The 57,671-nt window shown below is 74.1% G+C and carries 51 protein-coding genes and 1 tRNA gene (1 of these 52 running past the window's edge); 22 read left to right on the forward strand and 30 right to left on the reverse strand.

The window, feature by feature from the left end; genetic code table 11:
• The 6 genes from BM142_RS04440 to orn all read right to left on the reverse strand — a co-directional run.
• Positions 1 to 474: DUF222 domain-containing protein (locus BM142_RS04440; RefSeq protein WP_139228762.1), on the reverse strand; the 474-nt coding region annotated here is incomplete at its 3' end.
• Positions 475 to 1,027: 553 nt separating this feature from the next.
• The gene (locus BM142_RS04445; protein WP_175527091.1) at positions 1,028 to 1,681 is read right to left on the reverse strand and encodes a hypothetical protein; all 654 of its coding nucleotides are present in this window, start codon (positions 1,679 to 1,681) and stop codon (positions 1,028 to 1,030) included.
• A 93-nt stretch (positions 1,682 to 1,774) separates the two neighbouring features.
• Positions 1,775 to 2,575 (reverse strand): alpha/beta fold hydrolase, encoded by an 801-nt coding sequence (locus BM142_RS04450; protein WP_092195590.1) that lies wholly within the window; start codon positions 2,573 to 2,575, stop codon positions 1,775 to 1,777.
• Positions 2,576 to 2,674: 99 nt separating this feature from the next.
• Positions 2,675 to 4,234, reverse strand: a complete 1,560-nt coding sequence (locus BM142_RS25475) for an HD domain-containing phosphohydrolase (RefSeq protein WP_092195591.1) — start codon at positions 4,232 to 4,234, stop codon at positions 2,675 to 2,677.
• Between the two features lie 196 nt (positions 4,235 to 4,430).
• Positions 4,431 to 4,506, reverse strand: a tRNA-His gene (locus BM142_RS04460).
• Between the two features lie 61 nt (positions 4,507 to 4,567).
• Positions 4,568 to 5,257, reverse strand: a complete 690-nt coding sequence (gene orn / locus BM142_RS04465; RefSeq protein ID WP_092195592.1) for an oligoribonuclease — start codon at positions 5,255 to 5,257, stop codon at positions 4,568 to 4,570.
• Positions 5,258 to 5,406: 149 nt separating this feature from the next.
• Between orn and BM142_RS04470 the strand changes: the two genes are divergently transcribed.
• Positions 5,407 to 6,597 carry a hypothetical protein gene (locus BM142_RS04470; RefSeq protein ID WP_092195593.1) on the forward strand — a complete coding sequence of 397 codons (1,191 nt, stop codon included), beginning with the start codon at positions 5,407 to 5,409 and terminating at the stop codon, positions 6,595 to 6,597.
• Between the two features lie 192 nt (positions 6,598 to 6,789).
• On the forward strand, positions 6,790 to 8,520 hold the full coding sequence (locus BM142_RS04475) for a hypothetical protein (protein WP_092195594.1): 1,731 nt from the start codon (positions 6,790 to 6,792) through the stop codon (positions 8,518 to 8,520).
• A gap of 74 nt (positions 8,521 to 8,594) precedes the next feature.
• Here BM142_RS04475 and BM142_RS04480 read toward each other — a convergent pair whose 3' ends face one another.
• The gene (locus BM142_RS04480; RefSeq protein ID WP_217640565.1) at positions 8,595 to 9,212 is read right to left on the reverse strand and encodes an SACE_7040 family transcriptional regulator; all 618 of its coding nucleotides are present in this window, start codon (positions 9,210 to 9,212) and stop codon (positions 8,595 to 8,597) included.
• Positions 9,213 to 9,303: 91 nt separating this feature from the next.
• Here BM142_RS04480 and BM142_RS04485 point away from each other — a divergent pair, with 91 nt between their 5' ends.
• The 5 genes from BM142_RS04485 (at position 9,304) to BM142_RS04505 (ending at position 16,348) form a co-directional block, all read left to right on the forward strand.
• On the forward strand, positions 9,304 to 10,917 hold the full coding sequence (locus BM142_RS04485; protein ID WP_092195595.1) for a carboxyl transferase domain-containing protein: 1,614 nt from the start codon (positions 9,304 to 9,306) through the stop codon (positions 10,915 to 10,917).
• A gap of 49 nt (positions 10,918 to 10,966) precedes the next feature.
• Positions 10,967 to 12,970 carry an ATP-binding protein gene (locus tag BM142_RS04490; RefSeq protein ID WP_092195596.1) on the forward strand — a complete coding sequence of 668 codons (2,004 nt, stop codon included), beginning with the start codon at positions 10,967 to 10,969 and terminating at the stop codon, positions 12,968 to 12,970.
• Positions 12,970 to 14,124, forward strand: coding sequence for an acyl-CoA dehydrogenase family protein (locus BM142_RS04495; protein WP_092195597.1), 1,155 nt, complete (start codon positions 12,970 to 12,972; stop codon positions 14,122 to 14,124). Before BM142_RS04490 ends, BM142_RS04495 begins: the two co-directional genes overlap by 1 nt.
• A gap of 237 nt (positions 14,125 to 14,361) precedes the next feature.
• A complete protein-coding gene (locus tag BM142_RS04500; protein WP_092195598.1) occupies positions 14,362 to 15,729 on the forward strand; it encodes a hypothetical protein in 1,368 nt (455 codons plus the stop codon).
• A 142-nt stretch (positions 15,730 to 15,871) separates the two neighbouring features.
• Positions 15,872 to 16,348, forward strand: coding sequence for a hypothetical protein (locus BM142_RS04505; protein WP_139228763.1), 477 nt, complete (start codon positions 15,872 to 15,874; stop codon positions 16,346 to 16,348).
• A gap of 4 nt (positions 16,349 to 16,352) precedes the next feature.
• On the opposite strand, the gene BM142_RS04510 is transcribed toward BM142_RS04505, so the two are convergent.
• The 3 genes from BM142_RS04510 to BM142_RS04520 are packed head-to-tail and all read right to left on the reverse strand — an operon-like array spanning position 16,353 to position 20,840.
• Complete coding sequence (locus BM142_RS04510) at positions 16,353 to 18,953, reverse strand: multicopper oxidase domain-containing protein (RefSeq protein ID WP_092195600.1); 2,601 nt, start codon at positions 18,951 to 18,953, stop codon at positions 16,353 to 16,355.
• Positions 18,950 to 20,128 (reverse strand): hypothetical protein, encoded by a 1,179-nt coding sequence (locus tag BM142_RS04515; protein WP_217640566.1) that lies wholly within the window; start codon positions 20,126 to 20,128, stop codon positions 18,950 to 18,952. The genes BM142_RS04510 and BM142_RS04515 overlap by 4 nt, the downstream gene beginning before the upstream one ends.
• Positions 20,121 to 20,840 (reverse strand): helix-turn-helix transcriptional regulator, encoded by a 720-nt coding sequence (locus BM142_RS04520; protein ID WP_092195602.1) that lies wholly within the window; start codon positions 20,838 to 20,840, stop codon positions 20,121 to 20,123. The genes BM142_RS04515 and BM142_RS04520 overlap by 8 nt, the downstream gene beginning before the upstream one ends.
• A gap of 62 nt (positions 20,841 to 20,902) precedes the next feature.
• On the opposite strand from BM142_RS04520, the gene BM142_RS04525 reads away from it, so the two are divergent.
• From BM142_RS04525 to BM142_RS04535, 3 genes are read left to right on the forward strand one after another with little or no spacing between them, the layout of a single operon-like run.
• The gene (locus BM142_RS04525) at positions 20,903 to 21,706 is read left to right on the forward strand and encodes a DUF2249 domain-containing protein (RefSeq protein ID WP_217640567.1); all 804 of its coding nucleotides are present in this window, start codon (positions 20,903 to 20,905) and stop codon (positions 21,704 to 21,706) included.
• Positions 21,699 to 22,265, forward strand: a complete 567-nt coding sequence (locus BM142_RS04530; RefSeq protein ID WP_092195603.1) for a MauE/DoxX family redox-associated membrane protein — start codon at positions 21,699 to 21,701, stop codon at positions 22,263 to 22,265. Before BM142_RS04525 ends, BM142_RS04530 begins: the two co-directional genes overlap by 8 nt.
• Positions 22,255 to 23,025, forward strand: coding sequence for a DsbA family protein (locus BM142_RS04535; protein WP_092195604.1), 771 nt, complete (start codon positions 22,255 to 22,257; stop codon positions 23,023 to 23,025). The genes BM142_RS04530 and BM142_RS04535 overlap by 11 nt, the downstream gene beginning before the upstream one ends.
• A 72-nt stretch (positions 23,026 to 23,097) precedes the next feature.
• Here the strand turns inward: BM142_RS04535 and BM142_RS25370 are convergent, their stop codons facing one another.
• Together BM142_RS25370 and BM142_RS04540 are read right to left on the reverse strand one after the other, a co-directional pair.
• Positions 23,098 to 23,220: a hypothetical protein gene (locus BM142_RS25370; RefSeq protein WP_256381275.1), complete on the reverse strand. Its 123-nt coding sequence runs from the start codon at positions 23,218 to 23,220 to the stop codon at positions 23,098 to 23,100.
• Positions 23,221 to 23,230: 10 nt separating this feature from the next.
• Entirely contained in the window at positions 23,231 to 23,590 is a 360-nt protein-coding gene (locus BM142_RS04540) for a cupin domain-containing protein (protein ID WP_217640568.1), read from the reverse strand.
• Positions 23,591 to 23,709: 119 nt separating this feature from the next.
• Here BM142_RS04540 and BM142_RS04545 point away from each other — a divergent pair, with 119 nt between their 5' ends.
• The 7 genes from BM142_RS04545 (at position 23,710) to BM142_RS04575 (ending at position 33,099) form a co-directional block, all read left to right on the forward strand.
• Complete coding sequence (locus BM142_RS04545) at positions 23,710 to 24,435, forward strand: helix-turn-helix transcriptional regulator (RefSeq protein WP_175527093.1); 726 nt, start codon at positions 23,710 to 23,712, stop codon at positions 24,433 to 24,435.
• A gap of 57 nt (positions 24,436 to 24,492) precedes the next feature.
• Positions 24,493 to 24,834, forward strand: coding sequence for a ferredoxin (gene fdxA / locus BM142_RS04550; RefSeq protein WP_092195606.1), 342 nt, complete (start codon positions 24,493 to 24,495; stop codon positions 24,832 to 24,834).
• Between the two features lie 119 nt (positions 24,835 to 24,953).
• Entirely contained in the window at positions 24,954 to 28,670 is a 3,717-nt protein-coding gene (locus BM142_RS04555; RefSeq protein ID WP_092195607.1) for a nitrate reductase subunit alpha, read from the forward strand.
• Positions 28,670 to 30,370 (forward strand): nitrate reductase subunit beta, encoded by a 1,701-nt coding sequence (gene narH / locus BM142_RS04560; RefSeq protein WP_092195608.1) that lies wholly within the window; start codon positions 28,670 to 28,672, stop codon positions 30,368 to 30,370. The genes BM142_RS04555 and narH overlap by 1 nt, the downstream gene beginning before the upstream one ends.
• On the forward strand, positions 30,367 to 31,065 hold the full coding sequence (gene narJ, locus BM142_RS04565) for a nitrate reductase molybdenum cofactor assembly chaperone (RefSeq protein ID WP_092195609.1): 699 nt from the start codon (positions 30,367 to 30,369) through the stop codon (positions 31,063 to 31,065). The genes narH and narJ overlap by 4 nt, the downstream gene beginning before the upstream one ends.
• Positions 31,066 to 31,120: 55 nt before the next feature.
• A complete protein-coding gene (narI, locus tag BM142_RS04570) occupies positions 31,121 to 31,858 on the forward strand; it encodes a respiratory nitrate reductase subunit gamma (protein ID WP_092195610.1) in 738 nt (245 codons plus the stop codon).
• Positions 31,855 to 33,099: an MFS transporter gene (locus tag BM142_RS04575; RefSeq protein WP_254790538.1), complete on the forward strand. Its 1,245-nt coding sequence runs from the start codon at positions 31,855 to 31,857 to the stop codon at positions 33,097 to 33,099. The genes narI and BM142_RS04575 overlap by 4 nt, the downstream gene beginning before the upstream one ends.
• 61 nt (positions 33,100 to 33,160) lie before the next feature.
• On the opposite strand, the gene BM142_RS04580 is transcribed toward BM142_RS04575, so the two are convergent.
• On the reverse strand, positions 33,161 to 34,246 hold the full coding sequence (locus tag BM142_RS04580) for a tellurite resistance/C4-dicarboxylate transporter family protein (protein WP_217640569.1): 1,086 nt from the start codon (positions 34,244 to 34,246) through the stop codon (positions 33,161 to 33,163).
• 224 nt (positions 34,247 to 34,470) lie between these two features.
• On the opposite strand from BM142_RS04580, the gene BM142_RS04585 reads away from it, so the two are divergent.
• On the forward strand, positions 34,471 to 34,947 hold the full coding sequence (locus BM142_RS04585; RefSeq protein WP_175527094.1) for a hemerythrin domain-containing protein: 477 nt from the start codon (positions 34,471 to 34,473) through the stop codon (positions 34,945 to 34,947).
• Here BM142_RS04585 and BM142_RS04590 read toward each other — a convergent pair.
• Positions 34,937 to 35,950 carry an NADPH:quinone reductase gene (locus BM142_RS04590; protein WP_092195612.1) on the reverse strand — a complete coding sequence of 338 codons (1,014 nt, stop codon included), beginning with the start codon at positions 35,948 to 35,950 and terminating at the stop codon, positions 34,937 to 34,939. The genes BM142_RS04585 and BM142_RS04590 overlap by 11 nt on opposite strands.
• 71 nt (positions 35,951 to 36,021) lie before the next feature.
• Here BM142_RS04590 and BM142_RS04595 point away from each other — a divergent pair, with 71 nt between their 5' ends.
• Complete coding sequence (locus BM142_RS04595; protein WP_092195874.1) at positions 36,022 to 36,306, forward strand: DUF1905 domain-containing protein; 285 nt, start codon at positions 36,022 to 36,024, stop codon at positions 36,304 to 36,306.
• A gap of 10 nt (positions 36,307 to 36,316) precedes the next feature.
• Here BM142_RS04595 and BM142_RS24355 read toward each other — a convergent pair whose 3' ends face one another.
• Positions 36,317 to 36,493 carry a hypothetical protein gene (locus tag BM142_RS24355; protein WP_175527095.1) on the reverse strand — a complete coding sequence of 59 codons (177 nt, stop codon included), beginning with the start codon at positions 36,491 to 36,493 and terminating at the stop codon, positions 36,317 to 36,319.
• A gap of 166 nt (positions 36,494 to 36,659) precedes the next feature.
• Positions 36,660 to 37,247, reverse strand: coding sequence for a hypothetical protein (locus BM142_RS24360; RefSeq protein WP_175527096.1), 588 nt, complete (start codon positions 37,245 to 37,247; stop codon positions 36,660 to 36,662).
• 140 nt (positions 37,248 to 37,387) lie between these two features.
• Between BM142_RS24360 and BM142_RS04605 the strand changes: the two genes are divergently transcribed.
• A complete protein-coding gene (locus BM142_RS04605) occupies positions 37,388 to 38,236 on the forward strand; it encodes a formate/nitrite transporter family protein (RefSeq protein WP_092195875.1) in 849 nt (282 codons plus the stop codon).
• Positions 38,237 to 38,355: 119 nt separating this feature from the next.
• Entirely contained in the window at positions 38,356 to 39,411 is a 1,056-nt protein-coding gene (locus BM142_RS04610; RefSeq protein WP_092195613.1) for a carbon-nitrogen hydrolase family protein, read from the forward strand.
• 18 nt (positions 39,412 to 39,429) lie between these two features.
• Here the strand turns inward: BM142_RS04610 and BM142_RS04615 are convergent, their stop codons facing one another.
• From BM142_RS04615 to BM142_RS04670, 12 genes are all read right to left on the reverse strand, one after another.
• Entirely contained in the window at positions 39,430 to 40,449 is a 1,020-nt protein-coding gene (locus tag BM142_RS04615) for a helix-turn-helix domain-containing protein (RefSeq protein ID WP_139228765.1), read from the reverse strand.
• Positions 40,450 to 40,583: 134 nt separating this feature from the next.
• Positions 40,584 to 41,735, reverse strand: a complete 1,152-nt coding sequence (locus BM142_RS04620) for a flavin-containing monooxygenase (RefSeq protein ID WP_092195876.1) — start codon at positions 41,733 to 41,735, stop codon at positions 40,584 to 40,586.
• A gap of 98 nt (positions 41,736 to 41,833) precedes the next feature.
• Positions 41,834 to 43,486 (reverse strand): helix-turn-helix transcriptional regulator, encoded by a 1,653-nt coding sequence (locus BM142_RS25090; protein ID WP_254790539.1) that lies wholly within the window; start codon positions 43,484 to 43,486, stop codon positions 41,834 to 41,836.
• 58 nt (positions 43,487 to 43,544) lie between these two features.
• Entirely contained in the window at positions 43,545 to 46,148 is a 2,604-nt protein-coding gene (locus tag BM142_RS04630) for a bifunctional FO biosynthesis protein CofGH (protein ID WP_092195616.1), read from the reverse strand.
• 195 nt (positions 46,149 to 46,343) lie between these two features.
• Positions 46,344 to 47,330, reverse strand: a complete 987-nt coding sequence (locus BM142_RS04635; RefSeq protein WP_139228766.1) for an LLM class flavin-dependent oxidoreductase — start codon at positions 47,328 to 47,330, stop codon at positions 46,344 to 46,346.
• A gap of 77 nt (positions 47,331 to 47,407) precedes the next feature.
• Complete coding sequence (locus tag BM142_RS04640) at positions 47,408 to 47,542, reverse strand: methionine/alanine import family NSS transporter small subunit (RefSeq protein WP_092195618.1); 135 nt, start codon at positions 47,540 to 47,542, stop codon at positions 47,408 to 47,410.
• Complete coding sequence (locus tag BM142_RS04645) at positions 47,539 to 49,173, reverse strand: sodium-dependent transporter (protein WP_092195619.1); 1,635 nt, start codon at positions 49,171 to 49,173, stop codon at positions 47,539 to 47,541. The genes BM142_RS04640 and BM142_RS04645 overlap by 4 nt, the downstream gene beginning before the upstream one ends.
• Before the next feature lie 187 nt (positions 49,174 to 49,360).
• Positions 49,361 to 50,209: an ABC transporter permease subunit gene (locus BM142_RS04650; RefSeq protein WP_092195620.1), complete on the reverse strand. Its 849-nt coding sequence runs from the start codon at positions 50,207 to 50,209 to the stop codon at positions 49,361 to 49,363.
• Positions 50,206 to 51,165, reverse strand: a complete 960-nt coding sequence (locus tag BM142_RS04655) for an ABC transporter ATP-binding protein (RefSeq protein WP_254790540.1) — start codon at positions 51,163 to 51,165, stop codon at positions 50,206 to 50,208. Before BM142_RS04655 ends, BM142_RS04650 begins: the two co-directional genes overlap by 4 nt.
• A 19-nt stretch (positions 51,166 to 51,184) precedes the next feature.
• On the reverse strand, positions 51,185 to 52,276 hold the full coding sequence (locus BM142_RS04660; RefSeq protein ID WP_092195622.1) for a hypothetical protein: 1,092 nt from the start codon (positions 52,274 to 52,276) through the stop codon (positions 51,185 to 51,187).
• A complete protein-coding gene (locus BM142_RS04665; RefSeq protein ID WP_254790541.1) occupies positions 52,260 to 52,751 on the reverse strand; it encodes a sigma-70 family RNA polymerase sigma factor in 492 nt (163 codons plus the stop codon). Before BM142_RS04665 ends, BM142_RS04660 begins: the two co-directional genes overlap by 17 nt.
• A gap of 174 nt (positions 52,752 to 52,925) precedes the next feature.
• Positions 52,926 to 53,438 carry a flavin reductase family protein gene (locus tag BM142_RS04670; protein ID WP_092195624.1) on the reverse strand — a complete coding sequence of 171 codons (513 nt, stop codon included), beginning with the start codon at positions 53,436 to 53,438 and terminating at the stop codon, positions 52,926 to 52,928.
• Positions 53,439 to 53,539: 101 nt separating this feature from the next.
• Between BM142_RS04670 and BM142_RS04675 the strand changes: the two genes are divergently transcribed.
• On the forward strand, positions 53,540 to 54,949 hold the full coding sequence (locus BM142_RS04675) for a dihydrolipoyl dehydrogenase family protein (protein WP_217640570.1): 1,410 nt from the start codon (positions 53,540 to 53,542) through the stop codon (positions 54,947 to 54,949).
• A gap of 6 nt (positions 54,950 to 54,955) precedes the next feature.
• Here the strand turns inward: BM142_RS04675 and BM142_RS04680 are convergent, their stop codons facing one another.
• Positions 54,956 to 55,741, reverse strand: a complete 786-nt coding sequence (locus BM142_RS04680) for a transglutaminase-like domain-containing protein (protein ID WP_217640571.1) — start codon at positions 55,739 to 55,741, stop codon at positions 54,956 to 54,958.
• Positions 55,742 to 56,041: 300 nt separating this feature from the next.
• On the reverse strand, positions 56,042 to 57,671 hold the 3' portion of the coding sequence (locus BM142_RS04690; protein ID WP_254790542.1) for a putative bifunctional diguanylate cyclase/phosphodiesterase. Its footprint extends 305 nt past the window's final position; only the last 1,630 of its 1,935 coding nucleotides appear in the window; its start codon lies beyond the right edge, outside the window; the stop codon is at positions 56,042 to 56,044.

The raw sequence follows: 57,671 nt of genomic DNA on the forward strand, positions 1-57,671 counted from the left end.
CGCCAGGTAGCCGTCCACGACGGCGACCAGCTCCTGGTGCCCCCCGACCACGGCGACCTGCGCGAACGCCGCATCGACCGCGGCCAGGTCGATGCCCTGGTCGGCGGCCAGCCCCAGCGCACGCGGGGTGACCGCCCGGGCCACCTCGGCCACCTGCTCGGCCGACACCCCGCCCGCGCCGGCCGCGGCCGCCACCATCGGCAACCGTTCCAGCGCCCGCCCGGCCCGCACCAGCCGGGCCGCCGCAGCCGGGGAGAGCCGGCAGTGCCCGCGCAGCCAGGACGCCATCGACTTCTGCCCGTCGTGCTCGGGAGCCTGCACGTTCTCCGCGTGCCGCACGGTGCGGGCCAGCTCGGCGTCGATCCGGTTCCGCGCCCGCACCAGCTCGGCACAGCGGTCCAGCAGCTGCGGGGCCACCAGCGCGTGCAGATCGTCGTCGGCGAGCGCGTCCAGCGCCGATACCAGCTCGCCCACGACACCTCCACACCACTCGATCAGGCGTTCGAAGTCTACCGCGATCGAGTCACCCGAGAGACGCGAATCCCCAGGTCAGAGGCCTGTCCACAGCTTTCCGACGAGGATCGGCAGATGCTCCACCATGTGCGGCAAGGCTCGAGGTCGTCGCCGACCGCGTTCTCGAGTGGGAGACGGCCGCCGGCGATCCCGTGGTCGTAGTGGATCGACAGCCCCGAGTCGTCCCGTCGCAGCCAAGAGAGCCATGAACCGCCACACCACCCCGCGCCTGCTCGCCGTCCCGACCGCCGACCTCGCCCTCCTGCTCTCGCTCACCGCCTGCAGCGGCGACTGTGGGGGTGACACCGGGCGAGGCCACCGCGCAGGCGTGCGGAGACCCGGGCGGAGACGGACGAGGCCTCGGCGCCGATCTCCACCGACGTCTCCGAGAAGCCGGAGGTGCCGGCAACGGACGCACCGCCGCGGTGCGGACCGCAGATCAGCGACATCGTGGCCGGCGACGGCGCGAAGGCACCGGAGGGCGCGACCGCCGAGGTGAAGTACGTCGCCTCGGTCAGCGGGGGACGCCGAGAGCGGTCGGGGCGTCGGGGCCGGGCCGATCGAGCCGCTGCCGGGTCCGCTGCACCGCTGCGCGGATGACCGGGGCGCGCAGCTCGTGCGCACGTGCGTTCGGGCTGTCGCTCCCGTGCCGCCGCAGCATGTCGGCCATCCGGTCCTCGGCGTCCATCTCCTCGCCGGTGGGGCCGGTGGTCTGATCGGCGTAGGTCAGCGCGTCGGCCAGGGATCCCGTGGTGAACCGGCGGTCGTCGTAGCGGTGCATGTAGGGCGCCAGTCCACGGACGGCGGCGACGAAGCGGGCGGCGGAGTGGTGCGCCACCAGACCGGCGACCAGCGTCGGCCAGTGGTGGTCGGACAGGTGCCAGGCCCCGTCGAGGGGGTGGAAGGTGCTCCGTCGCAGCGGGTCGGCGTAGCCGATGTCGTGCAGCCAGGCAGCTGCGACCAGCAGTGGCCGGTCGTGCGCGTCGACGGTGGGAGCGGCCTCCGTGGCCCGCCGCGCCACACCCTCGGTGTGGAGCCACCGTGCTCCCCGGCGGCCGAGCAGGTCGCCGGCCAGCCCGCGGGCACCGGCCACGAGCGGATGCGCGTGCAGACCGGTCGGCGCTGCTCCGTCGGGGGAACGATCCGCACCCCGGTGACGATCGGGCACCAGCGGACCGTACCGCCACGAGCTCCGACCCCCGTCAGGCGGCTGCGGTGCGGCACCCCCGCCGGAACAGCGGGAGTGCACGCAGCAGACCGGTCAGGTGCGCTCGACGAATCCCAGGATCTCTTCCGCCACGAGGCCGGGGTCGGCCAGCATCGCCACGTGGCCGTGCCCGACGAGCGGCACCACCTGGCTGTTCGGCAGGGCCTGTGCGACCCGAGCGGTCGCAGCGCGGAGTGCGGCGGGGCTCGCCGTGCCGTCGAGCAGCAGCGCTGGTGTGCCGGAGCCGGAGAACCGGGACGGGTCGAACCGGTAGGTCGCGCAGATCTCCTCCTCGCGGACGATCGTGTGCGCCGCGGCGACCCGCCCTGCCCAGGACGGCAGCGACCGCGACTGCTCGACCTGCTCCGGAGTCAGACCGGCCAGTTCCACGAGGAAGTAGGCCACCGCCTCGTCCCGCCGTCCCGCGGACACGAGGGCGGCCAGTTGCCGGCGCGTCTCCGGTGGCGCGGCGACCCCGACCGGCGGCTCGTAGAGCACGAGCCGGCCGATCGCCGTCGTGAGCGTCGAGGCCTCCAGCGAGTAGAGCGCCCCCTGGGAGTGCCCGAAGACGTGTACCGGCGCGCCGATCGCCTCGGCCACGGCGGCGACGTCCTCGACCTCCCGCTCGAGTGAGAAGTCCGCCCGGTCACCGCTCGCGCCGCGGCCGCGCCGGTCCATCGCGTGCACCGTCACGCGCGGCTCCAGCAGCGGCAGCATCGCCTCCCAGCGGGTGTGGTCCGCCGTCGTGCCGTGGACCATCAGCAGATCGGGCCCCGTGCCGCTGGTCCACCACGCGATCCGGGTGCCGTCTGCGGAGGTCGTCGTCCGTTGCGTGGGTGCGGTCGTCGTGCTCATCGTGCCCACCTCCTTCTCGTGTCGGCCGGGCGGAGGTTCGCGCGGCAGGGCCGAGCCTGGTCCCGCCCGTGCAACGGCACATCGGGTGAACACCCCAGCTCAGCCGCGCCCGTCGAGCAGGCCGTGCTCCGTGGCGAACAGCGTCGCGGCCGCCCGGGACGAGACCCCCGCCTTCGCGTAGACGCTCTCGACGTGCCGGCCGACCGTCTTCACCGAGATGCCCAGGCGGCCGGCCGCCTGTCGGTTGGTCGCTCCGCGCGCCACCAGCCGGAGCACCTCGACCTCCCGGTCGGTCAGCCCCGCCGGTCGGTGCCGCGGCAGCATCCCTGCAGGCTCGCCCGCCACGGTCAGCACGGCGGAGACGGCCTCCCGGTCCAACCGCCCTCCGGCGACCTCGTCGGCCAGCACGGCCCGCGCCTCGATGGGGGAGCGCGCCGGGCGGTGGGCCCGGTCCTCCCGCAGCGCGCACCAGACGTCGGCTGCGGCGAGCACCCGGGCGGCGGACGGGAGCTGCCCGGGCCCACATCCGCGGTGGTAGCCCGAGCCGTCGAGCCGCTCGTGATGGGCTCCGGCGATCGCCGTCACCTCCGCCAGGCCGCCGCAGCGGCCGAGCACCCGCTCGGTCAGGTACGGGTGCAGCCGGATCCGCTCGTCGTCGGCGACCCGGAGCGGGCCGCGAGCCGCCCACACGCCTGCGGGCACCCCCACGGCCCCGAGGTCGGCCACCGCGGCCGCCCGCTGCAGCGACGTGACGGTGCCGGCATCGAGCCCGCAGGCCAGGCCCGCACCGCGGGCCAGCGCCGCCATCCGGGCGGAGCGGCCGGCAGGCCACGTCGAACGCAGGTCGGCGAAGTCCCCGAGCGCGCCGAGTGCCCGGTCGAGCCGATCGGCGTCGAGCCGGCGGACCGGACCGGGTTCCGCGTCGAGCATGGCCTCCCACAGCGTTCCGTCCGTGGTCTGCTGGTGGCCCGCCGCGAGCAGGGCGTCCACGACGACGGGGTCGTACGCCCGCCCGCGGCGGCGCAGCAGCACGGCGCGGGCGGTGTCCTCGCCGGCGAGCCGCCGCCACAGCACGGCGTCCCGCGCGACGACGACGACGCGAACGGGCAGCGGTACGTCCTCGCCCGCGAGGCCGTCGGGCAGTCCGCGGCCGTCCCACCGCTCGTAGGCGTGGGCCAGCGAGCCGACGACGGCGTCCCCCAGCCCGAGCCGCGCGGCCAGCCGGGCACCGACCTCGCAGTGCGCCGTCAGCGCGCGGGCCTTGCCCCCGGGATCTCCGAGCGCCCGGACGACGAGCGCGGCGCGGCGGGCCGGCGGCAGGTGCGCGCCGAGAGCTCGCACCAGGGCGTGGAGCTCCTCGGCCGCAACTCCGTTGAGCACCGGCGCCATGGCCGCGTTCAGGCCGATGTGGTCTCCGCCGGCCTGCGCGGCCGCCTCGGGGGCGTCGGCCGTGCACCCCAGGAACCGCAGCAGCGCGACGTCGTAGACGTCCCGGACGGTGGCCGGCTCGGCTCCGGTGGACCGGGCGACACTCGTGGCCAGGAGACAGGTCTCCAGGGCGTGCTCGAGCGGCTGGCCGGTGACCAGGTCGGTGGCCAGGGAGGCCGCCGCGAGCAGCTCCGCCAGCCGGGGCCGCTCGCCGGGCGGATGGGCGCCCACCGACCGAGTATTCCGCCGGTCATGGCCACGGTCCAGGGGCCCGGCGTCTCCTCCGCCGTGCGGAGCCGCGTCCGGGTCGGCTGACGGGTGAGGCGGGGAGGGACGGTGCGACCGTGCCCATCGGAGGCTTGCGCCCCGTGCGGGGAAGCGGAACGAGAGAGGCCCTGGTCAGTCTCCTGACCAGGGCCTCTCCGGGTGGGGTGAGTGACGGGGCTCGAACCCGCGACACCCAGGATCACAACCTGGTGCTCTACCAACTGAGCTACACCCACCATCGGTCCCCGGCGGGCGCACGCGCCAGGAGGGGAACCGGAGCAACGATACCGGAGCGGGTCAGCTCCCCGACGCGGCCGGGGGTGCGACCTCGTCCACACCGGTGCGGGGGGTCGCGTCGCCGGCGGCGAGCACTTCGGCGAAGGACCCGACGACCTCCTCGGCCGCGCCCTTGGCCTGGTCGCTGCTGGGCCCCGGCGCCGCGACGAAGAGCGTCCGGCGGTAGTAGGCCAACTCGCGGATCGACTCGATGATGTCGGCCAGCGCCCGGTGGGCCAGGCCCTTGGGCGGCTGGGCGAAGTACACCCGCGGGAACCAGCGGCGCGCGAGCTCCTTGATCGAGGAGACGTCGACCATCCGGTAGTGCAGGTGGTCGTCGAGCTCGGGCATGTCGCGGGCCAGGAATCCCCGGTCGGTGCCGATCGAGTTGCCGCACAGCGGGGCGGTGCGGCGCTCCGGCACCCAGCGCTTGATGTAGGCGAGCACCTCCTGCTCCGCCTCGGCGACCGTGAGCGTCGAGGCCCGGACGGCGTCGGTGAGACCGGACTTGCGGTGCATCTCGACGACGACGTCGGTCATCCCGTCCAGGTCGGCGTCGTCGGCCGAGATGATCAGGTCCAGCCCGGGGTCGAGCACGTTCAGCTCGGAGTCGGTCACCACGACGGCGACCTCGATCAGCTTGTCCTTGACGATGTCCAGCCCGGTCATCTCGCAGTCGATCCAGACCAGGTGCCCTGCGCTCTCTGCCACGTGGTCCGACAGTACGCACCGCGTGCACCGCCCGCCCCGCCCGTCCGGGTGTCAGCACACGTGTCGCCGATGCGCCAGTCGAAGGCTCCGATCCGGGGACGGCGCGGCTAGGGTCGCAGGCCACGTCCATCGAGTGCGAGGAAGTTCCCGTGCCCTCTCCTGCTGCACCCGCCCGGGTCCGCCCGGCGGTACCGCCGGCGCCGGGAACGCTGCGCGCCGGGCTCGCCCACCCGATCCCGACCCTCCGCTGGCTCTGGGCGGCCTACATGACGCCCGGACGCCCCGGGCGCGCCACCACGCAGACCGAGCTGCGCTGGATCTACACCGCCTGGCTGGGCGCGTTCCTGCTGAAGATGCTCGGGTCCTCGTGGGACGTCTCCTGGCACTTCCGGTGGCTGCGCGACGACCTGGCGCCCCCGCACCTGCTGAACTCCGCGGGCACCGTCGTCGTCGTGGCGCTGGTCGTCTTCCACAGCTACAGCGGCTACGGCGTGGACCGGCGGGCCCTGCAGCTCATGCAGTGGGGCATCGGCGCCTTCCTGGTCGCCGTCCCCATCGACGTCCTCAACCACCGCATCAACGGCCTGGACATCACCAGCTGGAGCCCGAGCCACGCGCTGCTCTACCTCGGCACGGCCATCATGCTGGCCGGGGCCATCCGCGGCTGGTGGCTCTCCGCCGCACCCGGGCGGATCCGCGACCTGGTCTCGCTGGGCCTGTGGCTGTTCTTCGTCGAGAACGTGCTCTTCCCCAACCAGCACCAGGAGTACGGGGTGCTCTCGCTGGAGGCCTACGACGCCGGGCGGACGACGGCCGAGCCACAGCTGCTGGACTTCGCCGCCTCGCAGGGGCAGTCGCCGGCGATGTTCATGCTGCCCGTGCCGTCCTGGGTGCACCCGGCCTGGCTGATCCTCGCCGGGCTGCTGTCGCTGGTGCTGGCCCGCCGCGTCGTCGGCCTGCGCTGGACGGCGACCATCATCGCGGCGACCTACCTCGCCTACCGGTCGGTCATGTGGCTGCTGCTGGTCGGCATGGACTTCCCGCCGTCGGTGCTGCCGTTCGTGCTCCTCGTGGGTGCGGTGCTGGTCGACGTCGCCGTCACCCGGGAGGTACCCGGCTGGCTGGCCGGTCCGCTGGTCGCCGGAGCCGTGTACGCCGCTGCCGTCGGGCAGGACGCGCTGGGCCTGCTCCCGCCGTGGAACTGGTGGTCGGTGCTGCCCGTCGCCGTGGCCTTCGGGCTGCTGTGGGCGGCCGCCGACGTGCTGGAGCGCAGCCGCTGGCTGGCCCGGTGGAAGGTCGCCGACGGCCCGGTCCCGCCCCGGGAGCCACTCGAGGTCTGATGGCCCGCACCCGGCGAGGGCGCACGCTGCGTTCGCAGCGATGACGTAGCGTCGGGGGCAGCTGCCGGCGCCGGGTCGATCCCCTCGGGCAGTGCGCGCCGGGGGGCGCCCTGCTCGGCGGTCCACGCCGTCCGCCGCGAACGACAGACGGGAACGACAGAGCCCCACCGACCGCCCCGGAGGACACCCGACGTGCTGGCCCTGACCCCGGCGCCGCTGCAGACCGCGGGGGAGAAGGCGCTCTTCGGCGAGCTGACCCGCTGGGACACCGGCGGCTCCGTCCGCGCCGCCGTCGTCGCCAGCATCCCGCTGATCGACGGACCCCTGGGGCGGCGCATCTCCGACGCCGTCCTGCTGGTGCCCGAGGGGATCGCCGTCGTCCGCATCGCCGAGGTGCTCCGGCAGTCCGGCGTGGTCCGGGCCGTCCCCGAGGGCGCGTGGACGATCGCCCCCGAGTCAGGGCCGGGCCAGGCCCTGCAGCTCTCCGGTGGAGGGTCCACGCCGCTCGACGGGCTGATGCGGGCCGGCATGGACGTCGCGATGAAGCTGCGCCGCGCCGGGCTCGAGCCGGGGCGGATCGCGCGGCTGACCGTCCTCGTCGGTGACGTGACCGGGCTCGTCCCCGGGGACGGCGACCTCGGCGAGGGCGACCTGGTCTCCCTGCTGGAGCCGCGGTCGCTGCTGCTGGGCATCGCCCGGGCGAGCCGGTACGCCGGCGTCGACAACCCCCGCCTCTGGACGACGGCTGACGTGCGGGCCGCCCTGGAGGCACTGGAGCTCTCCGGGCGCGGGCCCTCGGTGGAGGAGCTCAACGGCGAGGGCTTCCCCTACTCCCCGTACGTCCTGCGCCGCCCCGAGCTCATGACCCCGGCGGCGATGGCGTCGGCCCCGCCGTCGGCGGGACCCACCGCGGGCCCCGACGTCCCGAGGGACGCGCCCGCGCAGCCCCCGGTGCGCGAGCAGCCCAGCAAGTCCGCGATCGCCCAGGCGGTCGCCGCCTCGGCCGCCGCCGCACACGCCGCCGCGGCCCAGGAGTCCGAGGCATCCGAGGCGTCCGGGAGTTCCGCTGCCGCGGCCGAGGAGTCCCCGCGCGACACGGTGGCCGTGGACGGTCCGCCCGCTCCGCCGGACGACGGCGGCGGGATCGGCGGGCTGTTCGCCCGCGGCGAGCCCGAGCGGCCGCTGGGGCACGTCGTGCCGCCGCGGACGTCGGCCGCCCCGCCCCGGCGCGACGTGCCCCCGGCGGCGCCGCCGCTGTACTGGAGCCAGCACCAGCAGGCGGAGGAGGCCGAGGAGCGCACCGGCTTCCGCGGCCGGACGGCGGTCCTGGCGGTGGTCGGCGTGCTGGTCCTCGTCGCCCTCGGCGTGGGCGGCTGGCTGCTGCTGCGTGACCAGGACGGCGGCACCGCGACCGGTCCGACGGCCACGGCGACGACGCCGCCGGAGGGGCCGGCGGTGGGCGACGTCCAGGCGGTGGGCGGTGCGGAGTACCGGGTGGAGGCGGTGCAGGTGGACGAGACCTGCGCCGGTCACGCCTACGGCGACACGGCCGCCTTCCTCGCCGCGACCGACTGCACCGGGCTGTCCCGCGCGCTGTACTCCACCCAGGTCGAGGGCGCCCCGGTCGTGGTCTCGGTCGTCCGCGTGCGGATGCCCGACACCGCCGTGGCTCGCCAGCTGCAGGCCCTCACCGACCGCGACGGGAGCGGCAACATCAGCGACCTCCTGCGCGAGGGGGTCCGCTACCCGGGCAGCCCGGCGGAGCTGTCCGGGGCGGAGTACGCGAGCGCCCTGTCCGGCACGGCCGTCACGATCGTCGAGACCGACTGGGTGGACGAGGGCGCCGCGGGCGGCTCGGCAGCGATCGACGCGGTCGCCGACGCCGGCCTCACCCTGCCGGTCCCCCCGCTCCCCGCCGAGTAGCTCCTCGCCGCGATCGTGGCGGCGTGACCACGTCCGGAGTCCCAGGGGTGGTCAGGGTTCCATGATCGTCGGGGTCACGCCGTTGCGGCGGCCCAGGCCATCTCGGCCAGCAGCGCCGCCATCGACGCACGGCTCAGCCGCCCGGCGCTGTGCGGGGTGGAGTTGATCAGCCCGAAGACGGCGTGCGCGCGGGCGCGGCAGGCGGCGGCGTCGGCCGCGGGGTGCAGCCGCGCCAGCACCGCGACCCAGACCTCGACGTAGCGGCGCTGCAGCCGGCGCACCTGGGCGGCGTCGGCGGCGGCCAGCGTGGCGAGGTCGCGGTCCTGCACCGTGATCAGGGCCGGGTTGTCCAGGGCGAAGTCCACCTGGAAGGCGATCAGGGCGCGCAGCTGGCCGGCCACGTCGTTCCCCGCCTGCGCCACGACGTCGCTGCCGCCGGCCAGCAGCCGCTCGCTGATCCGCAGCAGCATCTCGGCGAGCATCGCGTCCTTGCTGGCGAAGTGCCGGTAGATCGCCGGGCCGGTGACCCCGACCGCAGCGCCGACGTCGTCCACGCCCACGGCGCGCGAGCCGCGTTCGGCGAACAGCTGCGCGGCGGCCTGCAGGATCTGCTCGCGGCGCGACGGGCGCGCGGCATCGACGTGCAGCGCCGTGTCGGAGGCGCGGCCACGATCGGCCCGCGTCGAGGTCACGGACCCGATGCTAGCGCCGACGTGAACCGGCGTTAACCGTTCCGGGGTGTGCGGTAGACCATGGGAGTGAACGAGCGTTAACCTCGGTCCCGTGGATGCGCCCGTGCTCTCCCCAGTCGTCGCGGCGGACGCGGCGAGCGCCGCCCGCAACGCCGCGGCACACGCCGAGCTGGCCGCCGACCTCGCCGCGCAGCTGCGCCGGGTCGCCCTCGGCGGCGGTGAGCGGGCCCGGCAGCGGCACGTCGACCGCGGCAAGCTGCTGCCCCGCGAGCGGGTGGACACCCTGCTCGACCCGGGCAGCCCGTTCCTGGAACTCTCCCCGCTGGCCGCGCACGGCCTCTACGACGGCGAGGCCGCGGCGGCCGGGATCATCACCGGCATCGGCCGGATCTCCGGGCGCGAGTGCGTGGTCGTGGCCAACGACGCCACCGTCAAGGGCGGCACCTACTACCCCATGACGGTGAAGAAGCACCTGCGCGCGCAGGAGGTCGCGCTGCAGAACCGGCTGCCCTGCGTCTACCTGGTCGACTCCGGCGGCGCGTTCCTGCCGATGCAGGACGAGGTCTTCCCCGACCGCGAGCACTTCGGCCGGATCTTCTTCAACCAGGCGAACCTCTCCAAGGCCGGGATCGCGCAGATCGCCGCCGTCCTCGGGTCGTGCACCGCCGGCGGGGCCTACGTGCCGGCGATGAGCGACGAGGCGGTGATCGTCCGCGAGCAGGGCACGATCTTCCTCGGCGGCCCGCCGCTGGTGAAGGCCGCCACCGGCGAGGTCGTCACCGCCGAGGACCTGGGCGGGGGAGACCTGCACTCCCGGGTCAGCGGCGTCACCGACCACCTGGCCGACGACGACGCGCACGCCCTGCAGCTGGTCCGCCAGATCGTCGGCACCCTGGGCCCGCGCGAGCCGCGGCCGTGGGACGTCGATCCGGTCGAGGAGCCACGGCACGCCCCGGAGTCGATCTACGAGGTCGTGCCGCCGGACCCGCGCACCCCCTACGACGTGCGCGAGGTCATCGCCCGACTGGTCGACGGCTCCCGGTTCGCCGAGTTCAAGCCGCTGTACGGGCCGACGCTGGTCACCGGCTTCGCCCGGCTGCACGGTCACCCGGTCGGGATCGTCGCCAACAACGGGGTGCTGTTCGGCGAGTCCGCGCTCAAGGGCGCGCACTTCATCGAGCTGTGCGACCGGCGGAAGATCCCGCTGCTGTTCCTGCAGAACATCTCCGGCTTCATGGTGGGCCGGGACTACGAGGCGGGCGGCATCGCCAAGCACGGCGCCAAGATGGTCACTGCGGTGGCCTGCGCCCGGGTACCGAAGCTCACCGTGGTCATCGGCGGCTCGTTCGGGGCCGGCAACTACTCGATGTGCGGCCGGGCCTACTCGCCCCGGTTCCTCTTCACCTGGCCCAACGCCCGCATCTCGGTGATGGGCGGCGAGCAGGCCGCGTCGGTGCTGGCCCAGGTCCGGCGCGACGGGCTCGAGGCGCGCGGCGAGGAGTGGCCGGCCGCGGAGGAGGAGGCCTTCAAGGCGCCGATCCGCGAGCAGTACGAGGCGCAGGGCCATCCCTACTACGCCACGGCCCGCCTGTGGGACGACGGCGTGATCGATCCCGCGCAGACCCGCACGGTCCTCGGCCTGGCCCTCTCCGCCTGTGCCAACGCACCCCTCGACGACGTCGGCTACGGCGTCTTCCGGATGTGACCGCGGTGACCGCGCGCCGTGTCGCGATGACGCACCCAGGGGGCTGCTGATGTTCGGAACCGTCCTCGTGGCCAACCGGGGCGAGATCGCCGTCCGGGTCATCCGCACGCTCCGCGAGATGGGCATCCGGTCCGTCGCCGTCCACAGCGACGCCGACGCCGGCGCGCTGCACACCCGGCTGGCCGACGTCGCCGTCCCGATCGGGCCCGCGCCCGCCGCCCAGAGCTACCTGTCGATCGAGCGGGTCGTCGAGGCGGCGCTGCGCACCGGAGCCGAGGCGATCCACCCCGGCTACGGGTTCCTGTCGGAGAACGTCGAGTTCGCCCGCGCGTGCGAGAAGGCCGGCATCGTCTTCATCGGTCCGCCGGTCGCCGCCATCGAGGCGATGGGCGACAAGATCCGCGCCAAGCAGACCGTCGTGGCCGCCGGCGTCCCCGTCGTCCCGGGGCGGACCGAGCCCGGCATGACCGACGAGCAGGTCACCGACGCCGCGGTCGCCGTCGGCTTCCCGGTGCTGCTCAAGCCCAGCGCCGGGGGCGGCGGCAAGGGCATGCGGGTGGTGCGCGCGAAGGAGGAGCTCCCCGACGCGATCGCCGGCGCCCGCCGCGAGGCCACCAGCTCCTTCGGCGACGACACCCTGCTGGTCGAGCGGTACGTCGGGAACTCCCGGCACATCGAGGTCCAGGTCCTCGGTGACACCCACGGGAACGTCATCCACCTCGGCGAGCGCGAGTGCAGCCTGCAGCGCCGGCACCAGAAGGTGATCGAGGAGGCGCCGTCGCCGCTGCTGGACACGTCGATGCGCGCCTCGATGGGCCGGGCCGCCGTCGAGGCCGCCAGGGCCGTCGGCTACACCGGTGCGGGAACGGTGGAGTTCATCGTCGACGCCGACCGGCCGCGCGACTTCTTCTTCCTCGAGATGAACACCCGCCTGCAGGTGGAGCACCCGGTCACCGAGGCGATCACCGGCCTGGACCTGGTCGAGCAGCAGCTCCGGATCGCGGCGGGGGAGCGGCTGCCGATCGACCAGAGCGACGTGACGCTCGACGGGCACGCGATCGAGGCCCGGCTCTACGCGGAGGACCCCTCCCGCGGCTTCCTCCCGCAGGCGGGCACCGTCCTCGGGCTGGTCGAGCCGACGGGCCCCGGCATCCGCGTCGACAGCTCGCTGGCCGTCGGCACGGTCGTCGGCTCCGACTACGACCCGATGCTGGCCAAGGTCATCGCCTGGGCACCGACCCGCGAGACCGCTCGGGCCCGGCTGGTCGGCGCCCTGGGGCACACCGCCGTCCTCGGGGTGACCACGAACGCCGGGTTCCTCCGCGAGCTGCTGACCGACCCCGACGTCGTCGCCGGCCGGCTGGACACCGGGCTCATCGAGCGCCGCGGTGACGACCTGACCCTGCCGGAGCCCCCGCCGCCGCACGTCTACGCCGCCGCGGCGCTCGCGCTGCTCATCGAGAGCGAGCCCGCCGGCCCCGTCGTCGACCGCTGGGACGTGCCCGACGGCTGGCGGCTGGGCGAGCCGGCCTGGTCGGTGCGCCGGCTCCAGGTTCCCGGCGGCGACCCGGTGGAGGTCCGGCTGCGCGGCCGGTCGTCGGCCGCCGAGGTCCGGATCGGGGACGGCGAACCGGTGCCCGCGCGGGCCACCCGGGACGGCGGCCGGCTGACCGTGACCCTCGACGGGCTCACCGCCTCCTACACCGTCGTCCACGCGGACGGGACGGTGTGGCTGGCCGCGGACGGCCGGGTCGCGGCACTGCGCGAGCAGGAACGGCTGGCCGCGCACGCCGAGGGCGCCGGCGCGGGAGGAGTGGTGACCGCACCCATGCCGGGGACGGTGACCGCGGTGCAGGCCGCGGTCGGCGACGAGGTGGCAGCGGGGACCCCGCTGCTGGTCGTCGAGGCGATGAAGATGGAGCACGTGCTGACCGCCCCCCTCGCGGGGACGGTCACCGAGCTCGGAGTGACAGCCGGCCAGACGGTCGCGCTGGACGAGCGGGTGGCCCTGGTGACCCCGGTGGCGGCCGCGCCCGAGGAGCAGGAGAACTGATGCTGGACTACCGGCTCGACGCCGAGACCGAGGCCCTCCGCAAGACCGTGCGCCAGTTCGCGCAGGAGGTCATCGCCCCGCAGATCGGGGAGTTCTACGAGCGCGACGAGTTCCCCACGCAGATCGTGCGGCAGATGGGCGAGCTCGGCCTCTTCGGCCTGCCGTTCCCCGAGGAGTACGGCGGTGCCGGCGGCACCTACTTCGACCTGTGCGTGGTGCTCGAGGAGCTCGCCCGGGTGGACAGCTCCATGGCGATCACCGTGGAGGCCGGCGTCTCCCTGGGTGCCATGCCGATCTACCGGTTCGGCACCGAGGAGCAGAAGCGGGTGTGGCTGCCCCGGCTCTGCTCCGGCGAGGCGCTCGGCGCCTTCGGGCTGACCGAGCCCGGCGGTGGCTCGGACGCGGGTGCCACGCGCACCAGCGCGCGCCTCGAGGACGGCCACTGGGTGATCAACGGGTCGAAGGCGTTCATCACCAACTCCGGCACCGACCTCACCGAGCTCGTCATCGTCACCGCCGTCACCGGCACGCGGGCGGACGGCGGCAAGGAGATCTCGGCGATCCTCGTGCCGTCGGGGACGCCGGGCTTCGTCGTCGGCCAGCGGTACTCCAAGGTCGGCTGGAACGCCTCCGACACCCGGGAGCTGTCGTTCACCGACGTCCGCGTGCCCGAGGAGAACCTGGTGGGGGAGCGGGGCCGCGGCTACGCGCAGTTCCTCTCCATCCTCGACGAGGGCCGGATCGCGATCTCGGCGCTGTCGGTCGGGCTGGCCCAGGGGTGCGTCGACGAGTCGGTGAAGTACGCCGGCGAGCGCGAGGCGTTCGGGCAGCCGATCGGGAAGAACCAGGCGATCCAGTTCATGATCGCCGACATGGAGGTGCGGGCCTCCACCGCGCGGCTGGCCTACTACCGGGCGGCGGAGAAGATGCTGCGCGGCGAGCCGTTCAAGCGCGAGGCCTCGATCGCCAAGCTGTACAGCTCCGAGGTCGCCATGGACAACGCGCGCTACGCCACCCAGGTGCACGGCGGGTACGGCTTCATGAACGAATTCCCGGTCGGGCGGTTCTACCGCGACGCGAAGATCCTGGAGATCGGCGAGGGGACCAGCGAGGTGCAGCGGATGCTCATCGCCCGCGACCTCGGCGTCGGCTGATCCGGCTCCGGCGCCTTCCACGGGCGGGCAGCTTGGGCCTGTTACCGGCACCGACCTGCGCGTTCCCCGCACGGCGCGGCCGGGCGGCCGGTGCGGATGGTGCTGCCGGGAAGCCTGGGATTACGGCTCGCCATCGTCCCGGCGTGTTCGCGGGGGGTCCCGACCGGTCACGCCGGGTCTCGGCGACAGTCCGCACCGGCTCCGGGCGATGGTCGTCGGGGGCCGGAGGAGATCCCGATGCAGACCGTTGGCCAGTCCCGCCCCCGCGGATCCGTCCGCAGGCACCGTGGAGCCGCGCGCGGGTCGCTGGTCGGCGTCGGCCTGCTGCTCGCGACGACGACCTCCATGCCCGCGGCCCTCGCGACCGACGACGAGCTGCCCGAGGAGCTGCCGGGGGAGGAGCAGCCCGAGACGGCGGCCCCCTCGGCGGCACCGCTGGTCGACGCGCCCCCGCTGGGGGCGGCGACCGCGGACGGGGCGACGCTGGCCGCCCCGACCCTCGATGCCTACAGCGCGTACTTCGGCACCGGAAAGCTGATCCCGGCTCCGGCCATCCCGGTCACCACCCAGGGTGCGGTGCCGGCCGGGCTGGACCTGTCCGGCACCGAGTTCACCCTCACCGCACCCGGCCCGGGCGGGGCGACGTTCACCTGCACCACCGCGCGGACGGGCGCGGGTACCGACCTGTGCTCCTTCGACGAGGAGGCGCAGCCGCCCGCCGGCACGTACGCGCTCACCCAGACCGGGACGGTGACCGGCCTCGAGGGGGCCGCCGGGATCGGCACGGTCGAGATCTGCGAGGTCCCGTTCCCCACGGGGTCGTGCGGCGAGACCGTGGCGCCCGCGGTGGTCAACGGCTCGCTGTTCCGCACGCGTGTGCTGGCGAAGGTGCCGACGCCGGTGGCGACGGAGCCCGTGCGGTACGAGCTGGTCGGTCCCGCCGGGCAGCCGGACACCGGTGACGGCCGGGCGGCGGCCGCCACCACCGGCGTGACGCGGTGGGGGCCGGCCGACGCCGACCCCGATGGGCTGGTCGACTTCGCCGGGTACTTCGCGCCCGGGGCGACGTTCACGGTCCGCGCCGTCGACCTGGCCGGGGTGGACCAGGGTGAGGTGGTGCCCGCGTTCACCATCGCCGCACCGACCGTCACCGGAGCCGTTCGTCCCGCCTCCTGGCCGGTGTGGCTGGCCGGTGGAGCTCCGGATCCCGAAGCCCCGCCGGCGCCCCCGGTCGCGGATCCGCCGACGCCGTCCCCCGCGCCCACCACTGCGCCCACCACTGCGCCGGCCCCTGCCCGGGCGGCGGCTCCCGCACCCGCTCGACCGTCCGCCGGCCCGGCCCCCGTCCCTGACGCGCGCACCGCACCGGCGGCGGGTGCCGCGGCGGCGGGCTCCACCACGCCGCCGTCCGTGAGCACCGGATCGCCGTCCCCGCGGACGACGGCGCCCGCCACCCCGTCGCCGGCGACGGTGGAGGCGCAGCCGCTCGAGACGGTCGGCAGCACGGCGTGGTCGATGCCGGTGATCGGCGTCGGCCTCGCCGTCCTGGCCGCGGGGATCGGCGGCCTCGGGTACCTGGCCCGGCGCCGTGCGCGACGGGGCTGACGACGGCACGGGGACCTGGTGGGCGCGGCTGCCGGAACCAGGCCAGCCGGCCCGACGGGTCGTCGTGGGTGTCCACTCGCCGGACTTCCCTGCGGGGTCCGTCGTCGACCTGCCGGCGGGACGTCGCCCGTCGGGGTGGCTGATGGCGGCTCGGGTCGACCTGGCAGGCGGTCGCGTGCACGCCGTCGAGGTGGCGATGCCGGCGGCGCCGCACTGCTGGTACGTCGAGCTGCCCGAGCCGGACGCGACCCCGCCGGCGGCGACGCTCGTCGCGTTCTCCGATCTGCGGTTCCCCGAGGGCACGGTCCTGGACGCCGGCCAGGCGGAGGCGGCGGGGGTGTCCGCCGCGCACCAGGTGGCGGCGTTCCGCTGGTGGCCGGGGTCCGGCCTGGTCCACCAGATCTACGTGGGCGCCGAGCACCGGCGTCGAGGGCTGGCGGTCAAGCTCGGGCTGGTCACGTTCGGCATGCAGGTGGCGCGAGGGCTGCCGCACCTGCACGACGACGGGCGACGCACCGACCTCGGGGAGACCTGGCGGCAGGCGCTGCCGGAGTTCATGAGCGCGACGATGGCAGAGCGCAGCGAGTGGCTGCCGCCGATGACCCCGGCCGCCGTCTGAACGTTCACGGCGACACCCGGACGAGGCCGTGGGCGCCGCGTTCGGCGTCGACCATGACGTGCGACACGAACGGGTAGTCGCCGGCCTCCGGGAACGCCAGCTCGACGAACCCGCCCTGGGCCGGTGCCAGCGCGAGCGCCTGGCTGCCGCCGTCCCCCGGCCGCAGCAGGTAGCCGCCCTCGGCGTAGACGGTGTCGAACTGGCCGCCGACGACGTGGAAGCTGGTCGCCCGGTTCGGGCCGGCGTCGAGCACCCAGATCCGGACCCGCTCACCGACGCGGGCTGCCAGCGGCCGGGCGTCGTACTGGTTCGCGTATCCGTTGAACACGACCGCGTCGGGCCGTTCCCCGGCGAGCTTCGCGGTGTCCACCGTGCCGCCCTGCGGCCCCAGGTACAGCTCGGACTGCAGCAGCAGGTAGCTGCGGTCCACCGCCGGCAGGTCCGGCGGCTCGATCACCACGGCGCCGAACATGCCGTTGGCGATGTGCGCCGACATGGGCATCGTCGAGCAGTGGTACATCCACACCCCGGCCCGGATCGCCGTGAAGCGGTAGACCAGCGACTCGCCGGGCGGGATCGTGCGCATCGGCCCGTCCGGGGCCAGGGCCCCGGCGTGGAAGTCGATCGAGTGCCCGATCGTGCCGTCGTTGACCAGGGTGATCTCGAAGACGTCGCCCACCCGGCCGTGCAGGACCGGGCCCGGCGCCGTGCCGGCGAAGGTCCAGAGCCGCTGGGTCACACCCGGCGCGACCTCCCGCTCCACCTCGGCCACGGGAAGGGTGAACCGGCGCACGCGCTCGTCGGTCAGCGGGGGGAGCACGGGGTCGTGCGGGGTGAAGGAGCCGGCCGGCGCGGTGGCGAAGTCGAGGTCGTCGGCCGCGTCGCCGGCAGCGTTCTCCCCGTGGTGCGGAGCAGCCTCGGGAGTGGCCGCCCCGACCGCGCGGACCTGGAGGGTCATGCCCATCTGGCGGTGCCCGACCACCGAGCACCAGCCGTCGACGTCGCCACCGATGACGCCGGCGTCCAGGGTCGTCGATCCACCCGGGGACAGCCGCTCGGTGGCCGGCCCGGAGGAGAGGACCAGGTCGTGCACCGTGTCGGGGTCGCTGTTGACGAGCTCGATGACGAGCCGGTCGCCGACCGGCACCTCGACCGTGTCGGGGGCGAAGCGCATGCCGGCGGCCGCGACCTGGACGGTGGTGGTCCGGCCGGTGGCCGCCACGTCGGCGGACGGCGCGGACATCGCGCGGACGTCGGCGAGGGCGGCGGGGTCGACGGCCACGCCGGCCGCCACGGCGATCAGCACCGCCGCCACGCCGGTGGCGGCCAGGCCGGTGACCTGGCCGGCGGGGCGGCCGGTCCCGCGGGCGGGGACGGCGCCTCCCTCGGCCTCCCGCTTCGTGCGGCGGACGGTCCGGATGGCGAGGAACAGCAGCGGGACGAAGGTCGCCAGCCCGGCGAGGACCAGCATCGAGCAGAGCACCCGGACGACGCTCGGCACCGGCAGCGCGCAGAGCAGCAGCCCGGCGTTCACGACGGCGATCCGCAGGGCGCCGCCGCGGTCGAGCACCTCGTTCGCCGCGCGCACCGGACCGGCCCCGCCGCCCAGCGCCACCGGGACCAGGTAGGAGAGCGCACCCAGGAGGACCTGGGCGCCGAAGCCGGCGGCCAGGAACGGCGTCAGCCAGCGGAAGCGCTCGCCGGCCTCGGCCCAGGTGGGCGCCGTGCCCACCGCCAGTGCGGCCGCGAGCAGGCACCCGGCGAGCCAGAGCAGGCCGGCGGCCACCGACCAGGCGGGGTAGGACGACGGCGGCCGGGCGCGCGCGGTGGCGACCAGCGCCCGGGCGAGGAGCGCCAGGCCGCCCAGGTAGCCGGCAAGGCCCAGCCCGGCCACCCACTGCGGGCCGGCCACGGCGCCGCCGACCGTCAGCGCGAGGGCTGCGCCCAGGACGGGCAACGCCCGCCGCGCCGAGCGCTCGGCGTCCTCGGCGATGCGGGTGCGCAGCATGGTCGGCCACAGCGTCACCAGCGTCCCGGCGACGGTCAGCCCCATCCAGCCCAGCACGTTGACCACGGCATGGGCCAGCGTCAGCCGGTCGTGCCAGGGGCCGGGCAGCCCGCGGGCCAGCAGGGTGCCGAGAACGGCCCCGACGGGCAGCAGCGCCGCGGCGGTCAGGTAGTAGCGGACCGTCGTCCGGAAGCGGCCACCCAGCGAGCGGCGGAGCTGCGCGGCGAGGGCGAGGCCGTGCCAGCCGACGGCGGTGACGACCGCCGCCGCACCCGCGACCGTCAGCGGCCAGACGGCCAGGCTCACGCCGGCCATCACCAGCAGCGCACCGCCGTTGAGCAGCAGCAGGCGCCGCGACTGGGCCCGGCGGTCGCCCGGGCGGGAGTCGGTGCGCAGCAGGGCGTCGGCGAAGTGCCGGCTCCACACCAGGATCGCGTGGCTGACCGCGCCGAGCAGCAGCAGGTGGATGAGCAACCACCGCGGGGCCGGCAGGGCGGGGTGCACCAGCGCGACCACGGCCGTGGCGAGCAGCCAGAACACCACCGGCAGGTCGCGCAGCGGCCAGAACCCCCGCGCCTGCCCGGCCGACGGGCTCATCGGGGCGCACCCACGCGCCGCGCGGCGAGGAGGACCGAGCCGACGGCCAGCGCCACGAACAGCACGACGGCCGCGATGTTCAGCACCCCGCCCCAGCGCCAGGCGGCCTCGTGCCCCAGCGCGTCACCGGCCCACAACCGCAGGGCCAGCGAGCCGTGCAGCAGGACGGCGGGAGCCACCAGCGCCGGGGTGTAGGGCAGCGGCCGCCGGAGGACGGCAGGGAGGATGACCGGCGCGTGCGCCATGATCATCGAGATCGTGAAGCCGAGGAACACGGCGTGGACGACGGCGTCGTAGCGCACCCCCGTGGTCGCCGGTCCACCCACGAGCCAGATGGCGCCGGCGACGCCGAGCCAGACGTAGCCGGCGAGCATGCAGCCGGCCATGAACCGGGTCAGGCCGCGCGCCCGGATCGTCCGCCGCGCCACGTCGTGCGCGGCCAGCCAGCCGACGAGGGCCAGCAGCGCCGTGCCGAGGAGCGCGGTGCCGGCGGCCGGCCAGAGCAGCGCGGCCACGATGCCGCCGAGCAGCCCGGCCGCCAGCAGCACCAGCGTCGTCCCGGCACCGGGCCCCATCGCCAGCCGGGCCAGCTCCAGCCGTTCCCCGCCGATGGTGAGGACGACGAAGCCGACCAGCCAGGGCAGCAGCAGCGGAACGGGCACGCCGCCGAGCCAGAGGATCGCCGCACCCCCGGCCAGAGCGGCGCCCAGTGCCTGCACCAGGACGGCGTCGTCGCGCTGCCGGCGCCACAGGGCCACGTACACCCCGACGAAGGCCGCGGCGCCGAGCACCTGGACCGTCTGTCCCAGCTGCAGCGGCAGCGGGGTGATCAGCAGCAGGCCGCCGAGGCCGAGCAGCGCCGGGGCGAGGAAACCGGCCGGCCGGCGCAGTGCCACCGCGCGCTCGAGCGCGACCAGCGTCCCGACGAACCCGAGGACGAGCAGCACGCCGTGCACCTGCGGCAGCCGGTCGAGCCGCACCGGGGCCGGCAGGTCCAGCAGGATCAGCGCGGCGTCCAGGCCCGCCAGCAGCGCGACGCCGCCGGGCAGCAGGAGGGCCAGCCGGCCTGCCACGGGGCGACGCGCAGCTCCGGGGGAGATCGCGGGCCGTGCGGCCGGGCCGTCGGGAGGTGCGGTGGCCGCCGTCGGGACCGCCGCGGCCAGGGCCTCACTCATCCGTGCCGCCGCCGGCGAGGGTCGTGTCCAGGTGGAGGCGGCAGGCGCCGGGCTCGGCGAAGGGCAGCAGGGCGGTCGGCTCGGGATCCCCGCCGGAGTGCTCGAGCGCGCCCCGCACGATCCCGAGGTGCACCTGGCACACCACCTCCGGGTACTGCCGGGCGGCGTCGAGCAGCGGGCAGCGGCGCAGCGCCACGGTGGTCGCGGCGGCGTCGGCCTCGGGGGCGAAGCCCAGCTCGTCGAGCAGGTCGACGACGCCGTGCCGGGGACTCGTGGCCGGCCCGACCGCGGGGCGGTGGGCGACCAGCGTCCGGCCCCAGTCCCGCCCGGCGGCCAGGCCCTCGGCGGCGGGGTCGGCGGCGGTACGGGTGAGGTGCCCGGCCAGCGCGCCGGCCAGGGCGGCGTAGTCGCGCACCCGGACGTCGGGCTCGAGCCGGTCCGCCGCTGCGGCGTAGCGCCACGCCGGCCGGCCACGGCCCTGCGCGGGCGCGCGCTCCCGGACCGCCAGCCCCCGCTCGACGAGCGCGTCGAGGTGCTCGCGCGCGGTGTTGGCGTGCACGCCCATCTCCGCGGCGAGACCGGCGATCGTCACCGGTCGCGCCGCCCGCTGGAGGCGCTCCAGCACGGCGCCGCGGGCACCCGACAGCGGCGCGCCGACCGAGCCGCGGACCGGGGCCGGACCGAACTCCGGAGCGTCGCTCTTGTTTTTCACGGTGCCTACCGTAGTAAATTGCCGACCAGACGGCCAGCGTGACCGTCCAGAAGGAGGAAGACGTGACCACCACCCTGCCGCCCGACGCCGTCGACATGGTCCTGGCCTCGGACGCGGACGATGCCGCCGCCGTCGAGGCCGTGAAGCAGCACCACGCCGAACTGGCCGGCCAGTTGTCCGCGCACGTCGACGCCCTGCTCGCGGCAGCCGACCGGGGTGTCGGCTTCGCGCAGGCACGAGCTGCCGCGCTGGGCTTCCTCGGCGGCGAGCTGCTCCCGCACGCCGCGGCCGAGGAGCGTTCGCTGTACCCGGCCGCCGCCGCGTCGGAGCGGCTCCGGCTGCTCGTCGAGGCGATGACGACCGAGCACCGGGTGCTCGAGGGCCTGGTGCGCGAGCTGGACCGGGCCGCGGAACCCGTGCGCGCCGCGGCCGTCGGCCACGCGCTGCGCGTCCTCTTCGACACGCACCTGGCCAAGGAGAACGACCTCGTGCTGCCCGCGGTCGCCGCCGATCCGGCCCTCTCGCTGGCCGGCGTGCTCGCCGGCATGCACGAGCTCCTGGGCGAGGATGCGCACGGGCACGACCGGGGCACCCCGCAGGCGCCTGCGCCGGGCAGCTGCGGCTGCGGTGGCCACGACGACGAGATCCCCGTCCTCGACGTGCGGGCGGTGCCGCACGCGATCCGCCACGCCACCGTCTTCGGCGCGTTCGACGCCGTGCCCCAGGGCGGCTCGCTGCTGCTGGTGGCGCCGCACGACCCGCTGCCCCTGCTGCGGCAGCTCTCCGCGCGGGCCGGGGGTGCGCTCGCCGTCGACTACGAGGAGCGCGGTCCGGAGGCCTGGCGGCTGCGGCTGACCCGTGCCTGACGGACTCGTTCCTGACGCAGCGCGCCGACCACGCGCGTGGCTCCCCGCCGCGCCGTGGCCGGCCGTTGCCGGGCGCCTCGTGCTCGGCGGGGTGCTGGTCGTCGCCGGCGCGGTGAAGATCCCCGATCCGGCGGCCGCGGTCCGTGCCGTCCGCGCCTACCAGCTGATCCCCGAGCCGCTGGTCGCCCCGGTCGCCTTCGGGCTGCCGGTCCTCGAGGTGGCCCTCGGGCTGGCCCTGATCGCCGGCGTCCTCGTGCGGGCCGCCGCCCTGGCGGCCGCCGTCCTGCTGGTCGTCTTCATGGTCGGCGTCGCGTCCGCGTGGGCCCGCGGGCTGCAGATCGACTGCGGCTGCTTCGGCGGCGGCGGTGAGGTCGCCGCCGGCGACACCGCCTACCCCGGCGAGCTGCTGCGCGACCTCGGCCTCCTGGCGGTCGCCCTGCTGCTGGCCCGCCGGCCACGCTCCCGGACCTGTCCGGCCGGAGCACCCCGCACCGCCCCGACCCTGCCCGGCGCACCCTCGCCGGCCGCACCCCTCCCGGAGGAGAGCCATGCCCGTTGACCAGGTGACCGACCAGCGGCCCGCCCCGGGGAGGAAAGTGCCCGCGAAGCAGCGGATCGCCGCCCGCCGGGCCGCGGAGGCAGCCCGGGCCCGTGCGGCCCAGCGCCGGCGGACGCTCGCCCGCAGCGCCGTCGCCGCGGCCGTGCTCGTCGCGGTGGTCGTGCTCGCGATCGTCGTCCAGTCGCAGCGCACCTCCTCGGCACCGGACGCGGCCGTGCCGGCGAACACGGTCGACGGCGGCATGGCGGTCGAGGTGGGCCGGGCGGACGCCCCCGCGACCCTCGATGTGTACGAGGACTTCCAGTGCCCGGCCTGTGCCCGGTTCGAGGCGCTCAGCGCCGGGACCATGGCTGCGCTGGTGGACGACGGCAGCGCTCGGGTGCGCTACCACCCGATGGCGTTCATCGACGAGTACTCGACCCGGGCGCTCAACGCCGCCGGCGTCGTCGTGGACGCCGCCGGCCCGGACGCCTTCGTCGAGTTCGCCGGCCTCCTCTACGACCGGCAGCCGGTCGAGGGCGGCCCGGGGCTCACCGACGACCAGCTGATCGAGCTGGCCGGGCAGGTCGGCGCCGCGGGTGCCGACGTCGAGCGCGGGATCCGCGACCTGGTGTTCGAGGACTGGACCAGATCGCTCACCGACCAGGCCAGCCGGGACGGCGTGAACAGCACCCCGACGATCCTGCTGGACGGGCAGCCGCTGGCCCCGGCGCAGCTCCAGCCGGTCGCGCTGGCCGAGGCGGTGCACGCCGCCGCCTGATCGGCCCCGCGTCCGACATGCCACTGGCCGCACAGCGGAGGGTGCGGCCAGTGGCAGGTCAGGAGATGGGCTTCAGCGCCCACCACCCGCGGCTGCCCCCACGAGCTCCGGTGCGTCCTGCAGGAGGGTGTCCAGGTCCACGCCCGCGTCGGTGAGCGCGGGGAGGAGGTGGCGGTTCTCGTGGTGGACGCACACGTCGAACAGGTCAGCGGGCGCCGGAGGGGGCGCGCTGCGGGACGGCGACGTTGAGCATCACCACGGAGTCCTCGTCGGCGTGCAGGCTGTGCCGGCGGTCGGGGATGGGGACGATCTGCGAGGGGCCGAGTTCATCGGTGTGCTCCCCGGCGACCAGCCGGACCCGACCGCGGAGGACCAGGAGGCTGGCCGGCCCCGGGCTCTCGTGCTCGGCCAGCTGCTGCCCGCGGATCAGCGCGATCACCGTCTGCCGCAGCCCGTCCACGGGGTGCGGGAGCGTGTGCGCGGCACGCAGCGCGTTCTGCATCGCCGCGTCCGCCAGGAGCTCGGTGGCCAGTTCGTCCAGGTTCACGGGTCCTCGGGAGTCCACGACCTCCATCGTGCCCCTCCGGCACGCGGGCGGCGAACGGGGGTGCGGCCGCATCGGGGATGCACTCGATGTGGGCAGATCGGGAGCGGGTGTGCCGGTTGCCGCTCACAATGGTGGGCATGTCCGACCGAGCCCCCGCGGTCGTCGGGGACGATCCCAGCGGGCGGCGGCACGTGGCGCTCGCCGTGCGGTCGCGTCGGCGGATGCTCGACGCGCTGCGGGCGGCCGGGCGTCCGCTCCCCGTCGTGGAGCTGGCGGCCGCCGTGGGGTTGCACGTCACCACGGCACGGATCCATCTGCGGACACTGGAGGCAGCCGGGCTCGTCGCGCGGACCCCGCAGCCGCCGGCCGGCCGTGGTCGGCCCGGTCACCTCTACGCGGCGGTCGCCGGCGGCGCGCCGGTGGAGGGCCACCGCCAGCTCGCCGAGCTGCTCGCCGCCGCTCTCGAGGCCGGCGACCCGGACGGGCCGCGCCGGGCGGAGCAGGTCGGTCGCCGGTGGGCCGCGGACCAGGTTCCCGAGCTCGGCGACCTCTCCTGGGAGGAGGCCCTCGGCGGCCTGGAGGGGCTGTTCGACCGGCTGGGTTTCGCGCCGCGCCGGATCGATGTCGATCACCGGTTCCGGGTCGCGCTCGACCGCTGCCCTTTCCGGGAGGTAGCGCGGTCGCACCCGTCCGTGGTCTGCTCACTGCACCTGGGGCTGATGCGGGGGGCGCTGTCCCGGTACGGCTGGGAGACGGCCGCCGCCTCCGCCGTGCTCGAACCGTTCGTGGCCTCGGAGCTGTGCCTGGCCGAGGTTCCCGGAGCTCCGCCGCCGAGCGGTTCGCACCCGCTCGGCGGCGATTAAAGAGGGCCGATACGCTCCGATCGTCGGCCACGCTGGGGGAGTCGGAGGGAGCGTCAGGTGACGTACGTGATCGCCGAACCGTGCATCGACGTATTGGATCGAGCCTGTGTCGACGAGTGCCCTGTCGACTGCATCTACGAGGGTGAGCGGGCGCTCTACATCCATCCCGACGAGTGCGTCGACTGCGGGGCCTGCGAGCCGGTCTGCCCCGTGGAGGCCATCTACTACGAGGACGACGTCCCCGGGAAGTGGTCGGTGTTCACCGCCGACAACGCCCTCTTCTTCAGCGAACCGCTGCCCGGCCGCGACGCACCGCTCGGCTCTCCCGGCGGTGCGGCGAGGACGGGTGCCGTCGGGGTGGACACCCCGCTGGTCGGTGGCCACCCGCGCCAGGCCTGAACCGGTGTCCGGCGGCGCCCCCGGCGCGTCGGGATGCGGCCCCGCCCGGTGGCCGGTGTGATGCAGAGGGCGGGCCTTTGTGCCGGGGGACACGATCTACACGACGCAGAAGGAGAGCTGTGACGCTCGCACCTGAAGGCAGCCGGCAGGCCACTGACGGGAAGGCCGGGTTCGACGGCGGCCTGTCGGAGGCGCTGGTCAAGACCTCGCGGTTCTTCCGCAAGGGGGAGGTCAGTGCCGACCAGCGGTCGCTGCACCAGATCGGCGGGCGGGACGCCGACAGCTTCTACCGGGACCGGTGGTCGCACGACAAGGTCGTCCGGTCCACGCACGGCGTGAACTGCACCGGCTCCTGCTCGTGGAAGGTCTACGTCAAGGACGGGATCATCACCTGGGAGGCGCAGCAGACCGACTACCCGTCGACGGGCGCCGACCGGCCGGAGTACGAGCCCCGCGGCTGCCCGCGCGGCGCCGCCTTCTCCTGGTACACCTACTCGCCGACCCGGGTGCGCTACCCCTACGTCCGCGGGTCCCTCCTGCAGATGTACCGCGAAGCCCGGCAGCGCCTCGGTGACCCCGTCCTCGCCTGGGCGGACATCGTCGACGACCCGGAGAAGGCCCGCACCTACAAGTCGCAGCGCGGCAAGGGCGGCCTGGTCCGCTCCAGCTGGGACGAGGCGACCGAGATGATCGCCGCCGCCCACGTCCACACGATCAAGAAGTACGGGCCGGACCGGATCGCCGGGTTCTCCCCGATCCCGGCCATGTCGATGGTGTCGCACGCCGCCGGTGCGCGCTTCATGTCGCTCATCGGCGCACCCATGCTGTCCTTCTACGACTGGTACGCCGACCTGCCGGTCGCCTCGCCGCAGGTGTTCGGCGACCAGACCGACGTCCCCGAGTCCGGTGACTGGTGGGACGCGGCCTACCTCATCCTCTGGGGCTCCAACGTCCCGGTGACCCGCACGCCCGACGCGCACTGGATGACCGAGGCCCGTTACCGGGGCCAGAAGGTCGTCGTCATGAGCCCCGACTACTCCGACGCGACCAAGTTCGCCGACGACTGGCTGGCCCCACACCCGGGCACCGACGGCGCCCTGGCCATGGCCATGGGGCACGTCGTGCTCAAGGAGTTCTTCGTCGACCGGCAGGTGCCCCGCTTCACCGAGTACGTGAAGAAGTACTCCGACCTGCCGTTCCTGCTCACGCTCACCCCGCACGGCGACAGTTACGTCCCGGGCAAGTTCCTCACCGCCGCCGACCTCGGGGACATGGAGGAGGGCGCGGAGTTCAAGACCGTGCTCGTCGACTCCGCCACCGACGAGCCGCACGTCCCCAACGGCTCGCTCGGCTTCCGCTTCGGCGAGTCGGGCAAGGGCAAGTGGAACCTCGACCTCGGGGACGTCGATCCGCGGCTGAGCCTCTACGACGGCGCCGCCGAGACGGTGACCGTCGACCTCGCCCGCTTCGACACCGCCCGCGGCGAGGGGGCGGCGATGCGCCGCGGCGTGCCGGTGCGCCGGCTCGGCAAGCACCTGGTGACCACGGTGTACGACGTGCTGCTGGCCCAGTTCGGTGTCGGCCGCGCCGGCCTGCCCGGGGAGTGGCCGGCCGGGCTGGACGACGCCTCGCAGCCCTACACCCCCGCGTGGCAGGAGCAGTTCACCGGCGTGTCCGCGGCCGCCGCGGCGCGGATCGGCCGGGAGTTCGCGCAGAACGCCGACGAGTCCAAGGGCCGGTCCATGATCATCATGGGGGCCGGGACCAACCACTGGTTCCACTCCGACACGATCTACCGCGCCTTCCTGACCCTGACCACGCTCACCGGCTGCCAGGGCGTGAACGGCGGCGGCTGGGCGCACTACGTCGGCCAGGAGAAGTGCCGCCCGGTCACCGGCTGGACGACGCTCGCCTCCGCCCTGGACTGGGCCCGACCGCCGCGGCAGATGATCCAGACCGCCTACTGGTACCTGCACACCGACCAGTGGCGCTACGACCAGACGACGCTGGACGGCTTCGCCTCGCCGCTGGGCAAGGGCAGCTTCGACGGCAGGACGCCGGCCGACGTGCTCGCGCAGTCGGCCCGCATGGGCTGGATGCCGTCCTACCCGACCTTCAACCGCAACCCGCTCGACCTCGCCGACGAGGCGGCCGCCGCGGGCAAGGAGCCGGGGGAGCACGTGATCGACGGGCTGCGCGACGGCAGCCTGCGCTTCGCCGCCGAGGACCCCGACGCCCCCGAGAACTTCCCCCGGGTCCTGACCATCTGGCGGGCCAACCTGCTCGGCTCCTCGGCGAAGGGGAACGAGTACTTCCTCAAGCACCTGCTCGGCACCGACAACGCCGTCCGCGCCGAGGAGGCCCCGCCGGAGGCGCGGCCGCAGGACCTGGTCTGGCGGGAGGAGGCACCCACCGGCAAGTTGGACCTGCTCCTCGCCCTGGATTTCCGGATGACCAGCACGACGATCTACTCCGACATCACGCTGCCGGCCGCCACCTGGTACGAGAAGCACGACCTCAACACCACGGACATGCACCCGTACGTGCACTCGTTCAACCCGGCCATCGCGCCACCGTGGGAGACGCGCACCGACTTCGACGCCTTCGGCACGATCGCCCGCCAGTTCAGCCGGCTGGCCGCCACCCACCTCGGCGTCCGCAAGGACCTGATGGCGCTGCCGCTGATGCACGACACCCCGGACGCGATGGCCAACCCCCGCGGGGTGGTGCGCGACTGGAAGGCCGGCGAGTGCGACCCGGTGCCCGGCCGGACGATGCCGAAGTTCGTCGTCCAGGAGCGGGACTACTCGGCGATCGCCCAGAAGTGGTCGGCGCTCGGCCCGCTGGTGGAGAAGCTGGGCCTGACCACCAAGGGCGTCACCACGATGCCCGACAAGGAGGTCGAGTACCTCAAGCACAAGAACGGCGTCATCCGTGACGGTGCGGCGGCCGGGCGGCCGGCGCTGGCCCGTGACGTGCATTGGTGCGAGGCGATCCTGGCCCTGTCCGGGACGACGAACGGGCGGCTGGCCACCCAGGGCTTCCACCGGGCCGAGGAGCGCACCGGCATGCGGATGGCCGACCTGGCCGAGGAGCACGAGGGCAAGCTGGTCACCTTCAGCGACACCCAGTCCCGGCCGACCCCCGTGATCACCTCCCCGGAGTGGTCGGGCAGCGAGACCGGTGGACGCCGCTACTCGCCGTTCACCATCAACGTGGAGCGGCTGAAGCCCTGGCACACGCTCACCGGCCGCATGCAGTTCTTCCTCGACCACGACTGGATGACCGAGGCGGGGGAGAACCTGCCGGTGTTCCGGCCGCCGCTGGACATGCACACCCTGTTCGGCGAGCCGCACGTCGGTGAGCAGGGCGAGCTGGGCATCACCGTCCGGTACCTGACCCCGCACAACAAGTGGTCGATCCACTCGGAGTACCAGGACAACCTGTTCATGCTGTCGCTGTCCCGCGGTGGGCAGACGATCTGGATGAGCGTCCAGGACGCCGCCAAGGTCGGGGTGAAGGACAACGACTGGATCGAGGCGGTCAACCGCAACGGCGTCGTGGCCGCCCGCGCGATCGTGTCCACCCGCATGCCGGAGGGCACCGTCTACATGCACCACGCGCAGGACCGGCTCATCGACGTCCCGCTCACCGAGACCTCCGGCAAGCGCGGCGGCATCCACAACTCGCTGACCCGGCTGTTCCTCAAGCCCACCCACCTGATCGGCGGGTACGCGCAGCTGTCGTTCGCCTTCAACTACCTCGGGCCGACCGGGAACCAGCGCGACGAAGTGACCGTGATCCGCCGCCGCAGCAACCAGGAGGTCCAGTACTGATGCGTGTCATGGCCCAGATGGGCATGGTCATGAACCTCGACAAGTGCATCGGCTGCCACACCTGCTCGGTCACCTGCAAGCAGGCGTGGACCAACCGCAGCGGTGTCGAGTACGTCTGGTTCAACAACGTTGAGACCCGGCCGGGCCAGGGCTACCCGCGGACCTACGAGGACCAGGAGAAGTGGAAGGGCGGCTGGCAGGTCGGCCGCAACGGCAAGCTCCAGCTGCGCACGGGGAGCCGGCTCAAGCGGCTGCTGCAGATCTTCTCCAGCCCGAAGATGCCCTCGATCCAGGAGTACTACGAACCCTGGACCTACGACTACGAGACCCTGACCAACGCCCCGCTCCAGGAGCACACCCCGGTCGCGCAGCCCCGCTCGCTGCTGACGAACGAGCCGATGAACATCGAGTGGAGCGCCAACTGGGACGACAACCTCGGTGGCGCGCCCGAACTGACCCAGCAGGACCCGGTCCTGCAGAAGATCTCGGCGGAGATCAAGGAGAAGTTCGAGCAGACCTACATGTTCTACCTGCCGCGGATCTGCGAGCACTGCATCAACCCGTCGTGCGCGGCCTCCTGCCCGTCGGGCGCGATCTACAAGCGCGAGGAGGACGGCATCGTCCTCGTCGACCAGGACCGCTGCCGCGGCTGGCGCCAGTGCGTCACCGGGTGCCCGTACAAGAAGGTCTACTTCAACCACCGCACCGGCAAGGCCGAGAAGTGCACGTTCTGCTTCCCGCGCGTGGAGGTGGGCATCCCGACGGTCTGCTCGGAGACCTGCGTCGGCCGGCTGCGCTACATCGGCATCGTCCTCTACGACGCCGACCGCGTCCTCGAGGCGGCGTCCACACCGGACGACCAGGACCTCTACATGGCCCAGCGGTCGATCATCCTGGACCCGCACGATCCGCAGGTCATCCGCGCCGCCGAGCAGGCCGGCATCTCGCGGGACTGGATCGAGTCGGCGCAGCGCTCGCCGATCTACTCGCTGATCACCAGGTTCGAGGTGGCCCTCCCGCTGCACCCGGAGTACCGCACCATGCCGATGGTCTGGTACATCCCGCCGCTGTCACCGGTCGTGGACGCGCTCACCGACACCGGCCACGACGGCGAGGACGCCGGCAACATCTTCGGCGCCATCGAGTCGCTGCGGATCCCGGTCGAGTACCTGGCCGAGCTGTTCGCGGCCGGGGACACGAACCTGGTCACCGGGGTGCTCAAGAAGCTGGGCGCCATGCGTGCCTACATGCGTGACCTGAACCTGGGACGTCCGGCCGACGAGTCGATCGCCACCGCGGTCGGTATGACCGGTCAGGACATCCAGGACATGCACCGGCTGCTCGCGATCGCCAAGTACGACGAGCGGTACGTGATCCCGCAGATCCACGCCGAGCAGGGCCCCCGCCAGGAGGAGTTCGACAGCGGCTGCTCGCTGGACTACGACGACGGTCCCGGCATGGGCGGCTGGGGTCCGTTCGGCGAGGCATCGGGCGGCACGACTCCGATCGCCGTGGAGAACTTCCACATGCTGGCCGCCCGGCAGACGGCCGACACCATGGCCGCACCGGGGGACAAGGCGCAGCGGGTCAACCTGCTCAACTGGGACGGCAAGGGGGCACCCGAGGGGCTCTTCCCCGACCGGGCGGAGGACGACGGGGTCGGCTCGGACTCGCCGGCCGTGACGGAGCCCAAGCCGTGAGCCCGCGGCTGCTGTCCCGCCGGCCGGGGCCGACCGCCGCCGAGGTGGCCACCGCCCGTCAAGCGGCGTCCCTGCTGCTCGGCTACCCGGACGAGGACCTGCTCGCCCGGCTGCCCGTGCTGCGGGCGGCGGTGGCACCGCTACCGGTGGAGTTCGCCGGGCCGCTGGGCCGGTTCCTCGACCACCTGGAGACCACGCCCCTGCAGCAGCAGCAGGCCGAGTACGTGGAGACGTTCGACCTGCGGCGCAAGTGCTGCCTGTACCTGACCTACTTCACGCACGGGGACACCCGCAAGCGCGGCATGGCGCTGGTCCAGTTCAAGCACCTGTACTCGCGCGCCGGGATGACGCTGTCGGACGAGGAGCTGCCCGACCACCTCGCGGTCGTGCTCGAGTTCGCCGCCATCGGTGACGCCGCGCGGGGCGAGCGGCTGCTCACCGAGTACCGCCCCGGCCTGGAGCTCATCCGGCTGTCCCTGGACGACCGGGGCTCGCCGTACGCCGCGGTCCTGCAGGCGGTGTCGGCCACGTTGCCCCCGGTGCAGGCGGACGACCGGGCCGCGGTGCTGCGGCTGGCCCGCGAGGGGCCCCCCGGTGAGGACGTCGGCCTCGACCCCTACGGCGCGCTGCCGTTCGCGCCACCGGAGTTCATCCCCCAGCCCACGTCCGGCGCGTCCGCAGGAGCCCCCGCATGAACCGACCCCACGACGTCGGCCCGCTGTCGTTCCACGTCGCGGCGGGGACCCTCAAATGAGCGCGCTCGAGATCCTCCTCTGGGTCGTGCTGCCCTACGTCAGCCTGGCGATCTTCATCGGCGGGCACATCTGGCGGTACAAGTACGACAAGTTCGGGTGGACCACCCGATCCAGCCAGCTCTACGAGCGGAAGCTGCTGCGCTGGGGGAGCCCGCTGTTCCACTTCGGCATCCTCGCCGCCCTCATCGGGCACGTCGCAGGCCTCGGCATCCCCAAGTCCTGGACGGACGCGGTGGGGATCAGCGAGGCGATGTACCACGCCATGGCGGTCGGGATCGGTGCGATCGCCGGGTTCTGCACGCTCGCGGGTCTGGCCATCCTGATCTACCGGCGGCGGACGGTCGGCCCGGTGTTCTCGGCGACCACGAAGAACGACAAGTTCATGTACGTCTTCCTGACCGTGACGATCCTGACCGGTCTGACCAACACGGTGCTCGGCGCGCTGCCCGACCACGTCGGGTACCGGGAGACGGTGTCGCCCTGGTTCCGCAGCATCTTCTACTTCAACCCGCAGGCCGAGCTGATGGCCGACGCCGCGCTGGGGTTCAAGGTGCACGCCGTCTCGGCGCTCCTGCTGTTCGCGATCTGGCCGTTCACCCGGCTCGTGCACGTGTTCAGCGCCCCGCTGGGCTACTTCACCCGGCCCTACATCGTCTACCGCAGCCGCGACCAGCACCTGGGCAACCGGGCGACGCCGCGCGGCTGGGACCGAGTGGGAGGTCCACGCTCGTGACTGCCGCACCGATGCCGGGCGCCCACGGGGCGCCCGGGGCCGCCGTCGACGGCGTTCCCCGGCAGGCCTGGGTGATGCTGGCGGTGGCCACCGTCGGCTTCGCCATCAACTTCTGGGCCTGGGCGCTGGTCAGCCCGCTGGGTGGGTTCTACACCGACGCGCTCGGGCTGAGCGCCCTGGAGAAGTCCCTGCTGGTCGCCGTGCCGGTGATCGTCGGGTCGTTGGGCCGCATCCCCGTCGGGGCGCTCACCGACCGCTTCGGGGCGCGGACCATGTTTCCGCTGCTCAGTGCCCTGACCATCGTCCCGGTCCTGTTCATCGGCTACGTGGCCAGCGACAGCTACGCCCTGATGCTGCTCGGCGGGTTCGTGCTCGGCCTCGGTGGGACGACGTTCGCGGTCGGTGTCCCGCTGGTCAACGCGTGGTTCCCGCCCGCCAAGCGAGGGATGGCGCTCGGCATCTTCGGTGCCGGTATGGGCGGCACCGCGATCTCGGCGTTCACCACCGTCTCGCTGCGGCGTTCCGTCGGCCTGGAGTTCCCCTTCACGCTCGTCGCGGTGCTGCTGGCCGTCTATGCCGTCGTCTCGTGGCTGCTGCTCCGGGACGCCCCCGGCCGGCCGGCGCCCGCCGGGGGTAGCTTCCTGCAGCGGACGTGGGACACCTTCCGGCTGCCCGTCACCTTGCAGCTCTCCTTCCTCTACGCGGTCGGTTTCGGCGGATTCGTGGCCTTCAGCGTCTACCTGCCCACCTATCTCCGCGACGCGTTCGCACTGGACGCGAACGATGCCGCGCTCCGTACGGCGGGGTTCGTCGTCCTGGCCGTGATCATGCGTCCGGTCGGCGGCACCCTGTCCGACCGCTTCCACCCGCTACCCGTGCTGACGACGTGCTTCGCCGTCGTGACGTTGTTCGCGGCGATCTCCGCCCTCGAGCAGCCGCTGGCACCGCTGGGCACGATCGCCTTCCTCGCGATGGCCGCGGCACTCGGGGCAGCCTCCGGCGCCGTGTTCGCCCTGGTGGCGATCGCGGCACCGGCCGGAAAGGTAGGCGCCGTGACCGGCATCGTGGGTGCAGCCGGTGGCCTCGGTGGTTTCGCGCCGCCACTGGTCATGGGCGCCATCTACGGCTGGATGGGGAATTACCAGGCCGGGCTGTGGCTGCTCGCGATCACCGCTGCGGTCGCCGCGTGCTACACGGCCTGGGGCATGCGCGTGTCGGACTCGCCGACGTCGGCGGCGTGAGGGGCGGTCCGTCGCTCGTCCGGATGGAGCGCGGATCGGTCCCGCGCGCAGCGCGGGCGGGTCAGTACGAGCTGGCGTCGCTGCGCCGTTCCGCGTAGCCGGTTCCGGCACGGGTGGCGGTGACCACCATGGCGGCAAGCACGAGGCTCCACACCGCGAAGGCCGCCCAGATGCCCACCGCGCCCACGACGCCCACCAGGGGCAGGTCGTCGGCCCGGCTGAGGTAGGTCGCGGCGACGGCGTACATCCCCATCGGGAACACCATGCTCCACAGGGACGGCTCGTAGCGCAGGGGCACGCGGTGGGTGCGGTGCCGCCACCAGCCGGCGGCCACCAGCACCGGGATCAGCCATGTACCGAACGCCCAGATGCTCACCGAGACACCGGCCACCAGGCCCCGTGTGGCCTCGACCATCGGCGTGTCGACCATCTCGACGATGCGGGCCCCGGCGAGCACGGTGATCGCGCTGGCGCCCATCGCCACCCAGTACGGAGGGGTCAGGTCGGTCGGCCGTAGTTCGAAGAGGAGCAGCCGCAGGGACACCATGATCCCCACGGCGGCGTACAGGAACAGGCTCACCGACCAGGAGAAGACGGCCACCACCGCCAACGCGTCGCGCAGGGCAGGCATGGCGGGCTGCAGCGTGGCGGCCGACGTGGCCACCGACTGGCCCGCGACGACCCAGATGAACCACGTGCCGTTGGCCTTGGTCAGCACCGGCCGCTCGGCGCGGCCGAGGACGGCGGTCCAGGGGATGACGTAGCCGAGGAACAGCCAGGCTGCGAAGCCGACTCCCGCGAGTGCCGCCGCGACACCGATGTGGCCGTCCATGGCGAGCCGGACGCCCAGGACGTTGCCGCCGGCGATGAAGGTGAAGAAGCCGAACCCGCGTGCGGGATCGAGGAAGTCCTCGGCCACGGCGTCGCGATGGCCGATCAGTCGCCAGACGTTGAGCACCACGAGGACGACGAATGCTGTGGCACACACGGCCAGCAGGAGCACCGACACCGTGATGTGCCCGCCGAGCCGCATGCCCACCGAGATGATGCCGCTCGCCATGACGAGGGCGAAGTAGCCCGGCGTCAGTTCGCGGACCTGCCTGTGCGCGAGGCCCAGCTGGTCACCTCCCGTGCCGGTGCTCGCCACGCCTTCACAGTGCCCGAGCCGGCCGGCCGTGACCAGTGGCGACCACCGGCGTGGCGAAGGCTCGGATGCGTGCCATCGGCGGTCCGTGGCGTGCATCATCCCGAGGGCGGGGAATCACCAGCCCCGGGCCGCCGCTGACAGTGGTGACGGCATGTTCTGCCGTCGTCCATCGCCGGCGGCTGGACCGTCGGGCGGGCGGACCCCCGACGGAAGGGATGTCACCGATGTGCGACCACTGCGGCTGCCGGGACCTGACACCCATCGCCCGGCTGATGGACGAGCACGACCGGCTGCGCGAGCTCAGCACGCACATCCGCGGGCACCTCGCCTCGGGGGACGACGCCGCCGCCCGGGCCCACTTCGACGAGCTCCTCGTCCTCCTCGGCCCGCACGTCATGAAGGAGGAGGGCGTCCTCTTCCCCCTGCTGCGGCGCAGCGAGGACCTGGCCGAGCACGTCGGCGTCCTCGAGGCCGAGCACGCCGGCCTCTACGACGACGTCGACGACCTCGACGACGCGGCCGCCCAGGCGTGGCGCGAGGGCATGGTGCGCATCCTCGACGACCTCGCCGAGCACATGTACAAGGAGGACTTCGGCCTCTTCCCCGCGGCCCTGGCCACGCTCGACGGCGCGGACTGGGACGCCGTGGATAAGTGGGAGGCCGATCGCGGGGAGGCCGCTGCGTCCCCCGTCACGCGGTGACGTCGATGAGCACCTTGCCGACGGCGCCGTCCTGCACCGCCTGGTGGGCCTGCGCCGCCTGATCGAGCGGGAAGACGTGCAGCGGCAGGCCGGCCTCCCGGCCCACGCGGACCGCGCCGTCGAGCACCGCGGCGTTGACGTCCTCGACCCCGATCTCCTTCGCGCGGGCCGGCTCGGTGTAGACGAGGACGAACTGCCAGCGGGCGTTCGGGCCCATCTGCAGCCGCACGGGGACGGTGATCTCCGCCCCGCCGTCGTCGGCGTACATCGCGACCGCGCCGTGCATGCCGATGACCTGGGCGTCGATGCCGGCGTTCACGGCGGCCGATACCTCCACGATCGAGTCGACCCCCTGCGGCGCGACCTTGCGCACCTCGGCGACGACGTCCTGGCGCCGGTAGTCCACGACGTGGTCGGCGCCCGCCGCGGCCGCCAGTTGCGCCTTCTCCGGGCTGCTCACCGTGGCGACGACCGTCGCGTCGGCCCACCGGGCCAGCTGGACGGCGGCGTTGCCGACCGCCCCCGCGCCGCCCTGCACCAGCACCGTGCGGCCCTGCAGCGAGCCGGGCCCGATCCGGTCGGGCAGGGACTCGGCGACGGTGAGGCAGCGGTGCGCGGTCAGGAAGGGGATGCCGAGGGCGGCGCCGAGCTCGAAGGACGGCTCCGCGCCCAGCAGCACGGTCTGCCGGGCCGGGACGACGGTGTACTCCGCCGCCGTGCCCCAGCGCCGCTGCCAGGCGGCCTCCCAGATCCAGACCCGTTCACCGACCAGGACCGGGTCGACGCCCTGACCGACGGCGTCGACGGTGCCCGAGCCGTCCTGGTCCGGGATCTGCCCGTCCGGGCCCGGCGGCGTCTTGCTGCGCGACTTCCAGTCGGTCGGGTTGACCCCGGAGAAGGCGACCCGGACCCGGACCTCACCGGGGCCGGGGTCGGGCACGGGGGCGTCGCGGAGCTCGAGGACGTCGGGACCGCCGGGCTGGGAGTAGGTGATGGCACGCACGGCGTCCTTCCTACCCCCGGTCGGCGTCGGGGGCGCGATGAGTTCCGCGGGTGCCGCCGGTCTTCTCTGCCGTGAGCACTCTCCCGCAGCCCTTGGACCTGACCGTCACCGCGCCGATCGAGAAGGACGGCGCCTTCGCCACCTTCGTCACCGTGCCCGGCTCCGCGGAGGTGCTCGGCACGCGGCGGGCGGTGAAGGTGGGCGGCACGATCGACGGACACGAGTTCGCCGCCACCCTCATGCCGTCGGGCGAGGGGCCGCACTGGCTGCCGCTGCGGTCCGCGCTGTGCCGGGCCACCGGCAAGTCGCGCGCCGGCGAGCAGGTCACGATCGTCCTCCAGCGGCGTCTCAGCTGACGACGCCGGACTATCCGGCGGGCATGTCGTCGTCGGTGGGCCACTCGGGGCCGGGCAGCCCGGCCAGCGTCATCAGCCGGTCGACCGTCTCCTCGACGATCTCGTCCGGCGGCGGCGCACCCGACGGCGAGGCCATGAGGTGCCGCACGTCGTCCGGGTCGACGTCGCCGTCGACGGCCTCCCTCACCCAGCGGGCGAACCCGGCCGCCCGAGGCGTCGGCGGCGCGGTAGTCGACCGTCGCGACGCGGCTGTCGTGCACGTCGAGGAGGAGGAACGGCACCGCGGTCGGCCGGCCGGCGCGCCACTGCCCGTCGCTGTACGCGAGCCTGCCGGAGTACCCCACCACCGGAGGCTATCGGCCACCGCCTCCTGACCCGTTCCGCTCCTCCGGAGGCCGTCGGCCACCGCCTCCTGACCCGCTCCGCTCCTTGCCGCGGTCGATGACCGCCAGCAGCACGACCGTGAGGACGACGACGGCGAGGGAGGCGATCCACCACCACGGGGTGGGCAGCCGCAGGGTGAACGCGAGGAGGAGGTCGCCGCCGAAGACCAGCCGCGCGACGAACGGCGCCACCCCGTTGTAGAGCCCGACCAGGAGCACCAGGCCGGAGAGGGCGTCGTAGCCGGCGGCCCGGTCGGCGCCCGGGTCCTCGTCCGCCGTGCTCTCGGGCGGGCTCACCGTCGCGCCGTCGACGGGTCGGACGGGCGGCACGTGCCGTTCCCGCGCGCGGTGGATGGCCGCCAGGAGCGCGCCCGCGACGGCCACGACGCCCAGGCAGGCGATCCACCACCACGGGGCGGGCAGCCACAGCGCGGGCGCGAACCGCTGGTCGGCGCCGAAGACCGGCCGGACGACGAGCGGCACCGCTCCCTGGTACAGCCCGAGGAACGTGACGATGCCCGATGCCACGTCGTAGCGGCGCACTCCGGTTCCCGGCACGTGGACCAGTCGACGGCAGCGTGGCCTCCGGGACATCGGCCATCGGTCGATCCCGGTCCGACCGAAGTCGAGGGCGTGGCGGGGGCCCGGAACGGGCACAACGGGCCGCAACCGGTGGAGCAGACCCAGTGGAGGCGCTCGTGTCCGCACGTGAACCAGCGGAGATGGCCCAGGTCGCGGCCGAGACAGGTGCCAAGAAGACCCGCCGCACCTGGGACCGGGTGCTGGTCAGCGCCTTCCTGGCCGGTGCCTACATCTCCTTCGGCGCCCTGGTCGCCATCACGGTGTCCTCCGGGCTGGACCAGTCGACCTGGGGAACGCTGCCGACGCTGTTCACCGGCGCGGCCTTCACCCTCGGCCTGGTGCTCGTGCTGGTCGCCGGCTCCGACCTGGCGACCGGCAACATGATGCTGGTCCCGCTCGGCGCCATGCGCGGCCGGATCGAACTTGGCGACGTCGCCAAGAACCTCACGCTGGTGCTGCTGGGCAATCTCGTCGGCGCTCTCGTCGTCGCGTTCTTCCTGGCCGTGCAGACCGGCGTGATCGGCGACGCGGACTCCCTCGGCAGCAGCGGGCTCACCTACGACCGGCTCGCCGACATCGCGCAGGGCAAGGCCTCCGGGCACACCGCCTGGGAGACGTTCCTGCGGGGCGTGGGCTGCAACTGGCTGGTCTGCCTCGCCGTGTGGATGTCGCTGGCCGCGAGCACGGTCTCGGGCAAGGTCCTGGCGATCTTCTTCCCGATCATGGCCTTCGTGGCGATGGGGTTCGACCACGTCGTCGCCAACATGTTCTTCCTGCCGGCGGCGATCTTCGCCGGGGTCCCCGACATCGGCTGGGGGGACACGCTGCTCAACTGGCTGCTGGCCGGTACCGGCAACCTGGTCGGCGCGGTCATCTTCGTGTCGACGTCGTACTGGTACCTGTTCCTCCGGGACCAGCCGGAGAAGCCGGAGGTCGCCGAGGCGGAGCCCGCCGAGCGCGGCTGATCCCCGGCCCGGTGATCCCGTGGGCCCGGTGCCACGACCGGCTGCCGCACCGGCACGGCATCGACGCGGCGTGCACGCATGTCCAAGTGCGGGGCCCCCGGGCTTCCTAGCGTGCGGGCATGTCGAACACTCCCCCCATCGTCAAGGTCGCGGCGGTCCACGCCGCGGCACCGTTCCTGGACCTCGACGCCGGTGTCCGCAAGGCCTGCGAGTTCATCCGCGAGGCCGGTCGCGCCGGGGCGAAGCTCGTGGCGTTTCCGGAGACCTTCCTGCCGGGCTATCCGTACTGGATCTGGTCGCACACCACCAAGTACGCGGCGCCCTTCTTCGCCGAGCTCTACGCCAACGCCGTGGAACTGCCCAGCGAGGCATCGCGGGCGATCGGTGCGGCGGCGCGCGAGGCCGGTACCTGGGTGGTCATGGGACTCGACGAGAAGGAGGGCGGCACTCTCTACAACACCCAGGCCTACTTCGCACCCACCGGAGAACTGGTGGCGCGGCACCGCAAGCTGCACCCGACCAACGCCGAGCGCACGGTCTGGGGGCGCGGGGACGGCCGGGACGTCTTCGTCGTCGACACCGGCTTCGGCCGCCTCGGTGGGCTGATCTGCTTCGAGCACAGCATGGACCTCAACCGCTACGCGCTCGCTGCCCTCGGCGAGCAGATCCACGTCGCGGCCTGGCCGGCGATCAGCGCCACGCACGCCGATCCCAACGCTGACAACTTCGACCACTACTCCAGCACGCTGTCCAGCGCCCACGCGATCTGTGCCCAGACCTACGTCATCGTGGTCCAGGGTCGGATCAGCGAGGAGATCGTGGAACGGCTCGGTGTTCCCGAGGGTCCGGACGCCCCGACGGTCGGCGGCGGGATGACCGGCTTCATGGGCCCGGACGGCAGGTGGCTCCAGGAGCCGCACCGGGACGACGAGGCGATCGTGTACGCCGAGCTGGATCTGAGCGTGATCGCGTTCGCCAAGTACTTCGCCGACGGGGCGGGGCACTACGCCCGGCCGGACGTGTTCAGCTTCGGCGTCGACCGCACGCCGCAGGTGCCGCTGACCACCCAGCGGGTCTCGGCGCTCGACGGGATCCCCGTGCCCGAGGAGCGGCATGCCGGCGACGGCGAGGAGGACGCCGCCGGGGTCGTCCTCTCGGTCCTGCCCCGGGACTGACGGGCGGCCGCCGTGCGGTCAGGTGTCGTCCCCGGGGCCTGACCGCACGGTCCGCGGCGCCCCTGCCGACGGGGCGGCGTCCGCCAGCCTGCTCTCCCGGCGGAAGGTGCGCGGGGATCGGCCGTACGCCCGGCGGAACAGCCGGCTGAAATGCGCTGCGTCGGGATATCCGCATTCGACGGCGACGTCGGCGACGCTGAGTTCGTCCGCCGCCGACCGGATCAGTAGGTCGCGGGCCCGCTCCAGCCGCACGGTCCGCACGTAGTGCGCGACCGGGCCGACCTCGGCGGCGAAGAGGGCGTAGAGGTAGCGGCGCGAGACGCCCAGCGCGGCCGCCACGAAACCGGGGGTCAGCCCGGGATCGTCGAGTCGTGCAGCGATCAGCTCCTTCGCCGCCGCGAGGATGACGTCGGTGTTGCGAGGACCGGTCAACCGCACCGGGAGTGCCTGCCGGATCAGGTGGTCGACGGCGGCCATCACCTCGTCGAGCACCGGCGGTCCCGGGTTCCCGGCGGCCAGCGCCAGGAGGTCGTTCCGCACCGGACTCAGCCGGTCCCCGGTCAGCGCGGTGGCCGCCACCGCGGCGACACGGTCCCGGCCGGCGTCGAGCACGTCCTGGCGGATCCGTACGACCAGCAGCCCGAACGGGACGTCACCGCTGACGCTGTAGGGCTCCGAGGTGTCGTAGACGGTGACGTCCCCGGGGCCGAGGCCGACCCGGCGGCCGTGCTGGCTCACGACCGACCGTCCGCGCAGCCCGACCGCGATCTTGTAGTGACCCGCACCTGCGCCGTCCGCCAGCCGGGCGTCCCTCGTCGCTACGTGCGGCGTGGCCGTGAGGCGGCAGAAACTGGCGCCGGCCACCTCCCGGCCGGCGATCACGCCGAGGATGGAGGCGTCGCGCGCGGTGATCCGCATCGGTACGAGGAAGCGGGCGGTCGCCTTCTCCCAGAGGCCCACCTGGACGGGCGGCGCCACCCGACGCGAGTCGAACGCCGTCGCACCCACCGGCGTACCGAGGACCGCGTGCAGACTCACGGCCCCAGCCTGCCCGATCGAGGCCGCCCCGGGGAGCCCCGGAGCACACTGTCGGCGTGACGATGACGGTCTGAGCGGGCGGCGGCCCTCGTGGCAGCACGGTGGCGCCGATCCGCTCCGTCCCGCTCTGCTGCTCAGCCGGCGGTCATCGACGCCGGAGCTGCCGCGGCGGGCGTCCCGGCCATCCGGCGGGCGACGTGCCGGGCCACGAAACCGGCGTCGCGGCCGACGCCGCCGATGAGCATCGAGTAGAAGCCCTGCAGGAAGGGCAGGCCGACGAAGTAGAGGCCGGGCGCGTCGGCCACGACTCCGCGCGTCTGGGCCGGCCAGCGCTCCTCGCCGATCGGGACCTGGATCCAGTCGGTGTCCTTGCCGAAACCGGTGCACCAGACGACGTTGGCGACGTCGAGGACCCGGCCGTCGCCGAGGACCGGCTTTCCGTCCTGCACGCCGACGGTCCGCTCCGGGGTGTACTCCACGCCGGCGGCCTCGAGATCGCTCCTCTTGACCCGGATGAGCGGGCCGCCGCCGGCCCGGACGTGCCCGGCGACCTTCCGGCCGAGCGGCGTCCGCATCGTGAGGACGTGGTTGGCGGCGAACCAGAGGATCGGCAGCAGGACGTGCGCCGTCCGGCTCTCGATCCGGAACGGGATCTCGCCCTGGATCGGCCCCGAGAGATACGTGCGGTGGGTCGGGGCGAGTTCCACGGCCAGGTCCGGCCCCGAGTGGCTGGCCCCGACCAGGAGGACGGGGCCGGGCTGGAGCTGCGAGGGGTTGCGGTACTCCGCGGAGTGCATCTGCCGGATGGCGGGATCGAGCTCGTCGGCGAACTCGGGGACGATCGGGCTCTGCCACGTGCCCGACGCGACGACGACGTTCGCGGCCTCGAACCGGCGGTGCCCCGAGGTGACGACGTAGTGCTCGCCCTCCCTCGAGAGGTTGTCCACGCTGATCCCCGTGCGCACCGGCAACCCGAAGGCGGTGGCGTAGGCCTCGAGGTAGTCCGCCATGTCGTGTCCCGTCGGGAAGTCCCACCGGGGCAGCGGGAACGGCATGCCGGGGAGGCCGTCGTAGCCGGCGGGGCTGAACAGGCGCAGGGAGTCGAAGCGCTGCCGCCAGACGTCGCCGACGCGCTCGCTGCCCTCGAGCACCACGTGCGGCCGGCCCTGTCGCGCCAGGTGGTACGACGTGGCCAGCCCGGCCTGCCCACCGCCGATGACGACGGTCTCGACGTGCTCGGGTGCGGCGAAGCCGAGGTCGGCGGGGGTGGATCCTGAGCGGGTCATCGGAACCTCCATCGGGTGTCGTCCGAACTGATGGGGACGACGCTAGGAAGCCCGGGCACCGTGCCGCGTCGGGAGAACTGTGCAGATCGGTGGTCGGCTCAGGCCAGGTGGTGCTGGTACGCGTAGGCCGTCGCGGCGGCCCGCGACGGGACGTCGATCTTGGTGAAGATGTTGGCGACGTGCCGGGCCACCGTCTTCTCCGACAGGAAGAGGTCGCCGGCGATGGCCCGGTTCGTGCGGCCGGTCGCGACGAGCCGGAGCACCTCGAGCTCCCGCGTCGTCAGGCCTCCCGGCGCGGTCGCCCGCGGGGTGTGCCCGGCCAGCTCGGCGACGCGCGCGGCGTCGGGTCCCGCGCCGAGCTGCGCGAAGGTCCACCCCGCGGCGGCCAGTTCCAGGGCGGCGGTGTCGTGGTCGTCGAGCGCCCGGCAGGCCAGGCCGATGAGCACGCGGGTGCGGGCGGCGTCGTACGGCGCCCCGATCTCCTGCCACGCCGACCACGCCCGGCGCAGCGTCCCGACGGCGTCGCGGGAGGCGCCTCGGGCCAGCAGGACGGCACCGGTGGCCTGCAGGGCCATGGCGTGGAGCAGCGGGGCGTCGATCCTGCTCGCCATCTCCGACAGCTCCGATGCGGCACCCTCCGCGCCGCCGAGGTCGCCGGCGGCGACGAGCACCTCGACGCACCCAGCCAGCAACCGGGGCCGGTGAGGGCCCGACTCGTGCTCCTCGGCGAGGGCCCGGCGGATCGCCGCGGTCGCGGCGTCGACCCTGCCCTGCGCGACCCGGAGCAGGGCGAGCCCGGGCTGCGGGTCACGGCCGTGCCGGCTCGCCCGCGTGTACGCCGCTTCGGCGGCGTCGTACGCGCCGCGGAGCCGGTGCAGGTCGCCCACCTCGTGCCAGGCCATCCCGGTGGCGGTCTGACCAGGGGCTCGCTCCAGTTGTCCGCACGCCCGTCCGGCCTCGGTCATGGCATCGGGCCATGCCCCGTGCAGCTGCAGGATCTCGGCACGGTGCACCAGGCACTGACCGCGGTACGGGACCATGTCCGGCTGCGCGGCGCACCACCGGGTGAGGGCGCCGGTCCACTCCTGCGCCCGCCGCAGGTCCCAGCTGTCGAGGCAGGTGGCGATCACCGCGCAGTAGACGAGCCCCGCCACGTGGGTCGAGGTCTCCCCGGTGGTGACGGCGACCATCGCCTCGTCGAGCAGGGCGAGCCCGCCGGCGACGTCGCCCAGCATGGCGAGACTCTGGCCGCGCCCGAGCCGGCCGAGCGTCATGAGGTCGGCTTCGCCGAAGCGGTCACCGACGGCGGCGGCCCGGGTGAAGCCGTCGTAGGCGGTCCGCGCATCACCGCCGTACATGGCCTGGACGGCGGGCGGGAGCTGCACGTACCCGTGGACGGGGGAGTCGCCCACCCCGGCGGCGTCGAGGACCGCCAGTGCCCGCCCCAGCCACCCGCCGGCCTGAGCGCCCTCCCCGCGCAGCGCCAGCCCCCAGGCCAGCCAGAACGCGCACCGGGCCGCCCGCTCCGGGTCGCCGGCGGCCAGGTGGCGGCGGTGCGCCCGCTCCCACGCCGCGGCGCACTCGGCGTCCCGGCCCGTGAGGTAGGCGGCCAGTGCGAGCCGCTCCAGGTCGTCCGCGTGCTCCGGTTCGCCGGAGGCGACCGCACCGGCCAGTCGCCGGTACGCCTCCTCCCACGCCTGTCGGGCGTAGGCGGTGCGCCCCGCGTCGAGCTCCGATCCGGGAACCGGCACGCGGGCCATGGTCCTCGTGGACTCGCACGGGTCAACGGGTCCGGTCGTCCCGGCCGGGTCAGCTCGGCGTGATCGACAACGTGAGCCGGCGGCGGCCCTCGTCGGAGCGCGCCGTGGCGAGGCGCTCGGCGGACGGGGTGCCGTACTCCGTCGTCCGCTGGCGGGCCGGCCGGCCGATCGCGGCGGCCATCGCCTCCAGCTCGGCGATGGTCTTCAGCGAGCCGTTCTCGCTGCCGGCCATCCGGCTGATCGTCTCCTCCATCAGCGTGCCGCCGAGGTCGTTGGCGCCGCCCTGCAGCACCGCCTGGGTCCCGGTGTCGCCGAGCTTGACCCAGGACGTCTGGATGTTGCCGATCCGGCCGTGCAGCAGCAGCCGGGCGACCGCGTGCACCGCCCGGTTCTCCCGCACGGTCGGCCCGGGGCGGGCGACACCGGCGAGGTAGATCGGCGAGTTGTGGTGCACGAACGGCAGTAGCACGAACTCGGTGAATCCGCCGGTGCGGTCCTGCAGGGCGGCGAGCGTGCGCAGGTGCCCGACCCAGTGGGCGGGGGTGTCGACGTGGCCGTACATCATCGTCGACGTCGTCGGGATCCCGACCTGGTGCGCGGTCGCGATGATCTCCAGCCAGGTCGCGGTCGGCAGCTTGCCCTTGGTCAGCACCCAGCGGACGTCGTCGTCGAGGATCTCGGCCGCCGTGCCGGGGATCGAGTCGAGCCCGGCGGCCTTGGCCTCGGTGAGGAAGTCGCGGAAGGACAGCCCGGTGCGGGCGGCGCCGTTGACGATCTCCATGGGGGAGAAGGCGTGCAGGTGGATGCCGGGCCGGCGCTCCTTCACCTCGCGGGCGAGGTCGAAGTACGCGGTGCCGGGCAGGTCGGGGTGGATGCCGCCCTGCATGCAGATCTCGGTCGCCCCGGCCGCCCAGGCCTCGTCGACGCGGTCGCCGACCTGGGCCATCGAGAGCGTGTACGCGTCGGCGTCGGTGCGGCGCTGGGCGAAGGCGCAGAACCGGCAGCCGGTGTAGCAGACGTTGGTGAAGTTGATGTTCCGGTTCACCACGTAGGTGACGTCGTCGCCGGTGACGTCGGCCCGGACGGCGTCGGCCAGGGCGCACAGGTTCTCCAGGTCGGTCCCATCGGCGCCCAGCAGCGCCAGGTACTCCGCGTCGGAGAGGCCGGCCGGGTCCTGCTCGGCGTGCAGCAGCGCGGCCAGCACCTCGCGGTCGCCGGCGTGCAGCGCCGTGGAGTGCCCGTCCCGCGCCGCCGTCGTGCGGTCGCGGAGCTCTGCCCAGTCGCCGTAGACGGCGTCGAAGTCGGAGCGGCGGTCCGCCGTCCGGCCGACGGTGTCGACCTCGACGTGCAGGTCGGTCCGGCCGGAGGCGGTCCAGGACTCGTCCGGCTCCTGCCACGGCAGGCCCACCGGCAGCCGCCCCTCGACGGCCAGCCCGTCGGGGCCGGCCAGCGCGTCGACGTGCGGGCGCACCCGCGGGTCCAGCCACGGCTCGGGCTGCCGGACGTACGGCGGCTGGGCGGCCAGCCGCTCGCGCAGCTCGAAGCCGGTGTCACTCGACAGTTCCGCCAGCTTGTCCAGTTCCGGCCACGGCCGCTCGGGGTTCACGTGGTCCGGCGTCAGTGGGGAGACGCCGCCCCAGTCGTCGACGCCGGCCCGCAGCAGCAGCCCCAGCTCGGTGGAGTCGGACAGGTTCGGCGGTGCCTGCACGCGGGCCTTCGGGCCGAGCAGCAGCCGGGTGACGGCGACGGCGGCGACGTACTCCTGCAGCTCCAGGTCGTCGTGCGCCTGCATCGCCGTGCGTGGCTTGGCGCGGAAGTTCTGGACGATGACCTCCTGCACGTGCCCGTGCCGCTGGGCCGCCGCCCGGATCTGCAGGACGGCGTCCACGCGCTCGGCGTAGTCCTCGCCGATGCCCAGCAGCACCCCGGTGGTGAACGGGACGGCGGACCGCCCGGCATCCTCCAGCACCCGCAGCCGGACGGCGGGCTCCTTGTCGGGCGAGCCGAAGTGGGGGCCGCCGGGCTCCGACCACAGCCGGGTCGCCGTCGTCTCCAGCATCATCCCCATCGACGCCGACACCGGCTTGAGCCGCTGGATCTCCTCCCACGACAGGACGCCGGGGTTGAGGTGGGGGAGCAGCCCGGTCTCCTCGAGCACCCGGATCGCCATCGCCCGCAGGTAGCCCAGCGTCGAGTCGAAGCCGTGCGCCTCCAGCCACTCCGCCGCCACCGGCCAGCGGTCCTCGGGACGGTCGCCGAGGGTGAACAGCGCCTCCTTGCAGCCCATCGCCGCACCGGCCCGCGCGATGTCGAGCACCTCGTCGGGGGAGAGGTAGGGCGCCCTGCCCTGTGCGCGCAGCTGCCCCGGCGTCGTCACGAAGGTGCAGTAGTGGCAGCGGTCGCGGCACAGGTGGGTGAGCGGGATGAACACCTTGCGGCTGTAGGTGACCACGCCCGGGCGCCCGGCCGAGGCCAGCCCGGCGTCGCGCACCCGGCCGGCCGCGGTGAGCAGCCGGTCCAGCGGCTCGCCGTCGCCCAGGCCGCGGGCGTGCAACAGCGTCTCGGCCTCGACGGCGTCGAGGGGCACGCCGCGCTCGGCGCGGGTCAGCGCGCGGCGGAGTGCGGACTCGGAAGGGGCAGGCAGAGCGCTCATATCGGCCCCGACGCTAGTCGAAGGACCCCTCGGCCCCCACCACTCGCTCGCAGCAGGCCGGCGATCGCCTGGGCGGCCCCTGATCACGAGCATCGCCATCATCACGATCGCGGCGTGCGCATCAGGGGCCTTCCCTCGTGGTGTCCGGCTCCCGGCCGCGTGCAACCGCATGGCCGGCCCACGGCGAAGGTCCCGCTACCCCTGGATCAGCTCACCCAGCGTGCGCCACGCTCGCTCCACCTCGTCGAACGGCGCATCCGGGGCAGGCCCGATGACGACCAGGTGGTCCAGCCCGAGGTTCCGCAGGCCGGCCAGCCGCTCGGCGCAGGAGTCCGGGGTGCCGAGGATGCCGAAGCGGTCCAGCAGGTCGTCCGGGACCGGGGCGGCAGCTCCCGTCGCGTGCCTGTCCATCCGGTAGTCGGCCGCCAGCTGCTCCAGCCGGCCCCGGTCGACGGGATCCACATCGGGCGCCGCCCGGCCCGTCATCGCCGAGAACCGGGCGAAGACCGCGAGCGGCCCCCGGCCGATGGCCCTGGCCACCTCGCCGTCGGGATGGACGACCACGTTCACGTGGGCGCCGAAGGCGACGTCCCGCGGGTCCCGGCCCGCCGCCTCGCAGGCAACCTCGACCGCCGCCCGCGCCGCCAGGATCCGCCCGGGATCCGCCCCCACCGCCACGGTGACGGCGTCTGCCTGTCGGGCGGCCACCGCCATGACCTTGGGTCCGGTCGCGGCGATGTCGACCGGTACTGCCCTTCCCGCTCCGTCGATCCACCGGTTCCTCGCCGGCACCGTGCCGTCCTCGCTGCCGAGCAGGTAGCTCTTCACCTCGCGGACGTAGGACTCGAAGTCGGCTACCGAGGCCAGTGGGCGGTCGATCGTGGCCACCGACGAGTCGCCGCGCCCGATCCCGAGAACGGCGCGGCCGTCGGACACGAGGTCGACCGTCGCGATGGCATTCGCCGTCACCGAGGGGTGCCGGGTCACCGGGTTGGTCACCGAGGTACGCAGCAGCAGTCGCTCGGTGCAGCCCGCTGCCAGCGTCAGGGAGGAGTAGACGTCGGGTGCCAGGTTCTGGGTGTCGGTGAACCCCAGGCCGGCGTATCCCGAGTCCTCCGCCAGCCGCGCGAGTTCCACGACCCGCCTGGGCAGCGGGAAGCTCGTCATCCACACGGGGGTCATGCCGGGCACCCTCGCAGATGTGCTCGAGGCAGGAAAGCCTCGTGCCGTGCACCGCGTCGGCGCGCCGTCCGCCGAGGTCAGCGGTCCCGGTGCAGGTTCTCGGCGCGGTCCTCGACGGCGCCGTGGCGCACCAGGCTGGCGATCGCCAGGGCGAGACCGCCCCAGATCACGAGCATCGCCACCACCATCATCACGATCGCGGCCGTGCTCATCGGGGTCCTCCCTCGTCCTGACCGGTTCCCGGCCGGTTGCCGGGGGGCGGCTCGGCCGCGGCCGTGGCGGACACCGGCGTCGCCGGATCCGCGCCGGGCGGTGGCCCGTCCAGGTGCGTCCCGGCGCGCCACGGCAGCCGGGCGACGAGGAAGCCGACCAGCGGCAGCGCCACGACCAGCCCCCAGCCGAGGACCAGCAGGAGCCAGCCGGGGTAGTCCTCGTAGGGCGCGGACAGGTCGTCCTGGAGCGCGAAGACCAGCACGACCGCCAGGCCCGCCGGAGCGACGAGGCTCGTCAGCACCCGCCAGCCGGTGCCGACCCGGGGACGGCCGTGCACGTTGAGGTGCTCGCCGAGGCCGGTCAGGGCGCGGAGCGCCCACGCGACGACCAGCATGCTGATCAGCGCCACCACGAGGATGCCGTACTGGTTGACGAAGTGGTCGACGACGTCGAGCACGTAGATGCCGCTCGTCGTGCTGAAGAGGACCAGGCTGAGCACGGCGGCGGGGACGCCGACCACCAGGGTCGCGGCGAGGCGGCCGGTGTCGAGCTTGTCGCGGACGGCGGAGATCACCACCTCGAGCACGCTGACCAGCGAGGTGATCCCGGCGATGACCAGCGAGCCGAAGAACAGCACCCCCAGCAGGGCGCCGGCCGGGGCCTCGCTGATGATCGTCGGGAAGGCGATGAAGGCCAGCCCGATCCCGTCGCTGGCGACCTCGCCGACCGCGACCCCGCCGGCCTGGGCCATGAAGCCGAGAGCGGCGAACACGCCGATGCCGGCCAGCAGCTCGAAGCCGGAGTTCGAGAAGCCGACGACGAGACCGGAGCCGATCATATCCTCGCGCCGGCCCACGTACGAGGCGTACGTGATCATGATGCCGAAGCCGATCGACAGCGAGAAGAAGATCTGGCCGAACGCGGCGGCCCAGACCGGCGCCGAGGTGAGCGCCGACCAGTCGGGCGTGAACAGCGCGTCGAGGCCGCCGGCCGCCCCCGGCAGCAGCAGCGCCTGCACCACGAGGGCGGCGAAGGCGAGCACCAGCAGCGGGATGAAGACCAGCGAGACCGCACCGATCCCGCGCTGGACGCCGAGAGCCATGATCACGAGGACGGCCAGCCACACCAGTGCGAGGGGCACCAGCACCCCGGGCACCACGTCGGCGGTGACCCGGACGTCCCCGGCCTGCAGGAACTCGCCGAAGAAGAAGCCCTCGGGGTCGGCGCCCCACGACTCGTCGAGGGAGAAGAAGGTGTAGCGCAGCGCCCACGCGATGACCGCGGCGTAGTAGACGGCGATGACGAAGCAGATGCCCACCTGCCACCAGCCGAGCCCCTCGGTGCCGCGGCGCAGCCGAGCGAAGGACAGCGGTGCCGAGCCGCGGTGGCGGTGGCCGATCGCGTAGTCGAGCAGCAGGAACGGGATGCCGGCGGTCAGCAGCGCCACCAGGTAGGGCACCACGAACGCGCCGCCGCCGTTCTCGTAGGCCACGTAGGGGAACCGCCAGATGTTCCCGAGCCCGACCGCCGACCCGATCGCGGCCAGGATGAAGACCCGCCGGGAGCTGAACCCGCCGCGGCGGCGCTCCTGGTCGGCCTGCTGCCTGGCTCCCCCCGCCGTCGTGCTCATGCGACCTCCCCAGTCCCGACCGGCGGCTCGACGTCGCGCCGTCGGAGAGAGGATGTCAGGACTCGCGCGTCCCGGCAGCCGCGACCGGATGTCCACGACGACCCCGCCCCGAGCCTGCGAAGGCCCGCGGCCGGCGTCCGGAGGCTCGCGCGAGCGTGCGAACGGGGAGGAGGAGGGGGGTCCTTCCTCAGACGTCGCGGCGCTGGAAGGACAGGGCGGTCAGGCCCAGGATCACCGCGATCCACACCGCGGCCCACGTCAGGTACGCCGGGGTCAGCGGCGCCTCGCTCAGGAACGGGAAGCCGCCCTCGCCGGGCCCCATCTGGACCAGCGCGATCGGGTCCTGGAAGGCGTTCATCGCCCCGCGCCACAGCCCGTCAGTGGGGAGGATCACCCGGGAGACGGTGCCGACGCGCTCCACGCCCTCGTTGCCCAGGGCGCCGCCGATGCCGCCGACGACGCCGGCCACCCAGGTCGCCCCGAAGAGGCCGACCGAGATGATCCCCGAGGCCATCGGCGAGACGACGCTGGACAGCAGGAGGGCCAGGGTCAGCAGCACGACCGTCTCGGCCGCCAGCAGCGCCAGCCCGGAGGTAGGCGACGGCGGCCAGTAGCCGACCACGGCGCGCACGACGAGCAGCTGGGCGAGCCCGGCCAGGATCACGTAGCCGCAGCCGAAGGTGAGCAGCCCCAGCCACTTGCCCAGCAGCACCGACGACCGGCGGACCGGCCGGGCGAGCATCGCCAGCGCCTGCCCCGACTCCACCTCGCCGGCGAGCGTGGGACCGGCCAGGAACGCCGTGCCGATCGCGGCGATCAGGCTGAACCCGAACATGATCAGGTTGATCAGCAGCGAGGCCACCAGCCGCGCCTCGCCGCTGGTCATGGTGCCGAGGTCGGTGTCCAGACCGATCAGCTTCGAGAAGCCCCAGCCGCTGAGGACCAGCAGGGCCACCGTCAGGACGAGGAGCGCCCAGACCACCCGCCGGCGGAAGGCCTCGCGCAGGGTCAGGCCGGCGACGGTCAGCACGATCACCGGGGCGCCGCCTCGGGCTCGTCGTGCCGCAGGACGGCGAGCAACCGCTCCTCGAGGCTGATCCGCACCGGCTCGACGGCGTGCACCCGCACGCCGAGGCCGACGAGGTCGCGCACCAGGTCGGGCACGGTGACGCCGTCGTCCTCGCTGGCGAGCTGCACGGTGAACCAGTCGCCGCTGCGGTTCAGGGAGCCGGCCGCCCGCAGGCGGTCCTCCCCGGCGCCGTCCACCCCCGCCAGCCGCAGCCGGACCTCCCGCTGGCCGAGCAGCTCGGCGAGGGTGCCCGACGCCGCCACCCGCCCCCGGTCCAGGATGACGACCCGGTCGCACACCCGCTCCACCTCGCCGATGAGGTGCGAGTTGAGCAGCACGGCGACGCCGCGCGCCTTCAGCGAGAGCACGATGTCGCGGACGTCGACCCGGCCGACCGGGTCCAGCGCGCTGGTGGGCTCGTCGAGCACGACGAGCTCGGGGCGGGCGACCAGGGCGACGGCCAGACCGAGCCGCTGCTGCATGCCCTTGGAGAAGCCGCCCACGCGGTCGCCGGTCCGGCCGGCGAGCCCGACGAGCGCCAGGCACTCCTCCCGCTCGGCGGCGGTGACGTCGGCGCGGGCCAGCCGCACGTGCAGGTCGAGCACCTCGGTCGGCGTCAGCCACGGCTGGTAGCGGAAGAGCTCGGGCAGGTACCCGACGGCGCTGCGGGAGCGCGGGTCGGACGCGCGCCGGCCCAGCAGCAGCACCTCGCCGGCATCGGGCCGCACCAGGCCCAGCAGCATCTTGATGACGCTGGTCTTGCCCGCGCCGTTGGGGCCCAGCAGGCCCAGCACCTCGCCGCGGGCCACCGTGAAGGAGACCTCCTCGACGGCGGTCCGGCGCCCGTACCGCTTGCGCAGCCCGGAGCACCAGACCGCCGGGGACGGCGGGAGGTCGGCGAGGGCGCCGGTCTCGGAGGTCACCCTGCGGACGGTAGCGGCGTCAGCCGAGGCCACGGGCGACCGACAGCAGCTCCTCGGCGCTCAGCGTTCCGGCGACCCCGGTCATCACGCCGTCCTCCACCCAGACCACGCCGGCGAACAGCCCGTTGCGGGAGGTGAGCACGGTCGCATCGACGCCGCCGACGTCGGCGGTCGAGCTGGTCACCAGCTCGGCCGGGACGGGCAGCGGGAGGGTGCCGCCGTCCGCGGAGAGGTCGCGCAGCTGGTCGGCCAGGCCGTCCGGGAGACCGGGCAGCGACAGCAGGTAGTCGCGCACGGTCTCGAAGGGCACCCCCGACGACTGGACCGTCGGGGCCCCCACCCGGGCGACGACCAGCGTCGGCACCCCGGTCGGCTGCGACCACATGGCCGCGACCCCGGGGCCGGCCTGCAGCCGGAGCTGGCTGCCGTCGAGGCCGGCGGGCGGGGGCGGCAGCACCTCGCCCTCGGCCGCCGCGGCCTGCGCGGCCTTGTCGGCCGAGAAGGTGAACACGGCCTCGACGACGCCGGCCACCTGGTACGCCGGGTCCCCGGAGACGCCGTCGGGCAGGTCGGCGACCTCGGGGACGTCGAGACCGGTCCGCTCGCGCGCGGCGTCGGCGTCGGCCACCACCTCGGGGTCGGGCTCCTGGACGACCTGCAGGTCGCCGTAGGCGGACAGGTCGGGCACCTGCACCAGGTCGCCGGCGGTGACCTCGACCGGGTCGACGCGTTCGGTGGAGAAGATCGGCAGCCAGTCGTTGGCCGCCGCGACGCCCGCGCCGGTCACCAGCACCACGGCGCCGAGCGCGGCGACGGCCGGCCGGCGCACCGCGGTCGTCCACCGGCGGCGCCCCGCAGGAGCCGCCGGGCGGAACGCGGGCACGGCGCCCGGCGCGGTGGCGGACGTCAGCCGGGCCCAGGCGGCGTCGGCATCGGGCTCCCCGGCCCGGGGTGCGGCGAGCGCGGCACCGACGAGCTCGGCGTCGGCCCGGGCGGTGTCCAGCGCGCGCAGGCACGCCGGGCAGGAGGCCACGTGGGCGCGGTCGTCGTCGGTCACGCCGGCGGGCTCGTCGACCAGTCGGCGCAGGACGCCCTCACTCGGGTGACGCATGGCGGTTCAGCTCCTTGAGCAGTACGGATTCGGCGCGGCGCACGGTGGTGCCCACGCTGCCTGGCGAGAGATCGAGGGCGGCGGCCACCTCGGCGTAGCTGAGGCCGCTGTGCCGGAGCACCAGCGCGGCCGCCTGCCGGTGCGGCAGCCTGGCCAGCGCTGCCCGCACGGAGCTGCGCTCCTCCCGGGTGACCACGAGGTCGGCGACGTCCGGGGCCGCGGTCGGGCCGTCCCCGGCGAGCTCCTCCCGGGCGCTGCGGCGGCGTCCCGAGCGGAGCAGGTTGAGGGCGGTGTGCGTCGCGGCGACGGTCAGCCAGCCGCCCGCCTCGTCGGCGGGCACCGACGAGCGGCCGAAGGAGAGGAAGACCTCCTGGGCGACGTCCTCGGCGGAGTCCCGGGAACCGAGCACGCGCGCGGCGACGGCGACGACGCCCGCGTAGTGGGTGCGGAAGACCTGCTCGAGGTCGGTCCGCACGTCGACCCGTCCGCGCGACATGCCGCTGCCCCGATCAGCACGGGACCGCGCGGCCCCGCGCAGCCCCGGGAAGGGCACTGCGGCAGCGGCCGACGGTCGGAACGGTTCCACACCTCGTCAGCACCGCCGGTGCCCGGGATGTGACAGGTCCCGGAGATATTTCTGCCGGCACCCTCACGGCCGGCCCGGAGGGTGGCCCGTCGCGTCGACGTAGCGGCCGCGGTGCCGCAGCAGGGGGCCGCCCGCGGGGCCGCCCGGCAGGACCTCGTCGACGGCGAGCAGGGCCAGGACGTGGTCGCCGGCCTCGACCAGGCGCTCCAGCCGGCAGTCCAGGGCGGTCAGGCCGTCGTCGAGCACGATCGCCTCGCTGCCAGGGGCCCGTGACCACGGCACCGACTCGAGCAGATGGCGTGCGCTGGGCCGCCCGGCGGAGGAGAACCGTGCGGCGACGATCGCGTGCTGCGCGCCGAGCACGGTCAGCCCGCAGGTGCCGACCTCCTCGAGCACCTCCGCCGGGTAGCCGGCTGCCGAGAGCCCCACGGCGACCAGCGGGGGATCGGCGGAGACGCTCATCACCGAGCTGACCGTCGTCCCGACGTCGTCGATCCCGTCCCGGACGGTCAGCAGGCAGACCCCGGCGGCGTACTGGCCCAGGGCGGCGGTGAACTCGGCGCGGTCGACCGGCATGGCGGCCAGTCGACCACACCGACAGGATGACCGGTGAGCGGACAGGGGCGTGCGCAGCGCAGCGAGGAGCGGAGACGCCCCCCGGCAGCGGATGGGGAACGGTGGAGCAGACCTACGACGTGATCGTGCTCGGTGCCGGGTCGACGGCGGAGAACGTCGCCGACGTCGTCGTCCGGGGCGGGCTGAGCGCCGTCCTGGTGGAGAGCGAGCTGGTGGGCGGGGAGTGCTCCTACTGGGCGTGCATGCCGAGCAAGGCCCTCCTCCGGGGCACCGAGGTGCTCGCCGAGGCCCGTGCCGTCGACGGGGCGCGGCAGGCCGTGACCGGGGAGCAGGACGTCGCGGCCACGCTGGAGCGGCGCAGCTCCTTCACCTCGCACTGGGACGACTCCGGGCAGATCGAGTGGGTGCACGGCGCCGGCATCGAGCTGATCCGGGGCACCGGACGGCTGGCCGGGGAGCGCACCGTCGTCGTCACCGGGGACGACGGCACGCAGACGCGGCTGACCGCGCGGCACGCGGTGGCCGTGTGCACGGGGTCGACGGCCGCCATGCCGCCGGTCGACGGGCTGGCCGACGTGCAGCCGTGGAGCCCCCGGGAGGCGACCAGCGCCAAGGAGGCGCCCGGCCGGCTGCTCGTCCTCGGGGGCGGCTACGTCGGGTGCGAGATGGCGACCGCGTGGCAGGCCCTGGGCTCCCGGGTGACGGTGCTGCAGCACGGCGAGCGGGTCCTGGAGGGCGCCGAACCGGCCGCCTCCGACGCCGTGCTCGGCGGGCTGCGGGCTGCCGGCGTCGACGTGCGGCTCGACACGGAGGTCACCGCCGCCCGCCGGGAGGGCGACGAGGTGGTCCTCAGCACGTCGGGCGGGGAGTTCCGCGGCGACGAGGTGCTGGTCGCCGTCGGGCGGGCCGCCCGCACCGGCGACATCGGGCTGGAGACCGTCGGCCTCGAGCCGGGCGAGTACCTCGACGTCGACGACACGCTGCGCGTCGACGGCGTCCCGTGGCTCTACGGGGTGGGCGACGCGAACGGCCGGCGGCTCCTCACCCACATGGGCAAGTACCAGGCCCGCCAGGCCGGCGCGGCCATCGTGGCGCGGGCGCAGGGGGAGGAGCCGGACACCTCCGACTGGTCACCGTTCGTCGCCACCGCCGACGAGCACGCGACCCCGTCGGTCGTCTTCACCATGCCGCAGGTGGCCAGCGTCGGGCGCACCGCCGCCGAAGCGGAGAAGGCCGGGCTGGCGCACCGCGTGATCGACATCCCGCTGAAGGTCGCGGGCTCCTCGCTGTTCGCCGACGGGTACGAGGGGCGCGCGATCGCCGTCGTCGACACCGACCGCGAGGTGCTCGTCGGGCTGACCTTCGTCGGGCCGGCCGTGGCCGAGCTGCTGCAGGCGGCGACGATCGCCGTCGTCGGAGAGGTGCCGATCCGGCGGCTGTGGCACGCCGTCCCCGCCTACCCGACGATCAACGAGATCTGGCTCCGGCTGCTGGAGGCCTACCGCGGCTGACCGCGGTCAGGGCAGCGGGAACGGGGCGTCGGCCGGAGCCGGCAGCGGACCGTCCGTCGTCGCCGTGACGGTCATGCCCTCGAATCGCGCGATGCCGCCGAACAGCGACAGGAACGCCGTGTCGGCGGCATCCCGGCCCGAGCAGATGCGCACCAGCGCGCTGGTGGGGGCCAGCCGCGTCGCGTCCACCACCGACCAGACGCCGTCGATGTCGGCCTCGACGACGGCGTGGAAGTCCATCGGGGAGAGCCCCGGTGCGTACACCGCGACCAGGCGGGAGGGGATCTCCAGGGCCCGCAGCAGGGTGATCGTCAGGTGCGCGTAGTCCCGGCACACCCCCTGTCCGGCGAGCAGGGTGTCGACGGCGGTGTCGACCGGGCGGCTGGCGCCGGAGGTGTAGACCAGCCGTCGGTTCACCCAGGCGGCCACGGCCGGCACCAGCTCGGTACGGGGCCGGGTCCGGTCGAACTCGGTGCCCGCGAATCCCTCGAGCTGGTCGGACGGGCAGTAGCGGCTCGGGCGCAGCGCCTCCGCCCACTCGGCCGGGGTGACCTTCCGCGGGGATCCGCCGTCCTGCACCGATGCGGAGTACGTGACCGTGGTGTCGCCGGTGAGCAGCTGCAGCCGGTGCACCCGGGCGCCGTCCACCTCGAACTCCTCCGGCTCGACCGGGGTGCCGTCGGAGAGCACGGTGAGCTGCTCGGTGGCCGGATCGGCGACGGCCACCTGCAGCAGCGCGGTCGCCGGCTCGGGCGAGCTCATGGTGAGGGTGGCGGCGACGTCGGTGCGCATGCGGCCCATCCTGGCCCACCTGCGGTTTCCTCCGCATGACGGTGATCACGCCCGCGGCGGCTCCGCGCCGCACTGGCCGAGGAGGCCGCGTGGCTGCGCGGGTTCGTGGCCCCCTGGATCGCCCGCCGGGTGCGCGGTCGCTCCTCGGGGGACGGCCGGGCACCGAAGCGCCCGGTCCCGCTGGTCCTGCCTCGGCACTGACCGTGACCCTCGTCGTTCATCGCCGGCGTGCACGGCCGGCCGGGGTGTCCGGCGGGGTCGCAGGCACGCGGACGACGAACGACACCGCGTGGTCCGGATTCAGCAGTCCTCGGGATCGCCCTGCTCGTCGGGGATCTGCCCGCGGGCGAAGGCGCCGGTGTCGTCGAGGTCGGTCGTGCGCAACGACGGGTGGCTGCGCTGCTGCGGCAGGGCGGGGACCTCGAGCTCCTCCGGCAGCAGCTCGCCGGCGACGTCCTCGGCCGGGGCGTCGGTCATCTCGCCGATGAACACCGCGGCCGGGCTGGGCAGCGGGGCCGGGCGGCCGAACGCGTAGCCCTGCGCCATCGCGCAGCCGTGGTCGAGCAGCCAGGCCGCCTGGTCGAGGTCCTCGATGCCCTCGGCGATGACCTGGAGCCCCATGCCGCGGCCCAGCTGCAGCAGCCCCTGCACCAGGGCGGCCGTGGAGGGCTCGGTGACCACGTCGGCCACGAAGGACCGGTCGATCTTGACGGTGTGGATGGGCAGCCGGTGCAGGGCGGTGATCGCCGAGTAGCCGGTGCCGAAGTCGTCCAGCGCCAGCGTCACGCCCTGGTCGGTGACGACGGCGACCGAGTGCAGCGTGGCCTCGGCGGCGAACAGCGCCGTCGACTCGGTGATCTCCAGCTCGAGCCGGTGCGGGGCCAGCCCCGACAGCGCGAGCGCCTCGGCGACCAGTTCGCTGAAGCCCTCCTCGGCCAGGTGCCGGGCCGAGACGTTGACGTGCACGCGCAGGTCGTCGGGCCACGCGGCGGCGTCGGTGCACGCGCGGTGCAGCACCCAGGCGCCGAGCTTGGAGGTCAGCCGGTTGTTCTCGGCCGCGTCGAGGAAGGCGGCCGGGGGGAGGAGCCCTCGGGTGGGGTGCTCCCAGCGGACCAGCGCCTCGTAGCCGAGCAGCGTCTCGTCCGCGAGGTGCACGATCGGCTGGTAGAACAGCCGCAGCTCCTCGTTGTCCAGTGCGTGCTTGAGGTCGGTCTCCAACTGGAGCGCGTCGACGTCGTCCCGGCTGAGCGCGCCCTCGTGCACCTCGATCCGGGCCCGGCTGCCGTCGGCCTTGGCGCGGGTGAGCGCGCTCTGCGCCTGGCGGAGCAGGTCGTCGGGCGTGGTGTCGGAGCCGAGCGTGAGCCCGACGCTCGCCGAGAGGGAGATCTCCCGGTCGTGCACGAGGAAGGGCTCGTCGAGCACGGCCAGCAGGCGGTCGGCGAGGGCCCGCAGGCCGTCGAGGTCCTCGACGTCCTCGGCGACGACGAGGAACTCGTCGGCACCGAGCCGGACGGCGGTGTCCTCGACGCGGGTGCTCCAGCGCAGCCGGTCGGCGACCTGGCTGAGCAGCTGGTCGCCGGCCTCGTGGCCGAGGGTGTCGTTGACGGCCTTGAAGCGGTCGATGTTGAGGTGCACCAGGCCGACGTGCAGGCCGCGGCGACGGGAGAGCGCGACGGCGTGACGCAGGCGGTCGGTCAGCGCGCGCCGGTTGGGCAGCCCGGTGAGCGGGTCGGTGAACGCCCGCCGGACGAGGTCGTCCTCCGCGCGGCGCCGGTCGGTGACGTCGACGAGGGACAGGACGACGAACTGCGCCTCGCCGTTGTTGTGGCGGACGATCTCGTGCGACTGCACGACCCACAGCTCGGTGCTGTCCGACCGACGCAGGCGCCGCTCGCCGTCCAGCATCAGGTGCGGGTCGAGGTCGGCCGGT

The organism is Blastococcus tunisiensis (assembly GCF_900112815.1).
In the GTDB taxonomy this organism is placed as follows: domain Bacteria; phylum Actinomycetota; class Actinomycetes; order Mycobacteriales; family Geodermatophilaceae; genus Blastococcus_B; species Blastococcus_B tunisiensis.

Excerpts from the sequence above, each read along its gene's own strand:
- BM142_RS04635 (WP_139228766.1), bottom strand. The coding sequence starts at position 47,330 with ATGACCCCCGTGTGGATGACGAGCTTCCCGCTGCCCAGGCGGGTCGTG.
- narI (WP_092195610.1), top strand. The coding sequence starts at position 31,121 with ATGAGCGCGCTCGAGATCCTCCTCTGGGTCGTGCTGCCCTACGTCAGC.
- BM142_RS04660 (WP_092195622.1), bottom strand. The coding sequence starts at position 52,276 with ATGCGTCACCCGAGTGAGGGCGTCCTGCGCCGACTGGTCGACGAGCCC.
- BM142_RS04585 (WP_175527094.1), top strand. The coding sequence starts at position 34,471 with ATGTGCGACCACTGCGGCTGCCGGGACCTGACACCCATCGCCCGGCTG.
- BM142_RS04515 (WP_217640566.1), bottom strand. The coding sequence starts at position 20,128 with ATGAGTGAGGCCCTGGCCGCGGCGGTCCCGACGGCGGCCACCGCACCT.
- BM142_RS04670 (WP_092195624.1), bottom strand. The coding sequence starts at position 53,438 with ATGCCGGTCGACCGCGCCGAGTTCACCGCCGCCCTGGGCCAGTACGCC.
- BM142_RS04495 (WP_092195597.1), top strand. The coding sequence starts at position 12,970 with ATGCTGGACTACCGGCTCGACGCCGAGACCGAGGCCCTCCGCAAGACC.
- BM142_RS04620 (WP_092195876.1), bottom strand. The coding sequence starts at position 41,735 with ATGACCCGCTCAGGATCCACCCCCGCCGACCTCGGCTTCGCCGCACCC.
- BM142_RS04610 (WP_092195613.1), top strand. The coding sequence starts at position 38,356 with ATGTCGAACACTCCCCCCATCGTCAAGGTCGCGGCGGTCCACGCCGCG.
- BM142_RS04545 (WP_175527093.1), top strand. The coding sequence starts at position 23,710 with ATGTCCGACCGAGCCCCCGCGGTCGTCGGGGACGATCCCAGCGGGCGG.
- BM142_RS04640 (WP_092195618.1), bottom strand. The coding sequence starts at position 47,542 with ATGAGCACGGCCGCGATCGTGATGATGGTGGTGGCGATGCTCGTGATC.
- BM142_RS04535 (WP_092195604.1), top strand. The coding sequence starts at position 22,255 with ATGCCCGTTGACCAGGTGACCGACCAGCGGCCCGCCCCGGGGAGGAAA.
- BM142_RS04505 (WP_139228763.1), top strand. The coding sequence starts at position 15,872 with ATGGCGGCTCGGGTCGACCTGGCAGGCGGTCGCGTGCACGCCGTCGAG.
- BM142_RS04490 (WP_092195596.1), top strand. The coding sequence starts at position 10,967 with ATGTTCGGAACCGTCCTCGTGGCCAACCGGGGCGAGATCGCCGTCCGG.
- BM142_RS04500 (WP_092195598.1), top strand. The coding sequence starts at position 14,362 with ATGCAGACCGTTGGCCAGTCCCGCCCCCGCGGATCCGTCCGCAGGCAC.
- narH (WP_092195608.1), top strand. The coding sequence starts at position 28,670 with ATGCGTGTCATGGCCCAGATGGGCATGGTCATGAACCTCGACAAGTGC.
- BM142_RS04630 (WP_092195616.1), bottom strand. The coding sequence starts at position 46,148 with ATGAGCGCTCTGCCTGCCCCTTCCGAGTCCGCACTCCGCCGCGCGCTG.
- BM142_RS04510 (WP_092195600.1), bottom strand. The coding sequence starts at position 18,953 with ATGAGCCCGTCGGCCGGGCAGGCGCGGGGGTTCTGGCCGCTGCGCGAC.
- BM142_RS04645 (WP_092195619.1), bottom strand. The coding sequence starts at position 49,173 with ATGAGCACGACGGCGGGGGGAGCCAGGCAGCAGGCCGACCAGGAGCGC.
- BM142_RS04680 (WP_217640571.1), bottom strand. The coding sequence starts at position 55,741 with ATGCGCACCGACGTCGCCGCCACCCTCACCATGAGCTCGCCCGAGCCG.
- BM142_RS04450 (WP_092195590.1), bottom strand. The coding sequence starts at position 2,575 with ATGAGCACGACGACCGCACCCACGCAACGGACGACGACCTCCGCAGAC.